The 57671-nt window shown below is 30.6% G+C and carries 61 protein-coding genes and 3 tRNA genes (1 of these 64 running past the window's edge); 31 read left to right on the forward strand and 33 right to left on the reverse strand.

Features of this window, described 5'->3' with window-relative positions:
* Positions 1-163 precede the first annotated feature (163 nt).
* Complete coding sequence (locus QEJ31_RS09040; RefSeq protein ID WP_280589485.1) at positions 164-808, reverse strand: Type 1 glutamine amidotransferase-like domain-containing protein; 645 nt, start codon at positions 806-808, stop codon at positions 164-166.
* A 340-nt stretch (positions 809-1148) separates the two neighbouring features.
* Between QEJ31_RS09040 and QEJ31_RS09045 the strand changes: the two genes are divergently transcribed.
* Complete coding sequence (locus QEJ31_RS09045; RefSeq protein WP_280589487.1) at positions 1149-2549, forward strand: DEAD/DEAH box helicase; 1401 nt, start codon at positions 1149-1151, stop codon at positions 2547-2549.
* A gap of 46 nt (positions 2550-2595) precedes the next feature.
* Here the strand turns inward: QEJ31_RS09045 and QEJ31_RS09050 are convergent, their stop codons facing one another.
* Both QEJ31_RS09050 and QEJ31_RS09055 read right to left on the reverse strand, forming a co-directional pair.
* Positions 2596-3876, reverse strand: a complete 1281-nt coding sequence (locus QEJ31_RS09050; protein ID WP_280589488.1) for a YhjD/YihY/BrkB family envelope integrity protein — start codon at positions 3874-3876, stop codon at positions 2596-2598.
* Positions 3877-3915: 39 nt separating this feature from the next.
* Entirely contained in the window at positions 3916-6078 is a 2163-nt protein-coding gene (locus QEJ31_RS09055; protein WP_280589490.1) for a DUF455 family protein, read from the reverse strand.
* A gap of 163 nt (positions 6079-6241) precedes the next feature.
* Here QEJ31_RS09055 and QEJ31_RS09060 point away from each other — a divergent pair, with 163 nt between their 5' ends.
* From QEJ31_RS09060 to QEJ31_RS09135, 16 genes are read left to right on the forward strand one after another with little or no spacing between them, the layout of a single operon-like run.
* Entirely contained in the window at positions 6242-6997 is a 756-nt protein-coding gene (locus QEJ31_RS09060) for a flagellar basal body-associated FliL family protein (RefSeq protein ID WP_280589492.1), read from the forward strand.
* Between the two features lie 3 nt (positions 6998-7000).
* Positions 7001-7975 (forward strand): flagellar motor switch protein FliM, encoded by a 975-nt coding sequence (fliM, locus tag QEJ31_RS09065; RefSeq protein WP_280589493.1) that lies wholly within the window; start codon positions 7001-7003, stop codon positions 7973-7975.
* The gene (gene fliN, locus QEJ31_RS09070; RefSeq protein ID WP_280589494.1) at positions 7975-8424 is read left to right on the forward strand and encodes a flagellar motor switch protein FliN; all 450 of its coding nucleotides are present in this window, start codon (positions 7975-7977) and stop codon (positions 8422-8424) included. The genes fliM and fliN overlap by 1 nt, the downstream gene beginning before the upstream one ends.
* Before the next feature lie 21 nt (positions 8425-8445).
* Positions 8446-9483, forward strand: coding sequence for a flagellar biosynthetic protein FliO (locus tag QEJ31_RS09075; protein WP_280589496.1), 1038 nt, complete (start codon positions 8446-8448; stop codon positions 9481-9483).
* 21 nt (positions 9484-9504) lie between these two features.
* Positions 9505-10350 carry a flagellar type III secretion system pore protein FliP gene (fliP, locus tag QEJ31_RS09080; protein ID WP_280589497.1) on the forward strand — a complete coding sequence of 282 codons (846 nt, stop codon included), beginning with the start codon at positions 9505-9507 and terminating at the stop codon, positions 10348-10350.
* A gap of 8 nt (positions 10351-10358) precedes the next feature.
* Entirely contained in the window at positions 10359-10634 is a 276-nt protein-coding gene (fliQ, locus tag QEJ31_RS09085) for a flagellar biosynthesis protein FliQ (protein WP_280589498.1), read from the forward strand.
* 9 nt (positions 10635-10643) lie between these two features.
* Positions 10644-11462 (forward strand): flagellar biosynthetic protein FliR, encoded by an 819-nt coding sequence (gene fliR, locus QEJ31_RS09090; protein WP_280589499.1) that lies wholly within the window; start codon positions 10644-10646, stop codon positions 11460-11462.
* An 11-nt stretch (positions 11463-11473) separates the two neighbouring features.
* Complete coding sequence (locus QEJ31_RS09095) at positions 11474-12559, forward strand: EscU/YscU/HrcU family type III secretion system export apparatus switch protein (protein ID WP_280589501.1); 1086 nt, start codon at positions 11474-11476, stop codon at positions 12557-12559.
* Between the two features lie 10 nt (positions 12560-12569).
* Complete coding sequence (gene flhA, locus QEJ31_RS09100; RefSeq protein WP_280589503.1) at positions 12570-14678, forward strand: flagellar biosynthesis protein FlhA; 2109 nt, start codon at positions 12570-12572, stop codon at positions 14676-14678.
* A gap of 25 nt (positions 14679-14703) precedes the next feature.
* Positions 14704-16119: a flagellar biosynthesis protein FlhF gene (gene flhF, locus QEJ31_RS09105; protein WP_280589504.1), complete on the forward strand. Its 1416-nt coding sequence runs from the start codon at positions 14704-14706 to the stop codon at positions 16117-16119.
* A gap of 28 nt (positions 16120-16147) precedes the next feature.
* A complete protein-coding gene (locus tag QEJ31_RS09110; protein ID WP_280589506.1) occupies positions 16148-17065 on the forward strand; it encodes a MinD/ParA family protein in 918 nt (305 codons plus the stop codon).
* A gap of 26 nt (positions 17066-17091) precedes the next feature.
* Positions 17092-17910, forward strand: coding sequence for a FliA/WhiG family RNA polymerase sigma factor (locus tag QEJ31_RS09115; RefSeq protein ID WP_280589507.1), 819 nt, complete (start codon positions 17092-17094; stop codon positions 17908-17910).
* Between the two features lie 29 nt (positions 17911-17939).
* On the forward strand, positions 17940-18347 hold the full coding sequence (locus tag QEJ31_RS09120; protein WP_280589508.1) for a response regulator: 408 nt from the start codon (positions 17940-17942) through the stop codon (positions 18345-18347).
* 33 nt (positions 18348-18380) lie between these two features.
* Complete coding sequence (locus tag QEJ31_RS09125; RefSeq protein WP_280589510.1) at positions 18381-18845, forward strand: hypothetical protein; 465 nt, start codon at positions 18381-18383, stop codon at positions 18843-18845.
* On the forward strand, positions 18842-19450 hold the full coding sequence (locus QEJ31_RS09130) for a hypothetical protein (protein WP_280589511.1): 609 nt from the start codon (positions 18842-18844) through the stop codon (positions 19448-19450). Before QEJ31_RS09125 ends, QEJ31_RS09130 begins: the two co-directional genes overlap by 4 nt.
* Positions 19451-19478: 28 nt before the next feature.
* Positions 19479-20261, forward strand: coding sequence for a transporter substrate-binding domain-containing protein (locus QEJ31_RS09135; protein WP_280589513.1), 783 nt, complete (start codon positions 19479-19481; stop codon positions 20259-20261).
* A gap of 20 nt (positions 20262-20281) precedes the next feature.
* Here the strand turns inward: QEJ31_RS09135 and QEJ31_RS09140 are convergent, their stop codons facing one another.
* From QEJ31_RS09140 to QEJ31_RS09160, 5 genes are all read right to left on the reverse strand, one after another.
* On the reverse strand, positions 20282-20938 hold the full coding sequence (locus tag QEJ31_RS09140) for a hypothetical protein (RefSeq protein WP_280589514.1): 657 nt from the start codon (positions 20936-20938) through the stop codon (positions 20282-20284).
* Positions 20939-21064: 126 nt separating this feature from the next.
* A complete protein-coding gene (locus QEJ31_RS09145) occupies positions 21065-22372 on the reverse strand; it encodes a hemolysin family protein (RefSeq protein ID WP_280589515.1) in 1308 nt (435 codons plus the stop codon).
* An 11-nt stretch (positions 22373-22383) separates the two neighbouring features.
* Positions 22384-22950: an rRNA maturation RNase YbeY gene (gene ybeY, locus QEJ31_RS09150; RefSeq protein WP_280589516.1), complete on the reverse strand. Its 567-nt coding sequence runs from the start codon at positions 22948-22950 to the stop codon at positions 22384-22386.
* Between the two features lie 15 nt (positions 22951-22965).
* Positions 22966-24429: a PQQ-binding-like beta-propeller repeat protein gene (locus QEJ31_RS09155; protein WP_280589517.1), complete on the reverse strand. Its 1464-nt coding sequence runs from the start codon at positions 24427-24429 to the stop codon at positions 22966-22968.
* A gap of 25 nt (positions 24430-24454) precedes the next feature.
* Positions 24455-25249, reverse strand: coding sequence for a tetratricopeptide repeat protein (locus QEJ31_RS09160; RefSeq protein WP_280589519.1), 795 nt, complete (start codon positions 25247-25249; stop codon positions 24455-24457).
* A 280-nt stretch (positions 25250-25529) separates the two neighbouring features.
* Here QEJ31_RS09160 and csrA point away from each other — a divergent pair, with 280 nt between their 5' ends.
* Positions 25530-25826 (forward strand): carbon storage regulator CsrA, encoded by a 297-nt coding sequence (csrA, locus tag QEJ31_RS09165; RefSeq protein ID WP_280589521.1) that lies wholly within the window; start codon positions 25530-25532, stop codon positions 25824-25826.
* A gap of 40 nt (positions 25827-25866) precedes the next feature.
* Here csrA and murA read toward each other — a convergent pair whose 3' ends face one another.
* The 6 genes from murA to QEJ31_RS09195 all read right to left on the reverse strand — a co-directional run bounded on the left by murA (position 25867) and on the right by QEJ31_RS09195 (position 30296).
* A complete protein-coding gene (gene murA / locus QEJ31_RS09170; RefSeq protein WP_280589522.1) occupies positions 25867-27213 on the reverse strand; it encodes a UDP-N-acetylglucosamine 1-carboxyvinyltransferase in 1347 nt (448 codons plus the stop codon).
* Positions 27214-27435: 222 nt separating this feature from the next.
* A tRNA-Val gene (locus tag QEJ31_RS09175) sits at positions 27436-27512 on the reverse strand.
* A 37-nt stretch (positions 27513-27549) separates the two neighbouring features.
* Positions 27550-27626: transfer RNA gene (locus QEJ31_RS09180), tRNA-Val, on the reverse strand.
* A gap of 10 nt (positions 27627-27636) precedes the next feature.
* Complete coding sequence (locus QEJ31_RS09185; RefSeq protein WP_280589523.1) at positions 27637-28635, reverse strand: amidohydrolase family protein; 999 nt, start codon at positions 28633-28635, stop codon at positions 27637-27639.
* Positions 28636-28644: 9 nt separating this feature from the next.
* On the reverse strand, positions 28645-29325 hold the full coding sequence (locus QEJ31_RS09190; protein WP_280589524.1) for a hypothetical protein: 681 nt from the start codon (positions 29323-29325) through the stop codon (positions 28645-28647).
* Complete coding sequence (locus tag QEJ31_RS09195) at positions 29301-30296, reverse strand: hypothetical protein (RefSeq protein WP_280589525.1); 996 nt, start codon at positions 30294-30296, stop codon at positions 29301-29303. The genes QEJ31_RS09190 and QEJ31_RS09195 overlap by 25 nt, the downstream gene beginning before the upstream one ends.
* A 152-nt stretch (positions 30297-30448) precedes the next feature.
* Here QEJ31_RS09195 and QEJ31_RS09200 point away from each other — a divergent pair, with 152 nt between their 5' ends.
* The 3 genes from QEJ31_RS09200 (at position 30449) to QEJ31_RS09210 (ending at position 33228) form a co-directional block, all read left to right on the forward strand.
* Positions 30449-31573, forward strand: coding sequence for a L,D-transpeptidase family protein (locus QEJ31_RS09200; RefSeq protein ID WP_280589527.1), 1125 nt, complete (start codon positions 30449-30451; stop codon positions 31571-31573).
* Positions 31560-32387, forward strand: coding sequence for a hypothetical protein (locus QEJ31_RS09205; protein WP_280589528.1), 828 nt, complete (start codon positions 31560-31562; stop codon positions 32385-32387). Before QEJ31_RS09200 ends, QEJ31_RS09205 begins: the two co-directional genes overlap by 14 nt.
* 82 nt (positions 32388-32469) lie before the next feature.
* Entirely contained in the window at positions 32470-33228 is a 759-nt protein-coding gene (locus QEJ31_RS09210) for a matrixin family metalloprotease (protein WP_280589529.1), read from the forward strand.
* On the opposite strand, the gene QEJ31_RS09215 is transcribed toward QEJ31_RS09210, so the two are convergent.
* Genes QEJ31_RS09215 through QEJ31_RS09225 form a run of 3 tightly spaced genes read right to left on the reverse strand, consistent with a single transcriptional unit; the run spans position 33217 to position 35546 of the window.
* Complete coding sequence (locus QEJ31_RS09215; RefSeq protein WP_280589532.1) at positions 33217-34167, reverse strand: class I SAM-dependent methyltransferase; 951 nt, start codon at positions 34165-34167, stop codon at positions 33217-33219. The genes QEJ31_RS09210 and QEJ31_RS09215 overlap by 12 nt on opposite strands.
* 21 nt (positions 34168-34188) lie before the next feature.
* Positions 34189-35115 (reverse strand): chemotaxis protein CheX, encoded by a 927-nt coding sequence (locus QEJ31_RS09220; RefSeq protein ID WP_280589534.1) that lies wholly within the window; start codon positions 35113-35115, stop codon positions 34189-34191.
* 59 nt (positions 35116-35174) lie between these two features.
* Positions 35175-35546, reverse strand: a complete 372-nt coding sequence (locus QEJ31_RS09225) for a hypothetical protein (RefSeq protein WP_280589535.1) — start codon at positions 35544-35546, stop codon at positions 35175-35177.
* A gap of 119 nt (positions 35547-35665) precedes the next feature.
* On the opposite strand from QEJ31_RS09225, the gene QEJ31_RS09230 reads away from it, so the two are divergent.
* Complete coding sequence (locus QEJ31_RS09230) at positions 35666-37396, forward strand: M3 family metallopeptidase (protein ID WP_280589536.1); 1731 nt, start codon at positions 35666-35668, stop codon at positions 37394-37396.
* Between the two features lie 220 nt (positions 37397-37616).
* Positions 37617-38930 carry a sodium-dependent transporter gene (locus QEJ31_RS09235; protein WP_280589537.1) on the forward strand — a complete coding sequence of 438 codons (1314 nt, stop codon included), beginning with the start codon at positions 37617-37619 and terminating at the stop codon, positions 38928-38930.
* Here the strand turns inward: QEJ31_RS09235 and QEJ31_RS09240 are convergent.
* The 4 genes from QEJ31_RS09240 to QEJ31_RS09255 form a co-directional block, all read right to left on the reverse strand.
* Positions 38927-39682 (reverse strand): ABC transporter substrate-binding protein, encoded by a 756-nt coding sequence (locus QEJ31_RS09240; RefSeq protein ID WP_280589538.1) that lies wholly within the window; start codon positions 39680-39682, stop codon positions 38927-38929. The two genes, QEJ31_RS09235 and QEJ31_RS09240, sit on opposite strands and share 4 nt — an antisense overlap.
* 257 nt (positions 39683-39939) lie before the next feature.
* Positions 39940-40284 carry a hypothetical protein gene (locus tag QEJ31_RS09245; protein WP_280589540.1) on the reverse strand — a complete coding sequence of 115 codons (345 nt, stop codon included), beginning with the start codon at positions 40282-40284 and terminating at the stop codon, positions 39940-39942.
* Positions 40285-40469: 185 nt separating this feature from the next.
* Positions 40470-42377 carry a DNA polymerase III subunit gamma/tau gene (dnaX, locus tag QEJ31_RS09250; protein WP_280589542.1) on the reverse strand — a complete coding sequence of 636 codons (1908 nt, stop codon included), beginning with the start codon at positions 42375-42377 and terminating at the stop codon, positions 40470-40472.
* A gap of 322 nt (positions 42378-42699) precedes the next feature.
* Positions 42700-42790: transfer RNA gene (locus QEJ31_RS09255), tRNA-Ser, on the reverse strand.
* A 174-nt stretch (positions 42791-42964) separates the two neighbouring features.
* Between QEJ31_RS09255 and rplU the strand changes: the two genes are divergently transcribed.
* The 7 genes from rplU to QEJ31_RS09290 all read left to right on the forward strand — a co-directional run bounded on the left by rplU (position 42965) and on the right by QEJ31_RS09290 (position 47461).
* Positions 42965-43330: a 50S ribosomal protein L21 gene (gene rplU / locus QEJ31_RS09260; RefSeq protein WP_280589544.1), complete on the forward strand. Its 366-nt coding sequence runs from the start codon at positions 42965-42967 to the stop codon at positions 43328-43330.
* A gap of 89 nt (positions 43331-43419) precedes the next feature.
* On the forward strand, positions 43420-43686 hold the full coding sequence (rpmA, locus tag QEJ31_RS09265; RefSeq protein ID WP_158999810.1) for a 50S ribosomal protein L27: 267 nt from the start codon (positions 43420-43422) through the stop codon (positions 43684-43686).
* Positions 43687-43902: 216 nt separating this feature from the next.
* Positions 43903-44952, forward strand: a complete 1050-nt coding sequence (gene obgE, locus QEJ31_RS09270; protein WP_280589548.1) for a GTPase ObgE — start codon at positions 43903-43905, stop codon at positions 44950-44952.
* The gene (gene rsfS / locus QEJ31_RS09275; protein WP_280589549.1) at positions 44949-45431 is read left to right on the forward strand and encodes a ribosome silencing factor; all 483 of its coding nucleotides are present in this window, start codon (positions 44949-44951) and stop codon (positions 45429-45431) included. The genes obgE and rsfS overlap by 4 nt, the downstream gene beginning before the upstream one ends.
* Positions 45432-45467: 36 nt before the next feature.
* Positions 45468-45938, forward strand: a complete 471-nt coding sequence (locus QEJ31_RS09280; protein ID WP_280589551.1) for a 23S rRNA (pseudouridine(1915)-N(3))-methyltransferase RlmH — start codon at positions 45468-45470, stop codon at positions 45936-45938.
* Positions 45939-45945: 7 nt separating this feature from the next.
* Complete coding sequence (locus QEJ31_RS09285) at positions 45946-46677, forward strand: hypothetical protein (RefSeq protein ID WP_280589553.1); 732 nt, start codon at positions 45946-45948, stop codon at positions 46675-46677.
* A gap of 373 nt (positions 46678-47050) precedes the next feature.
* Entirely contained in the window at positions 47051-47461 is a 411-nt protein-coding gene (locus QEJ31_RS09290) for a septal ring lytic transglycosylase RlpA family protein (protein WP_280589555.1), read from the forward strand.
* Positions 47462-47532: 71 nt separating this feature from the next.
* Here the strand turns inward: QEJ31_RS09290 and lptB are convergent, their stop codons facing one another.
* From lptB to QEJ31_RS09315, 5 genes are read right to left on the reverse strand one after another with little or no spacing between them, the layout of a single operon-like run.
* Complete coding sequence (lptB, locus tag QEJ31_RS09295) at positions 47533-48264, reverse strand: LPS export ABC transporter ATP-binding protein (RefSeq protein ID WP_280589557.1); 732 nt, start codon at positions 48262-48264, stop codon at positions 47533-47535.
* Positions 48261-48983 carry an LptA/OstA family protein gene (locus QEJ31_RS09300; RefSeq protein ID WP_280589558.1) on the reverse strand — a complete coding sequence of 241 codons (723 nt, stop codon included), beginning with the start codon at positions 48981-48983 and terminating at the stop codon, positions 48261-48263. The genes lptB and QEJ31_RS09300 overlap by 4 nt, the downstream gene beginning before the upstream one ends.
* Before the next feature lie 15 nt (positions 48984-48998).
* Positions 48999-49622, reverse strand: a complete 624-nt coding sequence (gene lptC, locus QEJ31_RS09305; protein WP_280589560.1) for an LPS export ABC transporter periplasmic protein LptC — start codon at positions 49620-49622, stop codon at positions 48999-49001.
* Complete coding sequence (locus tag QEJ31_RS09310; RefSeq protein ID WP_280589562.1) at positions 49616-50194, reverse strand: aminodeoxychorismate/anthranilate synthase component II; 579 nt, start codon at positions 50192-50194, stop codon at positions 49616-49618. The genes lptC and QEJ31_RS09310 overlap by 7 nt, the downstream gene beginning before the upstream one ends.
* Positions 50191-51543: a chorismate-binding protein gene (locus QEJ31_RS09315; protein WP_280589563.1), complete on the reverse strand. Its 1353-nt coding sequence runs from the start codon at positions 51541-51543 to the stop codon at positions 50191-50193. The genes QEJ31_RS09310 and QEJ31_RS09315 overlap by 4 nt, the downstream gene beginning before the upstream one ends.
* 274 nt (positions 51544-51817) lie before the next feature.
* On the opposite strand from QEJ31_RS09315, the gene QEJ31_RS09320 reads away from it, so the two are divergent.
* Positions 51818-52594, forward strand: a complete 777-nt coding sequence (locus QEJ31_RS09320) for an AMP nucleosidase (protein ID WP_280589564.1) — start codon at positions 51818-51820, stop codon at positions 52592-52594.
* Between the two features lie 28 nt (positions 52595-52622).
* On the opposite strand, the gene QEJ31_RS09325 is transcribed toward QEJ31_RS09320, so the two are convergent.
* From QEJ31_RS09325 to QEJ31_RS09355, 7 genes are all read right to left on the reverse strand, one after another.
* Positions 52623-53429: a hypothetical protein gene (locus QEJ31_RS09325; protein WP_280589566.1), complete on the reverse strand. Its 807-nt coding sequence runs from the start codon at positions 53427-53429 to the stop codon at positions 52623-52625.
* 54 nt (positions 53430-53483) lie between these two features.
* Entirely contained in the window at positions 53484-53645 is a 162-nt protein-coding gene (locus QEJ31_RS09330; protein ID WP_280589567.1) for a hypothetical protein, read from the reverse strand.
* Positions 53646-53710: 65 nt separating this feature from the next.
* Positions 53711-54667, reverse strand: a complete 957-nt coding sequence (locus tag QEJ31_RS09335) for a phosphatase domain-containing protein (RefSeq protein WP_280589568.1) — start codon at positions 54665-54667, stop codon at positions 53711-53713.
* Positions 54668-54804: 137 nt separating this feature from the next.
* Complete coding sequence (locus QEJ31_RS09340) at positions 54805-55536, reverse strand: 7-carboxy-7-deazaguanine synthase QueE (protein WP_280589569.1); 732 nt, start codon at positions 55534-55536, stop codon at positions 54805-54807.
* Positions 55537-55552: 16 nt separating this feature from the next.
* On the reverse strand, positions 55553-56482 hold the full coding sequence (locus QEJ31_RS09345; RefSeq protein WP_280589571.1) for a 6-carboxytetrahydropterin synthase: 930 nt from the start codon (positions 56480-56482) through the stop codon (positions 55553-55555).
* 76 nt (positions 56483-56558) lie between these two features.
* A complete protein-coding gene (locus QEJ31_RS09350; RefSeq protein WP_280589572.1) occupies positions 56559-57485 on the reverse strand; it encodes a flagellin in 927 nt (308 codons plus the stop codon).
* A gap of 29 nt (positions 57486-57514) precedes the next feature.
* Positions 57515-57671 carry the 3' end of a hypothetical protein gene (locus QEJ31_RS09355; RefSeq protein ID WP_280589573.1) on the reverse strand. 2765 nt of this gene lie beyond the right edge of the window, so only the last 157 of its 2922 coding nucleotides appear in the window; its start codon lies off the right edge, out of view — the gene reads right to left on this strand; the stop codon is at positions 57515-57517.

Below are 57671 nucleotides of genomic sequence, written 5' to 3' on the forward strand. Positions count from 1 at the left end.
GAGTTGATAAGAGCTTATGAATCTCCATTTCCAATATACATTCCACCTCACAGAAGAGGTAAAAACCATTAATTTTTAAGATTATTTCAATAATAAATTATTTGCATTAATAGATTTAATTATTGTAATTAATTTTTGGATAATATTTTGCATTATTATTTTATTAATTATCATAAAAAAATTCTAAATCATCTTCAATCAATATGACTGACTTATCTGTTAATTTGTGATGAAATATCTTTTTTTCTTTGTAAAAATTAATAATTTTATTTATTCCGAAAGCTTCAGAATGTTCAGATTTAAAATGCGGAACAATACAAAAAGAAGTAAGATTTAATCCATCCCAAATTATTTCATTTGAATACCCATTTGGAATTATATTAGGATCATCTGCAAATTCTAGACCTTTTAATGAAGGTGTAACTACGCAAGCGCCAGCACTAAAGCCACCATATATAATATTTTTATTCGTAAGAAGATCAGGTAGAATTTGATCTAATCCACTTTCATAAAAGGCTCTTCTTAGAATAAAGGTATTCCCTCCTGTTACCCAAATTAAGCCGAAATTTAATAGCTTTAATTTTAGAGATTCAGGATTTTTTTTAAAAAAGTTTCTTAAATCAAGTTCAGAGCAATTTAATCCTAAATTACTTAGAATTAATTTACATTCATTATAATATTTAGTTCTTTTATCACCAAGGTGATCATTAGCATTAAGGATAATAGCAACATTTTTATTTACAGTTAGCATTTTTGAAAGTTTATGAACGGAATTACCAAAATGCATTGAAGATAAAAAAAGATTCATATAAAAATCACCTATTTTTTAATTTTTTGAAGATACTAGTTTAGAATTTTTATTTAATGGAATAGAAATTTTACTAATTAACCCGCATTTTCTGTTTTATTAATAGGAAAAAACAAGTTATGTATTTTTCTATTCTCAGAAATATTGCTCTACTATACTTTTTAAGTCAATTTCTTAGCTTCCTTTGAAATGCGAATAATGCATAAATAAGTTGACTAGAAATATAAGTAATAATAAGCCTGTACCTAGTCTGGCTGAACTGTTAGTTTATCTCTCAATTAAAGTGTCTAACTTTTCTCGGTCCAATTGTTAAAATTCCCCTAAATAAAAGCATTTTACTATGATAAATATTGATAAGTATTTGAAATTAATGAACTTAACCAAGTTGACTGCAATTCAGGAAAAGTGCATAGAACCTATTTACAATGCAGAATCTGTTTTTGCCCTAGCTCCGACTGGTTCTGGTAAAACTATGGCGTTTCTCTTGCCGCTATTATTAAAATTAGATACTTCGATACGCTCACCACAAGTTATCATTCTAGTTCCTACTAGAGAATTAGGTATGCAAATTGCCAATGTAGCTCAAAATATAGCTAATTGTTTGTTTGAAGCCGAGCAAAAAAATATCTTGATCCGTTCTGTTTTTGGGGGAACCGCAATTTCAGCTCAAATATTAGAAATGCAAAAAAATCCACATGTTATTATTGCCACTCCAGGAAGAATGATAGATTTATTGCAACGTGAATCTATAGAAACTAACCAGCTTAAAACCTTAATCTTAGATGAAGCTGATATAATGGTTGGTATGGGTTTTGCAGATCAAATTGAAGAAATAGTAAATTACGTACCAAGTCATCTGCAAATTGGTTTTTTCTCAGCTACACAAAATGAGAAAATAACTGAGCTAGAAAAACTATTTTTAAGGAATGTGAAATTTGTTAAAATTGATTTAAGAGAAAAAATAGTTAGCAGTGATAAAAATTCAATTAAACACGAATATTTAGTTACAAAAAAAGATGAAAAAAAAGATAAACTAATTCAAATTTTGTCTGCAGAACATTTTAATAAAGGTATTATCTTTTGCCACACTCGAGAAACCGTGCAAAATTTAGTAACTGAAATGAAGCAACATGGTTTAAATATTGATGGTTTGACTGGTGAGTTGGGGCAAGTTCATAGAAACAGTATCATGCGCAATTTCAAAACTGGAAATTTAAAATTTCTGGTCGCAACAAATATTGCTGCCAGAGGCATTGATGTTTCTTTGCTGCCAATAGTAATTCATTTTGATATCCCATACCAAAATGACGAGTATGTCCATCGATCTGGTAGAACAGGAAGAGCTGGGCATTCGGGTTTATCTCTCGCTCTCTGCGAAGAAAAAAATGTAAATTACTATTTAAATATGATGAAAGAATTGCAATTAGATTGCTCAGAATTTAAAAAAGATAGCGTATTTAAAAAAATTCAAAAAGAAGAAATTAAGCAAGCAGAAAAAGTTAAAAATGATATTAAATTTATTAAAGTATTTATAAATAAAGGTAAAAGAGAAAAAATTAGACCTGTAGATATCGTTGGTTCATTTATTAAAGAACTTAATTTAGAAAAAGAAGATATAGGTAATATATTTATTTTTGATCATTTTACTCATGTTGAAATAAATTCTAAAAAATATTTAGAAAAAAGAGGGATAAAAGTTAAAATAAAAAATATGTTAGCAAGTGTTACTATTGCTCGATAAGTTATCTAAATATTTCTCTATTTTCTTATATTTCTTGCTCGATAAATTATTTAAATATTTTTTCTATTTCTTTATATTCTTTTGTAACAATAAAATTATCTTCTAAAATAACTTTACGCAAAAACTCAGGATTGTCTTTATCGTTCAAAATAGAATGATAACTTGGTAAGTAATGAGGGTCCTTTAATTCGTTATCTGCTGAACAGATAATATTTTTATTTAATAAATATTGAAGACAATGCTCTAGTTCAATGGCTTCAACTCCTGTAGAAGAAAGTAAAAATGATTCTGCAATAGGAGTGTTTTGGTGGCGGTAATAATTTCGAATAGTTCGATAAATTAATATACAATCAAGGATAGATTTTATTGGAGAGAATTTTATTCTAAGTAATTCCTTAAAAAATATAATTTTTTGTGTAGCAATAGTAAAAGATGCGCCAATTAATATAATAATCCATATTAATCTAATCCAAACAAAGAACAATACAGCAATTATGGCAACAGAACCATAAATATGACTTGAATCTGTAATTAAAGCCCTTTTTGCAAAATATAAATTAACAATTTGAAGTATTTCAAAAAGAATATTAGATATGAAACCACCAACAAAAGCAGATCTTAAATTAACTTTTTTGCTTGGAATTATGTAAAAAATAAAAGCAAAAAATATCCATTGAAATGATAAACCAATGCATACCCTTAGAAAATGTAATATGTAACTATTTAAAAAATTGTTTTCTTGAATATTTATAAGTTTTAGAAAAGTATCCGATTTAAGAGAAGCAAGAGTAAAAAAGAAAGGAGTTATTGTTAATATTAACCAACACTTAACTATTCTATTAAATAATTTAGATTTATTTTTAAATTCCATAATTTCATCTATATTATCTTCAATCTTTAAAACAAGTAATATTACAGTTATTAAAAAAGTAATAAATGAAATTACTCCTAGTTCTTTTAGCTTCAAATTATTTACTATTAAATTTAAATATTCAATTATTTCATTACCCGCACGATTACCAAAATGTTTTGTAATTGTTGGAGCGATAAATTCATTTATGATTGTATTAAAACCTTGAAAAGCATGGATGAAGGAAAAAAGAATTGCAATTAAAGGAACAATTGACAATATTGATACATAAGTAAGCTGAGCGGATTTTTCAGAAAATTTTGAATTTTTAAGAATAAAATAAGATTCACGTAAAATAATTTCGAATTTTTTCAGCCAAAGTTTTTTATTAATCGAAAATACTATTTCTCTCTGTTTTGGCCTTGTATTAAATTTTTTTATTTTTGAATTTAATTTGCTGAACCAATATTTAAACAATTTATTACCCGCATTTAGATTAATAAAACTTCTAGCGAATTATATTATCTCCAATGAAGAAAATGTTGTAAAGTCATTTAGAACATTTTTACCTACTATAAGAACAGTTAGAACAGAAGTAGCTATTGAAGGATCATTAGTAAAAACTATTCCTTCACGAATTAAAGGTTTTGCTTCTTCCGTTAATTTAATTGGATACCTTTTTTCAATTTCGGTAACAAATTCTGCAAGCGACTTGAATTGAGATTTTTTTAATATATCTGTAACCCGTAAGTGAACCCAAACAGCAAATGCTCCGGTTTGAATACGTTTGGAAATTTCAAGAGCAACTCTACCCATAGTATATCTTGGATTAATTTCTGATAAAAATTTTAATTTAAAACCGTATTCAGAATTGATATCTTCATAAAGAAAAGCATCAATACCAAAAGGACCATAGAAATTATGTTTTACAAGTTTTTCACCCACTTTTTCAGATACAAATTTTAGTACATCTTCAATATTAGAAAAATCGGCATATTTTTTATATAAAAATTTTGTAACATTTTTAGGAAGATCATCAGTTTTTTTACCTACAATTGTTCCTTTATACTGACCTCTTAAATCAGTAATGAATCTTGTAGAGCCTAATGCAATATAGTTGCCATCTTCATTAATTTTTGCCTGGTATGATAAATCTACAACTTTATGATACCAAGGTTCTATGACAATCGAATTTTGTGTTTCTAGTATATTTAGTAGCCAGTTCTCTTCAGCAATTGTTAATTTAGTTTTTTCTACCCGCAGCATATTTTGCCCAGCACATCCAAGGGGGGCTTTCATAACTACCTTAGAAAAGTTACAAGATTGCAGAAAATAATTGATAGCTTCTAGGCATTCGTTTTTTGAGTTGCAAATTCTTGGATTTAAATTAGACTCAGGTAAAATTTCTTGAATAGATATTAATTCTTTATAAATATAAGGATATAAATTAGCAGAAAAACTTTTGGAATATAATAACATAACATTCTTTTGAAATTCTGCATTTGAAAAAATATTTTCATGAAAAAAATTCTTTTTAATTAATTTACTTTGCCATTTCGAGAAAAAAGAAATACTTTCAGGACTCCAACCCCATGGATTAAAATTACTAATATATTGATGATTAATATTTTCTTTTGGGAGTGATGATAATTCTTGGAATTCAGGAATAGGAAATCCGCATTTTTGGATATTTTGTAAAAAATGAATTGATGGTTTATTTTTAAGCAGAACAATGTCATCATTAGCGGCTAAAAATTGGAGAAGTGAAGCGCAATCATTTTCTAAAGCTGTTACAGATTTATTTGCTGTGAAACCTATTTTTTTTCTTGCTATTTCTTGTTCGCTAGCTGGATTAAAGAAAAATACATTTGGTGGCCGACCTTTTGATGAATTAAAAATAGATAACTCTTTAATGAATAAACTTGACAAGCCAGCTTTTTCTCTTCCATAAATATCAAAAATAAGACCCTTTGCTCTTGCTGGGGTCAAAGGAAATTCAAGATTTTTTTGATATTCTAACCAATCTGATTCTTTATTTTCTCTCCAACGATTAAACCAAGTGACTCCATGTTTTACATGTCCAATTTCTTCTTCATAAACTGTATTTAATATTTCAGCTGTTTTTATGTCGCTCACTTTTTCCATTAGATTTTTATAAAACAAGGCATAATCTAAATTTGCTTGTTCAAATGTCATGCTCATTTTTACAACAAAATCCATTGGAGAAGTCATGTTAGATAAACAATTCCAAAAAAAATTGTTCACAGGAATTTCACCAAATGTAACATTAAGTTCATTCATGCGTTGGATGTAAAGTTTCATATGTTTTTGTTCTTCTAGAATTGTGTTTGCAATTCCAAGACGAAAATTTTTTGGAGCATTAGGGAATTTTAATAGAACCAATGCCATAATTTCCATTGCAAGCAATTCATGATTTGCAAAAAAATGAAGAACGTATCCTCTTTGTTTTGCATCATTTAATTGTTGCTGATTTGGAAAAGGTATTTTTTTATTTATAGGATAGTCTTTAAAATTTAAATCTAATGATCTTCCAGGAGATTTAGGGGTAAGAATTGCACTGTATTCAATTGTATCAGTGAGAAAATTTGGTTCCAAAAGTTTGTCGCACCAAATATCCTTCCCAAATAAAATAATCTCAGCAAATTCCTTTAATTCCATAAAATCAATCCTCTTTAACAGGCAGATATTGCTTATTCTGGAAAAGATTGCCGATTGTTTACACGACATTAAGAACAAACCTGCTTCGTATTTTTATGGCAAACTAGTCTCAAGAAGGCAATAAAAAGTTTAATTTATCAATTAAAAATTGCAGGGTAGGCTAATGGCTGAAAAAGATGAGAAAAAAGCTGAAGCAAAGAAAGAAGAAAAGCCAAAAGATCCTAATGAAAAGGAAGAGAAAAAAAGTCGATTGGCTCTATTTGCTGGAATTGGTGGTGTTTTGCTTGTGGCTCTTGGAGTAGGCGGCTTTTTTGTATTTAAGACAATTTCAGGAAAGAAAAACACTGAATTAGCTGCTCAAGGTACTAGTCATGATGATCATGACAAGAAAGACTCAAAAGACGCTAAAGATGACCATGGGAAAAAGGACGAAAAGAAGGACGAAAAGAAGGACGAAAAGAAGGACGAAAAGAAGGACGAAAAGAAGGATGATCATGGAAAAAAGGATGAAAAGAAAGATGATCATGGAAAGAAAGACGAAAAGAAAGATGATAAAAAAGATGATCCAAATAAAAAAGATGATGGAAAAAAAGAAGAACCAAAAGGAACAGCTAATTTCGGCGACACTTTTATGGTTCAGAGATTGGATTTAAACTTAGGAAACTCCATTGAAAATAGATTCATTAGAATTGCAATTGCAGTTGAATATCGAGGCGGTGAAAATCAAGGATTCGAATTAAAAAAACGCGAAGCTCAAATTAAAGATATTGTTATTACAGCAGTAACAAGTAAAACCAGGTTAGTTCTTATCTCCGAAAATGGTAAAGAAAATCTTAGAAGAGAAATTCTAAATAGAATAAATGAAGTAACAGATAGGCCAGTTCAAAACGTATATTTCACCGAATTCTTTGTGGAGTAATGCATGGATCAGGTATTAAGTCAGAATGAAGTCGACGCCTTATTAAATGCAGTTTCTGATGGAAGAAATGATAGCGATAGCGGACCAAAAGATGCTTCTGGTATAGTTCATTACGATTTAGCAAATCAAGATAGAATTATTCGTGGGCGAATGCCAACGTTGGATATTATTCATGATCGTTTTATAAGACTATTTCGTATTTCATTATCCGCAGCATTAAGAAAAGTAGCAAATATTGGTGTGAATAGTTCTGGACCAATTAAATTTGGCGAGTTTATGAATTCACTCCCTCTTCCTAGTTGTCTAAATATTTTAAGAATAGAACCTTTGCGTGGTTCTGCTGTAATGGTTATTGAAAGTAAGTTACTTTATGCATTAGTCGATAGTTTATTTGGTGGATCAGACGTTCCTTACACAAAAATAGAAGGTAAAGACTTTACTCAAATAGAAATTAAAGTTGCCCGTCGTGTTGTTATGTCTGCTGTAGATGATCTTGAAAAAGCATGGGCTCCTGTTTTCCCATTAAAAATAACTTATTCACGTACTGAAATTAATCCACAATTTGTAGCGATAGTTCCTCCAAGTGACGTAGTTATTTCTACCGCTTTTGACGTGGAGCTAGAAAAAATGAGTGGCTCAATAAAGCTTGTGTTTCCTTATTCAACTCTTGAACCAATTAAATCAAAACTAAGTGTTGGATTTCAAAATGAGCAATTAGAAGTAGATCATATTTGGATTAATAGAATTAAAACTCAACTTATGGGCACAAGTGTAAATATGATTTGTAATCTAGGAAATTGCTGGATCAATCTGCGAGATTTGATGGAATTAGGTAGAGGCGATGTTCTTATTTTAGATAGAGATGCTGATAAACCATTAGATATTATGATTGAAGGAATTCATAAATTTCGTGGTGTTCCAGGAATAATAAGAGGTAATAAGGCAATTAAAATAACAGAAATAATTGGAGATTATTAATGGCTGATTTAAATGAAGGATTTCGACCTGAAGATTTTGGTTTAGACGCTGGCGAAGAAGGAGATGCTGGAGCTGCTGCTGATGCGGCTGGAAGTGAAGCTTCGCCACCTGCTACAGCTGGTGGAGGATCTAATCCTCCAATGGCAAAAGATGACGATTCAATGAGAAATATTGATCTTTCTCGCATGAAAATGGTTTTAGATGTTCCACTTAAAGTAACAGTTGAGCTCGGTCGAACAAAACTTCTTGTAAATGACTTACTGCAATTAGGGCAAGGTTCGGTTATTGAATTAGATAAAATGGCAGGAGAGCCAATGGAAATTTATGTCAATGACAAGCTTGTTGCAATGGGAGAAGTTGTCGTTGTTAATGAGAAATTTGGGGTACGTTTAACCGATGTCATGAGTGGTGTTGGAATGGATGAGGCTCATTCCGGTGAAAGTGTTTAAATTTTGAAAGAGGTATAAATTATGTCAATTAAAAATTATGGATTAATAATAGCTCTGCTTCTTTCAATAAATAGTAAAGCCTCATCAGAGGAAAATTTAGAAAATTCTGTCCCACCAATACAATACCCAGAAAAAAAACGTGATGAAATGCAGGTACGAAAAGAAATTAAAAATTCATTTATTAAAAGTGAAGATTTAAATTCGAATTATCCACAACTAAATTCATTAAATCAAATTCCTAGCAATGAAGGTAAAAAAAACTCTTTGCTTGAAAATAATGAAAGCATAAAAAAAGGTAGTGAACCTATAACAGATTTAAAAGGGCAAAAAACATTTGATGAATTAATTGGTCAAAATATATCAAAAAAGAAAAATGAAGCTTCTAAAAAAAATATGAATGTTACTCTAAAAGAATCAGAGCAACCTAGTAGGCAATCAGAACTTTGGAAAGTTTTTTTAATTTCAACAATTTTTATTTCAGTTTTAGCATTAATAGGCTATTTATTGACAAAAATTAGAAAAAAAGGATTCTTATTCTCAAATAATAAGAATGAAAAAGTAATGGATATTGTTTCTACTCTTTCCATCTCACCAAAAAGACAAGTTATGATTTTAAAGATTAGAGATCAAGAAATTGTAGTTTCCAATACTGAAGCTGGAATTCAATTTTTAACAGATATTAGTGCAGCAAATTCAGGAAGAAATATTCAAGAAAGAAAACAATACCAAATTAGTGATAAGTTTTTATTACCTAAAAATAATGAAAAATCATTAACAGAGAAAACAGAAATTCAACAAGTTCAAGTTGAAAAAATTAATGATAAAAAATCTGATATTTTATTGAGAGCTCTAAAAAGTATTAACTCAAATTCAGTTGGAACAAAAAAGCAACCAGTAAGTGATGCTAATAAAACAGAATCTTTTCCCAAATATTTAGCAAATCAATTTGAAAATGAAGGGAAAAAAGAAGTTAAGAAAAAAGATGAAGAAGTTGATAGTGTAGAAAACGTAACAAATTTAATTCGAGAAAAATTACGTTCTATGAAACCTTTAAATTAAAATTTGCAATTAGGGAGTGATATGAGAATTTTCTTAATTTTATATTTAATACTCATATCAATTTTGTATTCAAATGTATTGATGGCGCAAAACGCTAAAAATGGTTCTTCGCAAGGAAATGCAAATCCTATTGAGAAAAATTGGCAAAATGAAAATAAAAATGTGCAAAATAAATTAGACCTGAATAAAAATCCTATGCCTGTATTTTCAATAAATATTGCAAATGGTGAAAACCAAGATGATTATGTGCCTGCATTAAAAGTTTTAGCTGTTTTAACCTTATTAACATTTGGACCTGCTATCCTTCTTTTAATGAGCGCATTTACTAGAATATTAATAGTATTATCTTTTTTAAGGCAGGCATTAGGAACTCCGACTATGCCTCCAAATCAAATATTAATAGCCTTGTCCCTTTTTTTAACGTATTTTGTAATGTCACCTGCAATTTCTAAAATTTATGATCACGCTATTGTTCCTTATTTGCAAAAAGATATTACAACTCAACAAGCCTTAGAAGTTGGGCAAAAGCCTTTGCATGAATTTATGATGGCACAAGTAAAAACAGATGATTTAAAATTATTTTATCAAATGAGTAAAATGGAAAAACCTGTTACAAAAGAAGATGTACCTATGCGAATTTTAGTACCATCTTTTGTGATAAGTGAACTAAAAACAGCTTTTCAAATAGGATTTTTAGTTTACTTACCATTTATTGTTATTGATATGATTGTTAGTAGTGTCTTAATGGCTATGGGTATGATGATGTTACCTCCGACAGTAGTTAGTCTTCCTTTAAAATTAATTTTATTTGTTGTTGTTGATGGTTGGGGTTTACTTGCAGGATCGTTAATAAAAAGTTTTAATTAGGAAAAGTTATGAATAATCAACAAGTAATAGATGTTATCTTATCAGTTTTATATATCACTGTTGAAATATCATTACCTTTATTAGGTGTAGCAATGATTATTGGTCTTTTAATAAGTATATTTCAAGCTGCAACACAAATAAATGAATCAACTTTAAGTTTTTTACCAAAAATTGCAGCAATGATTGTTGTTCTAGTTATTTTATCGCCTTGGATGTTGAGAAAATTAAATGATTATACTCATAGAATTTATGATAAAATTCCTGAGTATGCAAGACAAAAATAAAGAGATATTATGGATATTTTATCAGTCATTGAATTAAATCCACAAACATGGCCATTCCCAGTAATGGTATTTCTTCGTGTAGTAACAATTTTTTTCTTTTTACCAATTTTTGGCGATCAAGTTGTTCCTGTAAGACTTAGAATAGTTCTTGGTTTGGCTTTTACTTTTTTTGTCTATCCTGTTGTTTCTGAAAAAATATTTCAAAAAGAAAATCTTTTACAGTGGAGTAGTTTTACTTTAGCAATTGCTACTATTCGAGAAGTCTTATTTGGTTTTGCAGTGGGTTTTGCGGCTAAATTAGTTTTATCTGCAGTTTCTATTGCATCGCATACAATTGGAATAAATATGGGCTTTCAAGTTGCTTCAATGTTTAGTCCAGGAATCAATGATCATGAATCAGCATTTTCAGTTTTTAAAAATTGGTTTGCCATACTTCTTATTTTAACTTTAAATATTCATCATGTTTTCATTGAAGGATTATTTAAATCCTTCATTTATATTCCAATTGGACCAACAGCAGAGGTGACTAGTTTAGCAAAAGTTGGATTAAATATTGCGCAAGAAGCATTTGTATTAGGATTAAGGTTAGCAGCTCCAATAATGACTGTGCAAATTCTTATAAATATTTCGCTTGGATTACTTAATCGTACGTTACCTTCACTAAATGTTTTTATAATAAGTTTTCCTATTAGCTTTATCATTGCATTAGTAATCTTATATTTATCATTAACATCTTACCTAAGTATCTTAGGAAATTATGGAATGCAGAAAGAAGTAATGTGGTTTGAATCCATGCGGCGTGTTTTTCTTCCAACTACTCATCCTTAAGGAAAAAAATTATGGAAAGTAGAGAGGAAAAAGGTTTTCAAGATAAAACAGAAGAAGCGACGGAAGAAAAGAAAAATCAATTTCGGGAAGAAGGAAATGTTGCAAGTCCAAAAGAGGTAGTTTCCTTTGTAACATTAATTTTATTTACATCGTATTTCTATTTCTACGCAAATGATATCATGAAAAGTTTTCGGTTGGTTTTTAATCGTTCTTGGCTAGGATTTCCGGCATATTTTGTTGATTATTCAAGTTTAATTAAGGTTTTATATTATGCGACTTCTCCAATACTACCGCATTTTTTCTTAATTATTTTTTTGTGTACAATTTTTCCATTGCTATTTGGACTTTTATTGACAAGATTTAATTGGTCATGGAAGAAAATTAATTTTGATATAAATAGAATTAACCCACTTTCTGGATTTGCTAGAATGTTTAGCGCCGCATTTTTAATAGAATTTTTTAAAATTCTATTAAAATGTGCTGCTTTATCAATATTAATTTATTTGGTTTTGAAAAGTGAAATAGGCCAATCAAGTGAAGATTATTTTTTTAGTAACATTGATTATTTAAAAGAACTGGGAAAATCAATTTTTCATTTGCTTTTATTAATGTGCATAGCTGGGATTGTTATAGGTATTTCTGATTTTTCATACAATCTTTGGAAACTTAATAATGATATGAAAATGACTAAACAAGAAGTTAAAGAAGAAGTTAAAAAACATGAAGGAGATCCTCTCTTAAGATCACAAAGAAAGAGAATGGCAAGAGATCTCGTAATGCGAAAAAGTTTGAAAGATGTGCCAAAGTCAACTTTTGTAGTAACAAATCCAGAACACTTTTCAGTTGCTGTAAGATATGTAAAAGGAATGAATGCTCCTATTGTCGTTGCGAAAGGGCAAGATTTAATAGCATTTAAAATTAGAGAAATTGCTAAACAACACGATATTATGATTGTTGAAAATAAGCCACTAGCACGAACTTTATATAAAACCGTAAAAGTTGGGCAAGAAATACCACAATCCCTTTATCAATCAATTATTGAAGTTATTAAGTATATTTATCAAATGCGAGGCAAGAAATATTTTGATCGCTTTTAAAGGATGATTTATGGCTAAAGCAAATTCAAATATTTCTGATATGGGAAATATTAAATCAAGCAATTTTTTGGCAAGAAGTCCAGATTTAATAATGGCAACAATCATTGTTGGAACAATTTTAATGATGATTTTTCCATTGCCTGCTTTTTTTATTGATTTTCTTTTGGCAATAAGTATTTCGTCAGCTTTAATTATTTTGATGGTAAGCATTTATATTACTAAACCTTTAGAGTTTGGTGTTTTCCCAACTTTGCTATTAATTACAACTTTATTCAGGCTATCTCTGAATGTTGCTACTACAAGAAATATTTTACTACACGGTGCAGAAGGTGATGTCGCAAATTTAGTTGTTGCATTTGGAAGAGTTGTTGTTGGCGGTAATTTTGCAGTTGGCTTTGTTATATTTATTATATTGATGGTAATTAATTTTATTGTAATTACGAAAGGTGCAGGAAGAGTTGCTGAAGTAGCTGCTCGATTTACTTTGGACGCAATGCCTGGTAAACAAATGGCAATTGATGCTGAATTAAATGCAGGGCATATTAATGCTGAGGAAGCTAAAAAAAGAAGAAAAGCTGTTGAGAATGAAGCAGATTTTTATGGCGCTATGGATGGTGCAAGTAAATTTGTGCGCGGTGATGCAATAGCGGGAATTATAATAACACTTGTGAATATTGTCGTAGGTTTTGGAATTGGTGTTTTAATGCATTCATTAACTCCAACTGACGCAGCAGCTAAATTTACTTTATTTGCAGTAGGTGATGGGCTAATTAGTGCAATTCCGGCTTTAATGATTTCAACCGCGGCGGGTATTATAGTAACAAGAGCTACAAGTGAAGGAAATTTAGGATCTGAAGTATTAAAACAAGTCCGAATTCACCCCAAAGCATTTTACATTGCAGCTGGATTAATCTTTTTCTTAGCAATAATTCCAGGTTTTCCAAAAATACCGTTTTTTGTTCTTTCTGGATTGCTAATTTTTCTTGGAAGAATGTCTGCACAATGGATAAAAGAAAAAAAACTTTCTGAAGAAAATATAAAAGAAACAGATGAAAGAAAAAAAGATGAAAAAGAAAGTAGTAGTTTAGATAATTTAATGCGTGTTGATATGTTAGCAGTAGAAGTTGGGCATGGTCTTGTTCCTTTAATAGATCCCGCGCAAGATGGAGAAATTGTAGATAGAATTCAGGGAATAAGAAAACAATTTGCACAAGAAATGGGAATAATTATTCCACAAGTGCAATTGCGTGACAATTTGCAATTAGAACCTGGTGGCTATCAAATACTCTTAAAAAGTAATAAAGTAGCAGCTGGTAACTTAATGGTTGACTACTTTTTAGCTATGGATCCTGGCGGTGTTGAATTGCCGATAGGAGGTGAAGTAACAAAGGATCCTGTTTATGGTCTTCCTGCAATTTGGGTACATAAACGTGATAAAGAAGAAGCTGTTTTTAGGGGTTATACTGTAGTAAATTGTTCAACAGTTGTAGCAACAAATATAACAAAAGTATTAAAAGAACATGCCGCTGAATTAATTACTAGGCAAGATATACAGTATCTTATAGATAAATTAAAAGAAACAAATCCAAAAGTTGTTGAAGAAGTTATGCAATCAGATCGACTTACGTTAGGTGAAGTTGTTAAAGTCATGCAAAACTTGCTACGTGAAGATGTGTCGGTACGAGACATTCTTACCCTATTTGAGTGCTTAGCAGATCATTGTAGAATAATAAAAAATCCAGATGTTCTTTCTGAATTATGTCGCAAGAGTTTTGGTAGGAATATCGTGCAAAAATATATTAATGATAAGGATGAATTGGTGGTTGTTACTTTTGATAGATTAATTGAAGATATATTATCAGGCGGTTTAGTAACAACTGAAAATGGTTCAACATATCTTAATCTTGATGCAAAAAATGCGCAGGAAATTTTACAAAAGCTTCTTAAAGGTATTCAGATATTTGATAAAGAAGGCTCACAACCTGTTTTACTAATTAGTGCTCGAATGCGTCAGGCTTTTCAAAAGTTAGTATCTCGTTATATTCCTCAGTTGGTTGTACTTTCTTATGATGAAATTCCACATGATGTGAATATAAGAAATTTAGAATTAATTACTTAATTGGTTTATAATTAAAGGAAGTAAAATGGAAATTAGAAAATTTGAATCATTTTCTCTCCAGGATGCAATAAAACTTGTTAAGTTAGAGTTAGGAAGAGATGCTGTAATTTTATCAACAAAAGAAAAAGAAATTTACTCAGAAGAGTTGCAGAAAAACTGTCGAATCTATGAAGTAACAGCTTCACCAAGTGCAACTGTCCACGGAAAGGTAATCAATCCCAAATCGGCTGAACATCTCCCAAAAGTTGATTTTCCAAGAATTAAACCTAGAAATGAAGCAACTGTAGTTAAAGGAGATCCTACTCCAAATAGGCAGAAAAATTCATTAATTTCTCCAACATTATCAACTTTAAATCAAGAAACTAGAAATATGGCTCGATCACTAGCGAGCGCTTTAACTAAAGAGCCAGCAAAAGAGCGGTTATTTGCTAAAGAAACTATAAATGTAACAAGTAGTTCAGAGATGAACGAACAAACTTTAGAAGAAATGAACGTTTTAAAATCCGAAATATCAAAAGTAAGAAAAGAGCTAGAAAGTTTGCCTCAAGTCGATATAACGGAACAAATGCAAGAAATTAAAGTTCTTTTACATGATATAATGCGAGAAAAATATAAAAAATCTACTGATAATGGAAATTCATATGTAACTGACATCGGAATTAGGTTAAGAAGTGCAGGAGTTTCTGAAAATTTTATTAGTCACTTAACAACTTGGTTAAATACTTTGGAAGATCCTAAAAACAAAGAAGATCTAATAAATTCTCCAGAAAAGACAAAAGAATTTTATTTGAGTTCAGCTATAAAATTTATTTTTAAGTATTTAAAGGTAACAGGCCCCTTTCGTGTCGATAAAAATAAGAAAAAAGTTGTTTGTTTTGTTGGTCCAACAGGTGTAGGTAAAACGACTACTTTAGCTAAAATTGCTGCTAAATTGAAATTAACAGATTCTGCTGATGTAGAAATGATTTCTATGGATTCTTATAGAATTGCTGCAAGCGATCAGCTACGAGTTTATTCTAAAATATTAGACTGTCACTTTGCCGAAATTTCTGATAAAAATGAGCTCGTTAATTATATTTCAAAACATAATAATTATGACTATATTTTGATAGATACAGCAGGAAGAAGTTCAAGATTTTCAGATCAAATGGAAACTTTAAAAAGGCTGGCAGAAGCCCCTCTACCGATTGAATTTCATTTAGTTTTATCTTGCACAATGAAGCAAAGAGATATTGATGAAACTATTCGTGGTTTCCGTTTTTTGACTCCTTCTAGTCTTATTTTTACTAAATTAGATGAATCTTGGGCATTTGGAGAAATATTGAATACTAGTGTCCAAAATAAACTCCCACTTAGTTACTTTACTACGGGTCAAAGAGTTCCTGAAGATATTGAAATTGCATCAAAAGAAAGAGTAGTAGAACGCTTACTTAAACTCTAATAAATGATCTTAGATTTTGGAGGATATTGTGTTTGACCAAGCTTCTAGTTTAAGAGAAATGATGAGAAATATTCAAAAAGAAAACTTAAATCTTTCTAAACCTGTTACTTATCAAGCAAAAGTTCCAACTGTTCTCGCTATTTCAGGTGGTAAAGGTGGCGTTGGAAAAACTTTAACTACGGCAAATTTAGGCCTTTGTATGGCTAGGATGGGAATGCGAACATTATTAATAGATGGCGATTTTGGTTTAGCAAATTTAGATGTTGTTTTAAATTTACGGCCTCAATTTACATTAGATGATGTTCTTTGTGGAGAAAGACATTTAAAAGATATTATAATGACAGGAGTAGAAGGAGTTAGAATAATTCCTTCATCTAGTGGTGTTATGCGCGTTCCTGAATTAGATAAATTGCAAAAGTTAATGCTCTTAGATCAAATTGAATCTCTCGATGAAGAATTTGATGTTGTATTAATTGATACTCCTGCTGGAGTTTCAAAAAATGTTCAATATTGGACGTCTTCTTCTGCAGAAGTCATAATGGTTGTTACTCCAGAGCCAACTAGTTTAGCTGATTGCTATGCTAGTATAAAAATTCTTTCGCAGACAACAGCTGAAACCAATTTTAAACTTATCGTGAATATGGTTCGGAATGATGTTGAAGCGAAAAAAATATATGAAAAAATTTCGACTTTATCAGATGAATATTTGCAAGTCAGAGTTGAATATTTAGGACATATTCCCTTTGATGAAGTTGTTCGGAATTCAGTGAGAGACAGAGTTCCTTATGTGCAAAAATATCCTTTTTCCCAGGCTTCCCAATGTTTACGTGATATTTCTAGACAAATAATTACACAAGGTACAGTTGGGCAGCTTAAAGGAACAATGCAATTTTTTTGGAGAAAAATGGTAGCAGCAAATTCACCAGATATCATTGGATACAAATAGTTTTTGCAATTTGATGTGGAGGTAGCATGGCTTTTTCAGGAACGGCACAAAAGAAAAATATACATGATGAAACGACTGAAAAACAAAGAGCAAAAAAAATTCCACAAAATCAAACTAGAGCTGTTCCATTAACTAGTGATCCTATGCGCAATCAAATTATTATGGATTATGCTCCTTTAATAAAATATATTGCGCAAAAAATTGCAGCTAGATTACCATCAAATATTGATTTGGATGATTTGTTTTCTGCTGGAGTCATTGGACTCATGGATGCTATCGATAAATATGATCCTAGCCGTGATAATAAATTTAAAACATATGCTGAATTTAGGGTACGTGGAGCAATGTTGGATGAATTACGGAACCAAGATTGGGTACCGCGGAGTGTTAGAGAAAGTAACAAGAAAGAAGATAAGGCAAAACTTGAGCTTGAACATAAATTTGGAAGGCCAGCAACAGAAAGAGAAGTTGCAGAGTTTTTAGAGGTGCCTTTAGAAGAATATCAAGAGAGGATGGGAAGAACTCGTGTTTCTATGATGAGTTTAGAAGAATTAGGGGGCACAAGTTCAAGTGACAAAAAATCTCTACTTGAGTGTTTAGAAAATCCTAATTCGAAGAATCCTTTCATGCAGTTGAAAAACAAGGGAGTCCGCGATATCATTATAAAAACTGTTGAAGAATTGCCAGAAAAACAAAAGTTAGTGTTAAGTCTTTATTACTATGAAGACTTAAATTTAAAAGAAATTGGCCGAATATTAGATGTTACGGAGTCTCGAGTCTCTCAACTTCATACCCAAGCTGTACAAAAAATGAAGTTAAAACTGAGACATCTTCTGCAGGAATAGTGTTTAGAGGTATAAAGGAGTATAGTTAAATGCCAAATTATAAACCTATAAATAAGGATTCACTTATACTTGTTGTAGATGACTTTCCTACAATGCGTAAAATAGTTAAAAGTGTATTAAAACAGCTTGGTTATCAGAATATTGTTGAGGCAGAAGATGGTCAATTGGCTTTGAACACTTTAGCAATCAATCCTGCTATAGAATTTATAGTTAGCGATTGGAATATGCCCAATATGACTGGAATTGAGTTGTTAAAATCAGTTAGAGCACATAAAGATGAGAGAATCAAAAATCTTCCATTTTTAATGGTTACAGCCGAAGCTGACAAAGACAATATTGTTGAAGCAGTTAAAAGTGGTGTCAGTAATTATATAGTTAAGCCATTTAATGCCGCTACTATGAAAGAAAAAATTGATAAAATTTTTGCTAAGAAGTAATTTTTTACCTTTCACTAAAAGGTTAATATTCTTATGCATAAAAATCTTACCATCGAGGATATTGAAGAGCTCAGTCAAGCTGGAGCGACTTCAGTTCCAATACCAACTCCTTTTGATCTCAAACTAGTTACAAAAAAAATTCCGATAAAGTTTTGTGAATATAAAATATCTAATACTGCAAATAAAATGCTTTCGTCTGAAAGTATAGGAATATCGAGTAAGGGAATTATTTTTCAATCACTATCAGAGTTTAAACAAGGCTGTTTACTTAGAATTTGGGTTGAAATACCTGACTACTGGTCAAGAAAATCTAAAATTGTTGAATATCGTCACACAGAAGCACCAACTTTTTTTCAAGTTTTGGCAAGAGTATTAAGTGCAGAAGAGATTCTTAAACGTGGAACAAAATACCAAATATTGTGTGAAAATTTAACAATTGATGGAGTTGATGAAACAATATTAAATGAGTATTTAAATTTAAGTGGTGCTGGAAGATGAACTATGTAGCTCTTTTATTGTGTGTTGGTTTTGTCTTATTTTTGAGCCAGGTTTTCTTTTTTTTCTTGTGCATTAAATGGTTAAAAAGCGGAAAAATTAAAAGAGATAAAGAATTTGCAATTCTTGATGCTGAAAGAGCAAAATTAATAGAAATTCAAGCAGTCTTAACCGAAGAAGTCAATCAAGCAAAGAAATTAGCTGGAGAAACTTTAAATAAGTTGATGTTAATAGGTTCTGAAGCTCATGCTGAATGGGAAGAAGTTACTAAAAAAATAAATAGTGTACTTATTGAAGTAGATAGACATTCGGAACAGCTTTTAGAAGAAAATATTTCTAATTTAAACATGAAAACTATGGCTTTAGAAAAAACTATTCGAGATGCAGATATTTTAAATCAAACGTTACTAGTTTCAATAAAAAAAGCGCAGAAAATATTAAAACTGTTTGATTCTTCAGTACCAACTGAAGATATTTTAAAAGAACTGCAAAATGAAAAATATTTAGAAGCAAAAAAACTTCTTCAGCAAGGTACTGAAGCAAGTGAAATAGTTAAGAAGTTAGGTATGAGTTTATCAGAAGTGTTATTAATTTCTTCATATACATAGTTTTTTTATTATTATTTTTAGGGTTGAAATGAAAAGAATTTTTATTTTTATAATATCTCTTATTTTCTGTATGAATATTGAAGGTGCAGAGAAAAAAATAAAACTTGCTACTTTAGCTTGGGAACCCTATATCGGTCCTGAATTAGAAAAAAATGGCCCCGTAGCTGAAATAATCCGCCAAGCATTAAAATTCGAAGGATATCAATTAGAATTAGTATTTATGCCTTGGGCTAGAGCTATGGCAGAATCAGAAAAGGCAAGTGATGGCATAGATGGCTGTATGCCAAAATATTATGATGAAAGTATTGGAAATATTTTTGAATTTTCAGAACCATTTTTTGAAAGTCACGTAGGATTTATTGGGAATAAAAAAAATAACAAAGAAATAAATTATATATATGATAAAGATGATTTAAATAAAACTTATGATAAATTAAATAATCTTTCTTTTGGAATCGTGCGAGGATATTTTAACGAAGAAAAATTTGATAAAAGGAATGATTTAAAAAAGATTGATGTTACAACTGATGAAATGAATATGAGCAATTTAATTAATAAAAAAGTTGATCTGATTTTTATCGATAATTTTGTTTTTAAGTACTTATTAAGGAAAAATTATAAATTAAATATATCTCCTGCTGATTTTACGATGCTAAATCCTCCAATAAAAGTCCATAAATTATATATTATTTTTTCTAAAAAAGCTGTTGATTATAAAGAAAAATTAAAATCTTTTAATTTGGGGATGAAAAAATTAAGTAAGGAAAAAAAACTTGGAAAAATAATTCGTGAATTTGAAGACTTTAGATAAAGTAAAGACGATGTAGTAAATTATTCATCTAAAGTCAAAACTGCTTTTCTAATTTCAAGATTGGATTGATCTAATAATTTAAAAGAACTAAAAGCTGGTGGCATTAAACATACTTTATAGTAACCACTATTAAGAGGAGATGTATTTCTTTTATCATCCTTATGATATGTTCTGTTTAAAGAAAGTTTTTGCAGGACAAAATTAGAATTTTTCAATTCAACAACTACATGCCCGTTAGAACGTTTTACATTAAAATTGGTTTCAAGTTCCTTTATGTTTAGCTCAAAAGAATCAAAAAATGTTTCTTGATTATCTTCGGTTATATACACTTCAAAAAATTTAGGATTTGTTTCAAGAATGTCATCAGAAATTAAATAGTCTCCACTTAATTTCATTGACAAATATATATTTGGTTTCATAGGTTTTGTAACTGAAAACTTCCCTAATTCTAAATAACAAGTATACTTTAGCTTTTTATTCCAAGAATCATTGCCAATTTTTCCAAATGAAGTTTTGAAATTTTCGCTCAGAAAAGTAAATTTATTTTTATTTTCTTGATAATTTTGCAGCTCAATTGTTTGTGTATTATTCTTTGTATTTTCATTTTCTTTTTTTCCACAAGAAAATGCCAGCATTGAAAATATTGAAAATAAAGAAACAGTAATAAATTTTTTCATAAATCTCCCATTATTAAGTAACAAAGAAGAAAACTAGTTATTTTATTATTTTTTGTCAATAAAGTAAAAATTTTTAATTTTAAATATCAATATCTATAAATTGTGTTTACATATAATTTTATGGATTTAATTGGAATCTTCATTTCTTGCTAAACGGACTACAACTCTTCTAACCCTTCTTTTGCTGACTTCTACAATTTCCATTACCACATTATTCAACGTTAATTTATCTCCGGATTTTGGAATTTGCCCAAAGTAGTGGAGAATAAGGCCAGCAAGTGTGTCGAATTCATTTGTTTCAATACCTTTAGTAAAATCTTCTACTTTTATATCAAAAAAATCACAAAAATCATCAATATGAATTTTACATTCAACTAAAAATTGATTTGCAACTTGGGTAGGGCGGATAGCATCTTCTTCGTTATCAAATTCATCACGTACTTCACCCACTATTTCTTCAAAAATATCTTCCATTGTTACTATTCCGCTTGTTCCACCGTATTCATCCAAAACTATGGCCATATGTTGCTTATGTTTTTTCATTTCTTGAAATAAATGATCAACGGGTTTTGTTTCTGGAATAAACATAACCTCTCTTCTAATTTCCGCGACACTAGCGTCTGTGCTGAAACCTTCACCTTGATGTTTTTTTAAAAAAAATAGAGCATCTTTTGCGTGAATAGTTCCAGTAATATTATCTATTTTTTCATCATAGACAGGAATGCGTGATAATCCTGTTTCTTTAAATTTTTCAACGGCATCAGCTATTTTCATAGATTGGGGAACAGCTGTTAAATCTATTCTATGAACCATTATTTCTCTAACAACAGTATCTCCAAGTTCAAAAATTCCAGACAACATATCATGTTTTTGTTCTGGAATAACACCCTCTTTCTCACCAACATTAATAAGAAATTCGAGTTCCTCTTCGGTAATTTGTGGGTCGTTACTTTTATTATTTTTTTTGGAATTAAAAGATGTTATATATTCACTTAAAGTAGTCATCATAATTGTAAACGGCAAAAGAATGTAATAAAAAAACTTATATACATTAAGGACGGGAACAATTATTCTTACGGCATGGGTTTTAGCAAATGTTTTTGGAATAATTTCAGCAAAAAGTACAATAATAACAGTCATCATACCCGTAACTAAAAGTATTTGAGTATTCCCAAAATGCGTCCGAATTAAATCGTCCACTAAAATTGAGGCGAAAATATTAGCTAAATTGTTTCCAATGAGCAACGAAGCAAGAACTCTTGAGGGTTTATTTAGCCAAAGATTTAAAACTTGTGCGGATTTTTTTCCAGATTCATACAAGTGTTTTGCTTTAAGGTTTGAAATACTAGTCGCAGCAGTTTCTGTGAGAGAGAAGAAAGCGGAAACACATAAAATCAAAATAACAAGAAAGATTCCAGCAAACAGGCTTTCCATTCATTGATCCTTTATTTGCTTTGAATTGTTGCCTTACACCAAGCAGGCTTACCCATTTCTTTTGTAAGTACAGCTTGAATATTTTTTTCTAGCTGAGTCATAACAATCCAAGCATTTTTGTTTCTTTCGTGATCAAAACCTTTTAAATGTAATATTCCATGAATAATCATTTTCTCAAGTTCTGCAGCAAACGTTTGTTTTGCTTTTAATGCTTGATTATAACAAATTGGTAAACAAATTAAAATATCACCTAAATATTGAAAGTTTGAATGTATAGGCAAATTTTCTGTTGCTGGGAAACTAAGTACATCAGTAGGGTATTTTTTTCCTCGATAATAAGAATTCGATGAGAGCATTTCCTCACTATCGCAGAAACGAATACTAACTTCAGTTGAAAAATCACATATCAATGAAAGAACATAATTGATTCTTTTTTTTAAATCAGTTTTATCATAATTAACTAGGAAGGAAGAATTTGTTACTTCAAAAATTAAATCTTTTTTCTTTTTTAAAATAGAATATCTTTTCTTATCTAGCATTACATTAACAGAAAACTTTGGCTTTAAATTTTTTTTCATAAATTATTATTCTTATTATTTAGCTTTAGCATTAAAACATCTGAAACCATTTTGGGAAAAACTGATGCAGGCTTCAGAAGAATCATATCCTGGAAAAAATTCACCATTTACTTCCCCTATAGATTGAGTTTGGGCCATTATTTTACCATTTTGAGGATTTATCATAAATATTTCGCCGTTACTTAAAGCAGCTAAGATTAAATTTGATTTTGTAATAAATAAACTCATAATAGGGGACATATTAATTGCAATTTTAGTTTTCCAATTTAAGCTACCATCTGTTTTATTTAAACTTATAACATAACCATTTGAAGAACCAATAATAATGTTACTTTGCCAAAGCTTTGCTTCTGCAACGCTACCTGCAGGATAACTCCAGACAGATGATTTTATGCCTGTAGAAATAAATTGAGTCATGCTTTCGGCATTTGAAACTACAATTCCATTATCGAGTAATAATGGAGCGGCAATAATACCTGAAAATTTATCCGACCCAGCAGGTAATTGATTTGCTTCTCTTTGGCTGTCAGAGGCCTCTGGTAATTGCCATGACCATAGTATGTGTCCATTAGTCGGATTTAAAAATAATATCATCCCTAAATCATTACCTACTATGAGTTGATTATTATACATTTTTAAAGAATTTGAAGTCAATTTTAAATTTAAATCAGGAGCTAATCTTACAGCCCAAGATAGTTTACCAGTATTCCAATCAAATGATTGAATATATCCGCTATCAGAAAGAACAAAAACACTATTATTTGTTACTATAGGAGTGCCAATAAATTTTGCTGAGTTTGTATAGACCCATTTTAAACCAGGAGTACCATCGAGTGCAAGCTGTATAATATTTTGTGAGTCTGTTTTAATTTGAGTGTTATCTGAGTCTTTGTATATTGTTTTGAGTCGAAAGAGATTCATATATTTTCTGGAAAAGTTACCCCATAAACTAGAGTTTTCTTTGCCTAGTTGAGGTAAATATTTATTATCAGGATTTGCTTGGGTTTTTAATAAATAACCTTTCGTTGTTCCTATTAACCAATAATTATCAAAAAAGACTGGAGTAGAAGAAACAGCTCCTGGGATTGGGTAACTTTGCAGGAACAGTCCATTTTTGTTTAAATCAAAACAATTTAGAGTATTTTGATGAGAAGATGCACCACAAATGGGTCTAGGAGTAAATAAATTAACTGAATTTTTAATAAGAACAGATTTATTTTTTTCTTCTTTTAATTTTTTTTGTTCATCAATAGTAAAGCTATTGTCTGCAGTTAATCCCCCAAACTGAGAAAAAGTTTTTTGTGGTGGTAAAACTACGGTAGGTCTAGTTGATTCAAAACCAGGAATTCCTGGTGAATAGGCGCCTGTAACTTCTAATATTTCAGGCTTTGAAGTAATTAATTTTACTTCTGGTAATGAATATGCCTTTAATACACAAGAAAAAGTAGCAGTAAAAAAAAATGATTTAAAACAATTCATTTAAAGTATATCCTGGTTTTTTAAATTAATTTGATTCAAGAAAATTCAACCAAACTTTTGCTTGCTGTTGTATTTCAGAATTTTGGCTTTGTTTATTTTGTTCAGAATTAGAAGATATAATTTGATTTAAAATTCTAATAGCTTGTTCTTTATCACCCATGGAATAACTTATTTGGGCTTTCAGTAAACGAGCTTGATTTGGTTCTGGATTTTGGACAATTGCTTCTACTATTGAAATTTCGGAAAGAGCCTTTTGTTCTTGCTTTTCAGTTAAATAAATACCAGCAAGAGTCGTGCGAACTTTTACTTGTATCAGAGGATATTTTGCTGAATAAATTACGATAGGTTCTAAAATTTCTTTAGCTTTGTTATTTAGATTTTTTGAAATGTAGTAAGTTGCAGATCTAATTCCTGCTTGCCAACCAATGGGTTCTTTAGCATATTTTTTGGCAAATTCAGCGTAGAGTGGCATACTTTTTTCAAAATTAGGAGAAAAGTCTTTGGGAAGATTTCCTTTAAATTGTTCTATAATTTTTTGATTTTCTGAATTTTCTTTATTAAAAATTTCTTCAATATTTGCATATTCATTAGCTAATTTTAGGTTTTTGGAAGTTGTCATTTGATTATATATTAACAAACTAACTCCAATAAGAAGTAAAGCTATGATAAGGCCTATAAGCGTCCACTTTCTTCTTTGCGCAGTTTTTATAGCTTTGTAGGAAGTTTCTTCAAACAAATTGTTTTCAGTACTTCTTTTTGGACTTATTATTGATTTAGAAGCATCATTATCAAAAGCAATATTTCGTAATAATCGAATCACCGTTAAACCCCTAGTAATTTGAGCATAGATAGTGCCTAAAAACATTATTCAGGCTTTTTATCTAAATATTACTATCACAGATATTTTGATTTGTAAGTCTTTCCTGTTTTTCAGGTTTATGAAGTTAACGCTCAATGTAGGTTAAAATTACAGAGTGACAAAAGTCTAGCATCTTTCTTTTCATCTGATATACCATAAGGTAGGAATTAGCTATAATGAGTTCATAAATTCAATCAATTCTGGCGGTTAGAGTTTGGTCTGGCCATGGAGGGTCTGTATCGTGTTGGTTTTAACGCGTAAAGTCGGCGACGTTATTGCTATAGGCGATAATATAAAAATTATAGTTATGGCCATTAAAGGAAAACAGGTTCGTCTTGGAATAGAGGCAGATAGATCAACGGTTGTTCATAGAGAAGAAATTTATCAAAAAATAAAACAAGAAACTAATGCTGCTTCTCAGGCTTCTGTTAATTCTTCTTCAGCAGCAAAAGAGTTGCTCCAAAATAATGGAGAAGAATCAAACAATAAAGAAAAAAAAGGAATAAAAATAATAAAACGAAATTCAGAGAAAAAATAGAATGACCCAATTTTATGGATTTAACTTTTAGCTATTTAATTTACTTTGTGAGTTGTCCATTTACAATAGACACATCAGCACCCATTTGATTTAATTTTTGAACTATATTATCATATTTTCTTTGTAATTCTTGAATGTTGGATAATAAGGTTGTTCCTGAGGCAACCAATCCTGCAATTACTAGACACATTCCTGCTCTAATGTCTGTTGGCATGCGAAAATTTCCACCGGTTAAAGGTGTAGGTCCGTGAATTATGGCAGAGTGAACATGGTTTTTATTTTTAAAACGACAGGGAGCTTCTCCAAGACAGGTAGAAAATAAATTGATGTTTGCTCCCATGCTATTAAGGTAACGAGTATAGCTTAATCTGTCTTCAAAAATGGTTTCATGTAAAATGCTAATGCCATCAGCTTGAGTAAATAAAACCATAAAAGGCTGCTGCCAATCTGTCATAAAACCAGGATGTACTTCAACCTCAATATGGCTTTGTTTTAATCTTTTTCCTTTAGGACTTGCGACGAATATACCTTCTGAATTTACTCTAAACTCTGCACCCATACGTTGAATATAATTTAAAAAACTATACAAAGGATCGTGCGGAATTTTTTCGAGTAAAACATTTCCACCAGTAGCTAAAGCGGCGCAGGCAAAGCTTACTGCTTGATTTCTATCCGGCATGATTCTCAATTCACAGCCTTTTAAACGAGAAACTCCTTGAATAACGTAAGTTCTGTTTGCATTAATTGTAATATCAGCACCCATTTTTTGCAGCATTTTGACGAGTTCAATAATTTCAGGTTCAATTGCAGCATTTTCAATTATTGTTCTGCCTTTTGCTAGGGTAGCTGCAATGATTAAATTTTCTGTTGTCATCACGCTTGGAAAGGGCAATGCTATATGTGCTCCTTGTAGTCCATTTTCATCAACTGTTAAATGATAAAGATCACCATCAAGTTCAACTTGAGCACCCATTTCTTGCAAGCCTTTGATATGAAAATCAACAGGTCTTTTTCCAATTTTATCACCACCAAGTGTTCCATAAATATAAGCACTACCAAAGCGATGTAATAGAGGGCCAACTGCAAGAATAGAAATTCGGTTTTTCTGGCAAATTTCTCTAGAAATTGAATTTTTTGTAACTCCATATGCACAAAGTCGTACGGCGTGCTCATCGACGTATTCAACTTCACCACCTAAATGCGCAAATAATTCTTCAGCAATTTTTCTTTCATTTACTGCAGGTGCATTTTTAATAAGGATATGTTCATTAGTTAATAGTGCGGCAATTATGCACTTTGTTACTTGATTGCTGCTACCAGCAATAGAAACTTTACCGCCAACAAGTTTTTGTCCGCCATTTATTTTTAGGAGTTGTTCGGTTGTCATAAAAATCCTTTAATTTCTTGTATTTTTATATCGGATACTTTTCTCTAAGGATAAGTTTCGACTGTTCTTGGCTAAGAATATCCAAACCTGCTCTGATATGTACGAAGTTATCTATAATAACGCAATTAAAGTGGAATAACTTGTAGAAAGAAATATTTTTATACAGAGTGGAAAATGTGTCATTTTTAATTTTAAGGGAATTGATTTTATAGTGGGATAATATGGTGGGTGCTTAGGGACTCGAACCCCAGACCCTCGCCTTGTAAGGGCGACGCTCTAACCAACTGAGCTAAGCACCCAGCAACTTTTGTCGCTGAAACTTGTTTTTCTTTGTTATGGTGGGTGCTTAGGGACTCGAACCCCAGACCCTCGCCTTGTAAGGGCGACGCTCTAACCAACTGAGCTAAGCACCCAAAGAAAATATCAAGTTAGGTTTATTTCACTATGCGACCTATCCAGTAATGTCAACAAAGAATCTTGGTTTTTTTTAAAGTCGTTGGCATTGAACCCTAAGTATTCCTTAATTTTAAGATCTTTTTCAAAAGGGTTCGTAATCTGTTGTAATTTTCTAAAAGCTTGTATTCCAAGTTTATCAATGATCAAATGCGGTATGGTTGGGACTGGCCAGTCTGTTGCGAACAGTAGACGTTCTCGCAAAAGGGAATTTTGAGCTCTGGCAAAAAGTTTTAATGCACTCCTTGCTCTGGTGGGATTAAATAAGCCTGAAGTATCCAAGTAGAAATTTTCGTATTTATTAACTAATTCTTCTGCGGCAGAGAGTTGAGTTGGTGTCCCAGCGTGGGCGGCGATCACTGTTACCCCCATTTCTAGGGCTTTTTTTAGTTTTGAGATATGATTATAGTGATTCCATTCTTTGACAGGTAGACCAAACGTATGCTCAGTATCTGTGTGTGATAGTAAAGGAATTTTAAAGGTTCGGAGAGCTTCATAAAAAGGTAAACATAAAGGATTTTCAGGATCTATTCCCATCATTGAAGGCAGCCATTTTATTAAAAAAGCTTTTTCCTTGTAGCAATATTCGAGTTCTTGTAAAGAATCTTTTCTGTATGGATGAACCGATGCTCCGAATTCTAAAGTATGTGGAAATTTTGTTTTAACTTCTTTTCCCCAAGAATTAGGAATATACATTTGAATATATTCTTTCAGTTCTTCTCCATTTTCTGTGTAAATTGAATCTAAACATAAAGTAACAGCTTTGGAAACATGGCTGGAGCTTTCAATAAATTTAGCTATTCTATTGATCCAAAGTAAATCTATATCTGTTAATAGTTGTTCCTTTGTGATTTTTTGCATTTTTTTTAACAGAAAAAATGTTGGACGTCTTTCAAATTTTTTTCCGAGAATTATTCCTGATTGGCAACAACCATTGCCTGCTAAATGAACATGAAAATCGATTAACATGAGAAAAACCTAATCTTGAAAATGAGCGTTGGGATTACGAACAAATAATTTAAATAAAAAATAAAAAGTTATCATTATAATAACTCCTTCCCACCCCTCTAACTTAATAATTGGGTGGAAAGACACAAGTGCAATCGCAAAACCTAAACTGCTTAAAAGCCAGCATGCAATAAGAACCCACTTGCAGATAAAAAAAGCACGCCAAGATAGAAGAAAATTTGCAGGAAGAATTGATAAATGTTTTTTTAATCTATTTTCAATAATTTGCGAACGCCAAAAATGATAGTATAAAGAAATTATACAAAGCTTGCTAAAACCTAGCGCCAATATGTCTTTTACTCCAGAAGTAGTATATGATAAAAGTAAATATGCACATATAAATAAGGTCATAATAATGTTTGATGGTGTTTTTGGCTTTTCAAAGTGATAACATATATGTAAATATATTCTTGATAAAAAAATATTATATGCAATTAAAAAAATACTTATTAATATCAGAATAGAAGAAATTTCAAAGAAAGTAAAATTTTTTGAAAGTAAAATTTTTAAAGCTATACCTTCAGAAACACTTAGAAAAATTAAAAAAGTAACAGAAAAAATTAATACCAGAAATATTGAAAGTCTTTTTTTTAATAAATGTTGTTTTCTTTTGTAGTAGTCAGAACTTAGTTCTCTGATTTTGTCTTCCACTCTGAGAAAATCCTTTCGATATTATCTAACTTATTTTGTCCTAATGTTAATAATTCTATAAGTCGGTCAAAAGCGCCAATTTTATTGGCTTCAATAAAACGTTCATCTTTAGCAATATTGAAACTTGGTTCCATAGCCTCTTGTAAAGATATCTTGTTTTCATCTAGACTTTTCTTAAATGTTATTGAATAATTAGAAATATTGTAGAAGTCGCTTTTTTTAATTGAAATAAGATGTTGTTTTGAAAATACTACAAGTGCATTATTTGCTAATATTAAATCATTGATAAATTGCTCGAAAGCATGTAATTCCATATTACTACCTGATCGTAAACGAAAAAAAGTATCTTCAAGACTCAATACAATTAATTTGTTCTTGGGTAAAACATTATGAAAAAAATCAAATTGTTTTTTCTTGTTTTCATGATAAACTTGTTCAATATTTTTCATATAATATTTTCTAACATCACTCCAAAATAATAGTGTTGCAAAACTGTTTTCAAATAGAAAAGCAAAAGGATATTTAATTATTGTAGAGTTTTTTTCTAAGTAAAATAAAGAAGAAAGACATTTTATCATAAAAGCTATTACTTTTTGATTGATTTCTAAAGTGGATGAGCAATTTTGCCAAGCAATCAATTTACTGCCCACCATTCCTTTCTTTAAGGGCCAAATAGGTTCAAGCTTTTCAGCTAAAAGATGAAAAGCATTTTGTTTTAAAAGAATTTGTTCAAACCTGACACAATTGCATACTTCTTGATAAGGTGCTGAATTGGGGGTTGGAAAATTTAAGATATATCCTTCACATTCAGATAGATTTGGTTTTTTGTCCTTATTTTTACAAAAATTTTCGCTAATAAAGTCTTTCAAAGAAGAGTTTTTCTTACTAGCTTGATTTTTTTTGCTTTTTTTTACTACTTCATTAATTTCAAAAACAATAGTCTTTAATATTTGTTCCTGTATGAAACTCATGAATATTTGTCCCTTATGAATAATTTCAGATATTCAGGAAAACTCATTTTTGTGACGAGTCTTTGACGATCTAGATTAATAACCACATCCACATTAAACTTTAAACAATAATTTAGAAGTTTTGCATGAGTTTTTCTAGATGGAGTTCAAATATGAAAACGCATTGCTTATCCTTTCAAAGTATAAGTAAGCTATTCCTCCATTTTTGTTGGATTTGTCTATCAATTTACAATCCTTTTGTTTTTTCACAAGTGAAAACAGACAAAAATTGGGAAAATAATACTGTCGATGATCAGAAGGACATTCAAATAGTAGCAGAAAATGATATACCAGATAAACTCTCTGGAAATCAATTATCTGAACCTTTGTCTAGTAATCAAACAAAAATACCAGCTGCATTGATCAGTTTAGGCTGGAAAGCATCAGATTATGCCCTTATTGTTGAAAAATTACTACATAAATTAACAGTTTATCGTTCAAATTTTAATGGTGGTTATGATATTATAAAAAGCTATCAGGCTATTACAGGAAAAAAACAAGGTGATAAAAAATATGTAGGCGATAAAAAAACTCCAGAAGGAGTATATTTTATTACTGGAAAAATTACAGGTGGAAAATTACCTCCTAAGTATGGTCCAGGAGCTTTAACATTGGATTATCCAAATATTTTTGATCAAAGATCTAGTAAAACGGGATATGGGATTTGGATACATGGCGTTGAAGACGACACTAGAGTTTTAAAACCTTTTGATACTGACGGTTGTGTTGCACTCAGAAATCAAGATTGGAAAGATTTGGAAAAATATATTACTATCTTTGAAACTCCGGTAATAATTACCAATGAAATGTTTTACTTAAATTCAAACCAAAGTTTGTTAGAGGCAAAAAATCAAATTCATTCTTTACTCGATGCTTGGAAAAAGGCATGGGAAAATTCAGATTTAAATTCATACTTATCTTTTTATTCTGATACATTTCATACTTTAGGAAAAAATAAGAAACAATGGCTAGAATATAAAAAGATTATTTCTGCAAGTCGAAAAGGAAAAATAAGCATTGAAATAAGTGATCCCAAAATTGTTGCTTATGGAGATCAGCTTTTTGTCTCGTTTTTGCAACGTTACAAGTCTTCTGAAAAAGTTGATTTTGGTAGAAAATTTCTTTATTTAAAGAAAGAAAATAATGTGTTTAAAATAATTTCTGAGAAATGGTATGAAGAAGAGCAGAATCCAGAACTGTTGAGTGCATTAATAAGGCAAAATAATGAATACAAGTAGTGCGAATAAAAAAGGGAATTCGAGGAAATTTAATTTAATTTTTTTTATTGATTCAGAAAAAACATATCACTTTAAATTCAATTATATTTTACTTAAAATTTTTCTTTCTTTATTTTTAGTCATAATTATTCTTGCAATATTTTCTATTTTCATTTCAATTAATATTTACAAAAAAAATATTAGTTTTGAAAAATATATAACATCTGTAAAAAAAGAAGTTATAGAATTTTATATTGAGAAAGAAAAAAATAATGAAAATAAAGAAAATATGGTATTTAATAACAACATTAAAGATGATTCTGAAAAATTAAAAATAACTGATATTGATCAATCTGATCCAAACAAAACAATGGTTACCGAAAATGTAGAAACAAGCAAAGCTTCTTCTAATAAAAAGGGAAATCTTGAAGTAGAAAAAAATAATATCAGTAATGAAATAAATGTATTAAAAGACACAATGGTAAAATTAGAAAACTCTAAAATACTTCAAGAGCAAAATCAAACTAAGATTTATTTTAATTTATCAAATATAAATCAGAATAAATCACCTCTTTCAGGGAGCGTATGCGCTGTAATAATAGGGACAAATTTAAAAAAAGAAACTATTATTTTCAAAATTCCAGAAAAGCTTATTTTAAACAGTAATAATATTCCAATAAATTGTAACGACGGGGAAAAAGTTAAATTTAGTAGATTAAGACCAACTGAATTTCATGTTAATGCAGGAAAATTAGATTTTTTAATTAAACAAGTAAACATCTATTTCTATCATAAAAATCTTAATGGGATAATTCTTAACACTATTAACAATTAATTAAAGCATGTCAATTATTTGATGTGGAAAAAAAAACCTACATGACGATAGCTTTTCTGTTCATTAGCAAGAGGCTATTTGCATGTTTTATAAACGTTTTATTCTCATTACCGAATTACTATTGCTGTTTGGTTTCGTAACTTCTTGCGGAATGCCTGAAAAGGTTATCCAATTTAATGACTTTACTGGTGACGTAAATCAACCAATTGTTTTTGCTAATGGTTGGGGACAAAATTACAGTTACCCTGTAACTGTAGATATTAGTACCGCTATTACTAGTGAAAATTCAAATTTGGCTACTTATATTCAAAATGCCGTAAATACTTGGAATAGCGCTATTGGACGGACAATTTTAACTATTAGAACTGGAGTTGTTTCAAAAACGGGAAATGATTTTAAAGGGCTATTTTCAGTTTTGCAAGATTCCTATCATGCGTTATATTATGATCAATTATCTGGAAGTAATGGTGGATGGTTATCAAATACTGGGAAACCTTCGACAACAATTGCTACCACTGCTTATACTGCAACTCAAGGTACAATTTTAAATGCAAGTATACGATTTAATCGAGATACTTATTACTTTGATGATATAACAACAAACTATAATTCTGCTCAAATTATTGCAGATATGGAAAGCATTATATTGCATGAACTAGGGCATTTTTTAGGGCTTGGGCATGTCACAGAAACAAACAGCATTATGTATCCAAATTATTCACCTGGGCATACTGTTGGAAGCTCCTATAGCTCTATACGCTGTGTTTCTGCAAATGATTTGACAAGAATACGCTCCATATATTCAGGTGGTTCTGCATCTACTGCTTGTTTAAATCCCTAATTTTTTTAAAATCCACGCCTGATGAATTTTTTCATTTCTAAAATCTAGAGGAATTGTTTTTTTTGTCACATTTTCAATGTGAAAAAAATTTTTAAGATTTTCTTCATCCAATTTAAATGACTTTAAATTATTACTAAAAAATATCTGACCATTTAGTTTTAACATTTTTGAGCATTGTTTAAGAAGGAATAAATGATCTTGTTGCACATCAAAGCTTTCAAACATTTTTTTAGAATTTGAAAATGAAGGTGGATCTAAAAAAATAAAATCATAAATTTTTTCTTCAGATATTTCAGTAAGCCATTGCAGAACGTTGGCTCTAATGAACTGATGTTTACTTATATCAATATTATTTAGTTTAAAATTTTCTATTGCCCATTGAATGTAGGTATTGCTCATGTCAATTGTTGTAACCTTTTTTGCTCCACCTAAAGCGGCAGCTACACTAACTGAACCAGTATAAGCAAACAGATTTAAAATAGATAGATCTTTGCTCATTGAACGAATCATTTGGCGAGATTTGCGATGATCTAAAAATAGCCCGCAGTCTAAATAATCTGAGAGATTTATTAGGAAATTCATATTTTTTTCAGTCACAATTTCAGTTACTTTTTTGCTATCTTGTTTTTCGTACTGTGATAATCCTTTTTGTTTCTTTCGAGATTTTAAGAAAATTTTATTTTCATCTATTCCAAAAAACGCAATTAATTCTAGTAAACTTAATTTTAATTTTTCAGCATCTTTTTCAGCAAATTCAATTTGATAATTAGGGGTTTCATATTTATATAATACTATATTACCAGCATAAAAATCAATGGTATATGGATATTGAGGGATATCTTTATCATAAATTCTATAGGCAGTTATATTCTCTCTTTTTGCCCATTTACTTAAATTTGCATAATTTTTTTTAACTCTGTTAATAAACATTGATTCCATTTTATTCCAACTTTGAAATTTTTAAAAAAGGATAAGCTCGCCTTCTTCTACAATCACTTGTAGTTTTTCAGGCTCGACTGTAACAGGAGTGTCATTAATTTCAAGACAAAATTCAACAAAAATTCCAGCAACTTTTTCATATAAAAATGGGATGACTAGAACTGGAGCAGAACTTTTATAATCTAGGATATGATATTGCTCGGAAAGAATTGTTGGTACTGTTATTTCAAAAGACATACTTTTTTTCTTTAAAAACTGTTGTTTAGCTCGACCCATAATTTGGTTACAAAGTTCACCACACATATCTGAAATAGCTGCTTCATCTGCAACAGCATTTGGACCTAACATTTTAAATAGACAAGATGCGAGTATTTTACGAGTTACATTGATTGACATAGAACCTTTTATTTGAGGACTGGAAAGGCCAATAACTGCACTAATTTCGCTTAAACTTTCATTTCCTGTTTTTAAGAATGGTCGACCAGCTGCGATAGAGATATTTCCAATTGAATCAAAAATATGAATTGTAGATTCAAGAAATATTTTTAAAATATCAGGTTCAAATGCTCCGTAATCACCTTTATTTGGATTTATAGCATATTTTATTTTATCTGAAAGAAGCTTATATCGGTATGGCTTAACAAAAATGTAATTTATTCCTAAAGAACTAAATTTATTTAAATCTTCTTTATTTGGTGTTGAAGTTGTAATTATAATGTGTGTATTAGAGTGAAGTGGATTTTTTAAAAATGCATTTGCGATTTCAATGTAAGACATATCTTTAAAATTTTGATCAATCACAGCAACATCAAATTTTCCTTGTGATAAAATTTCATTCAAAGGCTTTGATTTTTCATAAAAGGTAGCCTCATGTCCCTCAATGCTTAAGAAATGACTTAAGTTTTCAATCGATTTTTTTGATGATTCAGCTATAAATAACTTAGCCATGTTACTTTCCAAGAGAATCTTCCATTAATATAAGAAAATAGTATACCTGTAATTCCATGTTAGTTATCCACTCTAGGTAAAGCATATTCTTCAAATAGTGACCAACAGCGCATATCTTTACTATAAAATGCCAACATTATTCCAACTTCTGACCAATATTTGTATCTTGCGTTCCAGTAAGTGTAGTAACGTAAATATAAATTAGATGTTTTACCGCTAACCATTGAATCTGGTGTAGGAAGAAAATCATCTATAAAGTAACATTCACCAGCTTGTTCTAAACGTAAAAATGGTAAATTAACTGGAGCAGGAGGAGGTCCTCTTACAACAGGAGGAGTGCTACAGCTATTTATTAAAAGAACAAAAAGAGTAAAAAAGACAAGTCTTTCTAGTCTTCTCTTTTTTGTGTATGTTGTTAAAAGCTGTTGCATTTATAACCCTTTCCCTCTGCACGCTTCATCGGAAAGGTTTGTAATTTGCTTAATTAATTAGAAAATTACTTATTTAACAGCATGACAAATTGCTGACTTTGGTCTTTAGAAAGGTGGAAATGTCGGTTTCATATAGACTCCCTGAAAGAAAAAAAAGAAATTTTATAGCTGATGATTTTAATCCTCTTGATAAAAACGATGTAAAATTATTGCTTAATAGGCTTGCAACAGATATTCCCACGGATTTTAAAAGTGCAGCGAATTGGTATGGACTTTTTCATGAAGCATCTTGTTCTATTTCAGAAGCACACACTATTCTTGAATTAAATTTAAGCTTTAATGTTAATGACAATTTAGCTGAACAAAAATTAATTGAATTTGAGGAACATATTTTATCGCAACTTCTTAATATAAGAAGTGAATTAATGGATATTTATATGAACTCTCCTTGGCGTTCAGCTATGCATATGTATGATAATGATAGAATTTTAACAGATTTAAAATTAAGGAGAAAATACACATCACATTCTATTTCTTCTCTCCAAATTGAAGAAAATCAAATAATTCGTGAATATAAAAAATTTACGCATGCTGCAAAAACATCATTTGAGGGAAAATTAACTCCTGTTTCTGCTATTATTGGAAAGCTTAATGATAATAATACAGAAATTAGAAAATCAGCTTTCTTAGCTTATTGGTCTTTTGTAAAAGAGAATGAAGAGCATTATCAAAAATATTTTGATGAATTACATCAAAACAGAATTAAGCAAGTTGAATCCGTCAATGCAATTAATTATGTAGATGTAGCTTTTGCTGAGTTAGGTAGAATTGATTATGGTATTAGTCAATGTCAAGAGTTTCGGAATTCAATTTATCACGAAGTTATTCCTATTGTAAAAGAACTTTCAGAACTTCAAAAAGAATCTCTTAAAACTAAAGATATTTCTCCTTGGGATGTTTCAATATGGCCGACTTTAATGCCAGAAAAAGCTCCTGCTAATGGAAATTTAGATCAATTAATTCTTTCTGTGCAAAATATTTCCTCAAAAATTCATCCATCATTTGGCAAATTATTTAATGAAATGAGGAAAAATAATTTGTTAGATATTGGACCTAGACCAGGAAAAGCTCCGGGTGCATTTTGTGTGACTTTTCAAGAGAGTGGTTACCCATTTGTTTTTGCAAATTTTGGAGGAAATTTTCGTGATTCGATGACTTTTTTGCATGAATTTGGCCATGCAATTCATGGATATGCTGTATCCAACATAAATAATGTTTTATTGAGGCACCCTGGATTTGAATTTTGTGAGGTGGCAAGTATCGGATTTGAATTATTAGCTAGCCCGTTCTATTCAGATTTCTGGGTGAATAAAAAAGATGTAAAGAAAGCTTTAGCTTTTCAGCTCTTTCATATGCTTAATTTTTGGCCCTTTATGGCAATGATTGATGAATGGCAACATAAAATTTATTCTAACGGAACAATGCCTACAGCTCTTCAGCGCAATAAAATATGGCGTGATATTTCCAGAAAATATAGACCACAAGTAAATTGGGATGGTTATGAAGATTTTGAAGAGTTAGGTTGGTTGAGTAGACCGCATATTTTTACCTCGCCATTTTATTATATTGATTATGGAATAGCACAAGTTGGTGCTCTTCAGTTGTGGAAATATAGTAAAGAAAATTATTCAAATTCAATAGAAAATTATATAAAAGGATTAAGTTTAGGGGCGCAATTATCTTTGCCTCGTTTGTTTTCAGAAATGGGAATAAAATTTGATTTTGGCAGAAAAATACTAAAAGAATTATGTTCTGATATGAAAATTGAAATTTTAAAGGTTACTTCTTAATTAGACTATTTAAAAAATTACTTCTTTATTAAAGAAAATAAAAAAAATTAGCTTAAATTATTGTTTTTTTCATGCTAGAATTATTTTTCTTAATTTAAATTTTTATAAATTAGGAATTTTTTTTAAAAAAATAAATAATTTATTTTTATTTGACTATATTTTGTTTATTTTGTAAAAATTACAAGTTCAAAAAAACTTCATCTTAAATCTAGAGGAAAGAATGGCTCGAGCGCAATGGAATTCTAAATTAGGTTTTGTTTTGGCATCCTGTGGAGCAACTGTTGGTTTAGGTTCAATTTGGAAATTTCCATACGTAGCAGCAAACAATGGTGGTGGTGCTTTTATTTTAATTTTTACAATTATAACCCTCACTTTAGGGTTGTCGCTTCTTCTTGCAGAAATTGCTATTGGACGGGCAGCGACTTGTGGCGCTGTGGGTGCATTTCGTAAATTGGGATCTAAATATTGGTCTGTAGTTGGATTTATTGGCGTTTTGTGCGGATTTTTAGTTCTTTCTTTTTATAGCGTAGTAGGCGGTTGGACAATTGGATATTTAGTTCGTTCAATTGATGGACGTGTTATGCAAGGTGAGTTATCTGCATTGGAAAAAATATTCTCTAACTATGTTTCAAGTCCTATTGAGCCAATTATTACACATGCAATTTTTTTATTTTTAACTTTAATTATTGTTATGTCGGGTATTCAAAAAGGTATTGAAAGAGCTTCAAAATTTTTAATGCCAACTTTATTTTTCTTAATAGTTTTTTTAATTATTCGTTCTTTGACTTTACCAAATGCAAGCACTGGACTAATTAATTTTATTTATCCAGATTTTTCAAAAGTAACAACAAAAATGTTAGTAGATGCTCTTGGTCTTGCATGCTTTTCTCTTTCTGTTGGTGCTGGTTGTATGGTTGCATATGGTTCATATTTAGACAATAAAGTTAAATTAAAAAATTCTGCTCTATGGATCTCTTTTCTTACAATTATTTCTTCTATTCTAGCAGGATTGATGATCTTCCCTGCTTTAACTACTTTTGGATTGAAACCTGCAGCAGGGCCTGGACTGTCATATATTACTATGCCAGTTATTTTTTATAATTTACCCTTTGGGCAATTATTTGCAATCGCTTTTTTTTCTTTGTTAGTAGTAGCTTCACTAACATCTGCTGTTTCTTTATTAGAATTAACGGCTATTTATTTTATAGATGAATTTAAAATGTCAAGAAAAAAAGCAACTTCATTTATTAGTTTATTTGCTTTATTAATTGGAATACCTGTATCTCTTTCCTTTGGGATAATATCTAATTTCAAAGTTTTTAATTTAAATTTTTTCGAATTACTAGATTATATCACTTCAAATCTTTTGTTACCTATCGGTGGAATCGGCATTTCTTTGTTTACTGGATGGAAGGCTTGGGATATTATTAAAAAAGAATTGGAATTTTCTCCCCCAACTGCTTTTGCTATGGAATGGATGTGTAAATTAATTGCACCAATTTTAATTGGATTTATTCTGATTTATAATATCTAGTTACTTTCTTTCCATAAATATTGATACTTTTCTAATATATCTTTATATTTTTTTGTTTTTTTAAAGTTTTGAATTATTTTTTTTAAATCATCAACAAATTTTTCAGAAGATTTAATTGAGGCTGCTATATACAATTCATGTTTCGTACTTGTTTTTCCACAAAGAAGATTTTCTTCTTTTAAATTATTCTTTTTCCAAACGTATTTCAAATAACTTCCTCCAACTACAGCATCTATTTCTTTCTTGAATAATTTAAGCATTAAATCATTCACATTTGCAGAATCTATTTTTTGAATTTTAGCTGGAATTTTTGATAGAAATTCAGTTTCAGGACCATTTCTTAAAAAACCTAAAGACTTTATATCTTCTATTCCTTCTAAATTATTAATTTTTTTATTTGGTTTTGCTGTATAAATACAAACAGGATCATCATATATTTTATCTATCCATTTATAATTTTTTTCTCTTTCGGCTGTGCGTGCAAATGGAAAAATGATAGAATCTGCAGTTTTTTTTAATTCATTTTGCGTTCTGGGCCAAGGATAATTATTTATTTTAAATTTATTCACATATTCTCTTGCTGCTTCAATAAAAATCTCTCCAAATAATCCGCCTATTTTCTCATTTTCAAGTATAACTAATGGTTGTAAACTATCTGTAGTATAAATTGATATTTCTTTGTACTTATTGATTTTATTTTGTGCAAAAGAGATATTACATATCAGTACAAACAAAATAAGTAATTTTTTCATTTGAGATTCTCACTTCATAATTATTTAGAAATATTATAACTTGTGAGATATTTTTTTTCAAAATTTTGATATTACTTGTTGCCGATTTGCTCATTTTTACTTTTACAAATGTATTTTTTCTGATAGTTTTTTGGGGATATTTTTCTTTTAATACTTTTCATAATTTCAATAAAAAGTTTGAAGTTGTCAAATATATGACTTTAAAACCTTCTAATCTTGGTTTTAAAGAGGCATTTAAGAAGATAAATATTAAAAATTTATTCTTCATCATCCTCTTCGTCTTCAAAATCATCGTCGTCTTCATCATATTCATCAAAATCATCATCATCATAGTCGTCTAAATCATCATCGTCGTATTCATCATCATCATAGTCGTCTTCATCTTCTTCGTAATCTTCGTCTTCATCATCGTCGTAGTCGTCTTCATCATCGTCGTAGTCGTCTTCATCATCGTCGTAGTCATCTTCATCATCGTCGTACTCATCATCATCGTCGTACTCATCATCATCGTCTTCATCATCATCAGAAGGTCTTGCAAATTTTGTACTTGTTAATGACTTTATAACGTTTTGTTCGACACTGTTATTAGTGTAAAAAACCATCAGAACCTCCAAAAAATAAAAATATAATTGTAAAGCGTTATATATACTTTATTTACAAAAGCAACAGAGTCGCAACCCGTTGGTCACATGCTGCAAAAAAATGTAATCAAATCTTCATTCTTAGTGCAAGATCTGAATTCATTTTTATGCTGAAAAAATGAAATCTCCTTTCACATCAGGAATTTCTAGTCTACCGAAACAATTTGAATTTCAGTAGCGAGTTTTTTTAATTTTTGAACATGTTCTTTTTCAAGTAGTTCTTTTTCTTGCTGAAGAAATCCTTGATTCTTTTCATGAGTTTGGATTTCTGATAATGATATTGACCTAGTTTGTGCTTTTGTCAATGCTTCATTTCCAAGTTGTTTTTGGGACTGGTTACCACCATACTTTTGGAAGCTTTGCATTAAATTTTCTGTTTTATTTATCAATTTTTTTGATGAATTTACAGTTTTATTTGGTATTGGTTTTTGCTCAGTTGCAATTTGGTGTGTTGAATTTTCTCTTATTCCAACTTTTTTTATGGGTTTAGGAGTATATCGACCCTTAAAATCCGCAGAGTTTAATTGAATTTCATTTATAGAATCCCAAAAATGTTGCAAATCATGTTCATTAAAAGACAAAAAGGTTTCATTTTCAAGAGCGTCTGCGAATTGAACTAGTTTTGAATTGAAATGTTCAATTTTTACAACAGCTAATCTTGCTGCAAGTGTTTTACTCTTTTGCTCTGCAATATTAACGAATTTTCTAAATAATTGAACGTCCAATTCTGTTACGGACGAATCAAGTTTTACTGCAATTTCTTGTTGCATATTTTGGTTAGAAACTATTGGAGGAATTGGGGTAATATCTATTTTTTTGGGAGCAGCGTTAGACGTCAGATTTTGAGTGTTCTGTAGCTTGTTAGGATTATCATTCAGTAAGGAGATAATTTCAGAGGCTGAAAGCCAATCAGCTCTTGAAATGCAATCAATAATAATAATTTCTGCCCATGCTAAGGGAACATTAGTTTTGATAAGATCTTTTGCGCAGCCTGCTAGTAATTTAAAAATTTCACTTAGTGCTGCAAGGGATAAGTGTGTTATTGCTTTTTCGAGCAAATGATATTCATTTGGTAATAATTGAGTGACTTTTAGAGCATTTTCTTTGTTGTTTAAACTTTTAATGAGCAAGCTATTGCGGAAAAATTGAGCTATATTGTCAAATAGAACTGAAAAGTCAACGCTTGCAACATCTGCTTGCTTTAATAAACTAAGTGCGCAAGCCATATCTTTTTGACAAATGCTCTGAAAAATCTGTTCTGCAATTTCTTCGCCTTGGACACACAAGCTTTTCTTAGTTAATTCTGTAGTAATATTAGTATGATTACAAATAGCTGTGATCTGTTCTAGCAGACTTAAAGCATCACGCATAGAACCTTTTGCTTCACGTGCAATAAGAGTTACTGCGTCGTTTTCAAACGTAATATTTTCTTTTAATAAGATTTGTTTTAGATGCTCTTCAATAATTGAGGTCTCTATTTTTTTAAAGGCAAATATCATACAGCGCGAACGAACTGTAATTGGTACTTTATGTAGTTCTGTTGTAGCTAAAATAAAAATTACGTTTGGAGGTGGTTCTTCAAGAGTTTTTAATAAAGCATTAAATGCTCCTGTGCTTAGCATATGAACTTCATCAATAATAAATATTTTGTAGCGAGCAGAATTTGGAAAAAAACGAGTTGCTTCCCGTAATTCACGAATATTATCTACACCGGTATGAGAGGCGCCATCGATTTCTAAAATATCATCGTGTGCACAAGCTGTAATTTGTGTGCAATGAATACAGGTCTGACAAGGGTGAATTGTCGTTCCAGATATACAACATAAAGACTTTGCTAAAATTCTTGCGCTAGAAGTTTTTCCTGTACCACGGGTACCTGTGAATAAAAAAGCATGCGGAATTTTTTGATGTGATAACATTTTTTCAATTGCTTTCGACACCACTTCTTGGCCTACAAGATTGGAGAAGCTTTGTGGCCTCGTGCGTCTAGCAAAAACAACATAATGAGAATTATCTTGTTGGGGATTTAATTGAGTTAGGTTATCTGTGGACATACATTTAGGTACCAAAAATAAGTGATATTCAATACTAAGCATTTTTTGAAAGGCAGCATTCTTGTTTCTTTAATTATAGCTGAAACAAAAACTGCAAATTCTAGCTCAGTATGTGAGGTTAGGATGTAAAAATCAAGGATGAGAGAAGACGTATAAAAAAGAAACAAACAAAAAGGCCATGAGGGGTGATTGCAAGCTGATCTTACCTACCTTTAGAAACACCGTTGCTGCCTTCCGACTCTGGCGGATTCATTAAAAAGATACTAAGGGCTAGCAACCACCTCTCATGGCCGCTTTTTCAATTTATGAATAAATTGAATAGTGGCGGAGAGAGAGGGATTCGAACCCTCGTTACGGTTTTAGCGTAAACACGATTTCCAATCGTGCTCCTTCAGCCACTCGGACATCTCTCCACTTGGAATTCATTGCCTACATGACATAAAGCAAAAAAGCAAGTATCAGAACCTCAAAAAATAAAGTTCTTGACCTTAGCCTAAAATTGCACTATGTGCTAGCTTCCGACTCGTGTGAGCCGTGTTTATGGCGTGGTAGCGCTTACCTAAAAACAATGTGACTTCTTTTTCTACATGAATCAAAAGAAGACCGAAAAGCGTATAAGGAATCTGATTGTGAGCAATAAAAACTATGCAGTTGTCAAAATCATGGGCCGTCAACTCAAAGTTGCTGAAGGCGAAAAAGTCAAAGCAAACTTTATTGATGTAGCTGTTGGCACGCAAATACCTTTTTCTGAAGTATTAATGGTTAATAAGGGTGGGCAACTAAAAATTGGTGAGCCACTTGTAAATGGAGCTAAAGTGACAGCTACTGTTGTTGCGCATGGCCGTGAAAATAAAATTCTTGTTTTCAAATATCTTCGTAAAAATAAGTCAAAGAAAATGCACGGACACCGTCAAGACTTCACTACTTTGTCTATCACAAGTATCGAAGGTTAATTTTATTCTAACTGAATGAAATATTTGAGCATTTTTTCTAACAATCACCTCTAGAGCTCCTAGAGGAATAGAATTAAGGAATATAAACAATGGCAAGTAAGAAAGCCGGTGGTTCGACTAAAAACGGTCGTGATAGTAATCCAAAATATCGTGGTGTAAAAGCTTACGGCGGGGAATCTGTAAGAGCTGGTAATATTATTGTACGCCAAGTTGGCGCTAAAATTCATCCAGGCGTTAATGTTGGAATGGGAAAAGACTTTACTCTATTTGCAAGAATTGATGGTGAAGTTAAATTTGAACATGTTACTCGTGAACGTCAATGCGTAAGCGTTTATCCGGTAGACGCAAAAGCTTAAAAAGATCTTCATAGTAAAAAATATTCTATTCTTTTTTGCCAAAAGCCAAGGTGCGTTTATAGTCTCTATGCGCATCTTGGCTTTTGTTTTTTCTACCTTTCTTTATATAAGCAAGTTACAGATATCATTAGCTTATTTATATAAAGAAAGGTGTAAAATGTCTCATTTTACACCCATATTCATTTTCATTATTCTTAAATTCATGGTGGCAAAGTTATGAAGTTTATTGATACCGCTGAGATAAAAGTGAAAGCTGGTGATGGCGGACTTGGTATGTCGCATTTTCGTAGAGAAAAGTATGTTCCAGCTGGAGGGCCAGATGGTGGAAATGGTGGGAACGGAGGCGATGTTTACCTTGAGGCAACTGAAGGACTGTCTACTCTCCTAGATTTCCGTTATCAGCGTTACTATGAAGCAGAAACTGGTGGAAAAGGTGGAACGAACAATAGACAAGGTAAGACTGGCGAGACATTAACTCTTAAAGTTCCTTGTGGAACAGTCGCATATGATATTGAATCTGGTGAATTAATTGGTGAAGTTCTATATGAAGGGCATAGATTGCTCGTTGCGAAAGGCGGCAAGGGAGGAATAGGAAATACCTTGTTTGTTAACTCTCGAAACCAAGCACCAACAAAAACGATACCTCCTGTAATTGGAGAAAATCGAAATATTAGACTTGAACTTAAAATGATAGCTGATGTTGGTATTATTGGCAGTCCAAATGCTGGGAAAAGTACTTTAATTACAGTTATTTCTGCTGCAAGGCCAAAGGTTGCAGATTACCCTTTTACGACTTTAGTTCCTACTCTTGGTGTTGTCAGTCATAAAGAAGCAAACCCTTTTGTTGTTGCGGATGTTCCAGGACTTATTCCGGGAGCAAGTCAGGGAAAAGGATTAGGTCATGATTTTTTGCGCCATATTGAAAGAACTTGTGTACTTATCCACTTAATTGATGGTAGTCAGGAAACAGCGGAAGCAATGATTTCTGATTACGATGGTATTCTAGAAGAATTGGCTTTATACGATGGGGCTTTATTACAAAGACCTAGAATAACAGTTATTTCTAAAGTAGATTCCTTAGCTGGTGAAGAAATGGAAGAAAACACCAACTCAGATGCTTTAAACGGATTTAAAAATTATTTAAAATTAAAAAAGACACCTTTTTTTGAAATCAGTTCGGCTTTTAGAATTGGCATTAATGAACTGCTAGACAAACTGATAGAAGTATTGAGTGATCTTAAAAATATGGGAGAGAATAGCAAGTGACAGAGCATAAAACATCAATAAAAATCGGGGACAGAGAACTCTCCCATGAAGAATTAGCAAAGCTAGCTGTAGCAGTTGCAACCGAAAAAAAGGCTGTGCGTCCGACTATCCTTGACTTAAGAAATTTAGGTGCATTTACTGAATTATTTACAATAGTAAGTGCTGCAAACTCTAGACAAGTCTATGCCATAGCTGATGCTATTAAGCAGTTTTTTAAACATAATCTAGGCTTACCACCAATTTCTGTAGATGGTCTTGAGTCTTCTACCTGGGTATTAATCGATTATGGATTTTTGTTTATCCATGTCTTTCAAGAACCGACTAGAGAAATGTATCAACTTGAGCAATTATGGAATAAAGCGCATTCCATTAATGTTAATGAAGAGGAAATTCAAACTCTTTATCAAGATATTGTAAAAATATCTCAAGAAATAAAATCAGCTACTGAATTAGAGCAAAGTTCAAGCAATTCATTGTAAATTAATATGCGCTATATTTTTATACTTCCTTGGAAAATGCCACGTGATTCTCTTTTATATAAATTTGTAGAAGAGTATCAAAAGAGAGTGGCAAAATTTACGCCTATCACCATTATTCAACCACAAACAATCCTTTCTGTGGAAGAAATCTCTTTGTTTTATCAAAAAGAAATTAAAAAATTATCCGTGGAAAATCCTTTGTGCTTTGCATTAGATGAAAATGGGAAAAATTATTCAAGTATTTCTTTTGCAAAAAAACTTGAACTTTTTGAAACAAGGGGGGAAAAAATGGTCATTTTTTGTTTAGGAGGAGCATATGGACTTCCTAAAGAATTAAAAAATATAGGCAGGTTAGAATTATTTTCTTTGTCAGCGTTAACTTTTCCGCATGAACTTGCTTTGGCTGTTTTATTTGAACAAATCTATAGAGCAAAATGTATTTTATCAAATCATCCCTATCATCATGGCGAACCTTCTGCTTTAATTAAAGAAATTAAAAGTAAATAACTCAAAAATGAAAATATTTAAAAGATGTTTCCTTTGTTTTCAGACTGAATATAAATTAAGTGGTATTGTTTGTGAAAATTGCATCTATAAGCTGGATAAATTAAAATTTTATTCTTGTATACGGTGTGGTTTAAAAAATTGTTTGGGATGTCAGCGGTTAATAGAATTTAAAAAAATATTTACTTTATATACTTATTCTAACGGTATACCAGAAGTTCTGCTTTTAGCAAAAGAAAAAAATGATACCTTTTATATTAAACTTTTTAAGGATCTTTTTTATGCAGAATGCAAAAATTTTTTAGAAAATTTACTCTTTATTCATAAATATAACTATATTCTATTACCAGTATTAAAACAGGAAAGAATTCTAAATTCTTCTTGGCATCCTGCGAATTTATTTTTTGAAATATTTACTGAAATCTTTGAAAAATCGGATTTTATGGATAATAATATTGTTTTGTTACCTTCTCAATTTACTTCTAGGTTATTTAAACAATCTTTAATCCCCCAAAAAAATCGTGAAAATAGTTATAAAAAATTTGAATTAAAAAATGTTTATTTTGATCAAAATTTAATAAAAAATTATGACATTAAAAATAGCAATAAAATTTTAATTTTAGATGATGTTTTAACATCAGGACAAACGGCATTAATGATGCAAAAAAGTTTTTTAAATTATTTTCCTCGAGCAGAATGGCATTTTTTCAGCCTATTTCGCTCTCCGCAAAAAATTGATTAAAAAGTGCTAATTTTTTAATCTAAAAAAAATAGAAAAGGGGCTAAAAATAAGTTTAAATGTTTTTAAACATTTAATGAGGATTATTTGAGATTAAAAAATAGGCAAAAATTACACCAAGGGTAAAATAATATAGCTTAAAAAAATAGCAAAAAAACTTTCAATTATGTATTTATTATTAATATTTTCTATATTTATCAATATAAAATATTGAATTATTTTTGTTTTGTTACTGTAAAGTATTTTTGGCGATAGGTCATTTTTGCTTTCATGCTCAATTTTGATTTGATAGGTTAGACAGGATAGGGACTATGTCTCATAATTAATATTTTTTTGTACTTTTTTCTTTTGTATACAATAGATATAGGTAAAATTGATGGGAATTTTTAAAAATTTAGGAAAATTTGTTTTAATATTCTTTGTATTTGTTGGTTGTACAACATCTAAAAAGAATAATAAGGGACAAAATGAGAAAATTTTAAGTAATTATTCATTTTATCAAAGTGGAATAGCTTCTTTTTATCACTATAATTTTTCTGGAAGAAAGACAGCAAATGGTGAAATTTTTGATCCTAAAAAACTAACAGCGGCAAGTAAAACTCTTCCTTTTAAATCCACTGTTTTGGTAAGAGATGTTAAAACTGGTAAAAGCGTTCTTGTTGTAATAAATGATCGAGGACCAAATAAAAACAGCAGGGTGATTGATTTAAGTGAAGCCGCTGCACAAAAGTTAGGGATTACTAAAAGAGGAATTGCTAAGGTAGATATATTTTTAGTTAGCAATTAATTGAGTTAATATTTCAACTAAATAATTGAATTAATATTTTAACTGAAATATAAAGAAGTAACTAATTATTTTTAAAAGGTAAAATTCTCACCTAAATATACTTGTTTCACTTTTTCATTAGATGCAACATCATCAGGTAAACCTTCAGCAAGTATTTTACCTCCAGCCAAAATGTATGCTCTACTACACAAGGATAAAGTCTCTCTAACATTGTGATCAGTTATAAGAACTCCCAAATTTTCTTCTAGAACTAGTTTTTTTATTAATTCCTGGATTTCAGCTACAGTTACAGGGTCAATACCAGCAAAAGGTTCATCAAGAAGTAAAAAACGTGGAGATATTACTAAAGTTCTTGCTATTTCTAAACGTCTCCGTTCACCACCTGATAAACTAATTCCTAAACTTTTTCTAATATGACCAATTCCAAATTGATCAATTAGTTTTTCTAAAAGACTTTTTCTTTTATTCCTAGGAATACCCCAGACTTCCATGATAGCTTTTAAATTATCTTCCACACTTAATTTTCTAAAGACACTTGAATTCTGTGGTAGATAGCCTATCCCCATTTTAGCTCTTTTATGAATAGGCAATTCAGTAATAATATTTCCGTCAATAGTAACAACACCTGCGCTAGGCTTTAATAAACCAACTGTCATATAAAAACTAGTCGTTTTGCCAGCTCCATTCGGTCCCAATAAACCTACGACTTCGCCACTATTTACATAAAAAGAAACATCATCTACAACAGTGCGAGTACCAAATTTACGAATTAAATTAGATGATACTAATTGATTGAGGCTCATTTTGTAACCTTACTACTAGATTTTTTTTCATTATTTTTATTTAAATTTGCACTTGATTTAGGATCAACAGTGCCATGTGGTTCTTTCAATTTAATATCGCCCGTTTCTAAATTCATTTCAATATACTCAGCATTTACATATTCTTGAGCTTTCCATACTTTCGCTTTCCCTTTTAAAATCATTATTTTTTGTGGAACCAAAAATTCGATAGTATTTGCCGTAGCTTTCATTTCGGGAGAGTTTAATGAACTTTTTTTGTTAATATGAACGTTTCCAATTGCAATAGCTTTTTGAATGGAACGACTGCCTGAACCAAAGGTGGTACCTGTTGAGCCAAATAATTGTGCCTTATCAGAAGTTAATGTTGTGTCATCCTGAATGATTTCAACATTCCCTAATAAATTTAAAATACCAGTTTTTCTTGAGCCTTCAGCGGAGTTTCCTTTAAAATAAACAGGTGCATTAACATTATGTTTCGCTAAATCAGAATTTTCAGAAGGAAGTTTAGTTCCTTTTTCAGTATTTATTTTTTCTTTTTTATCATTTTCATATTTTTTTCTAACTGTATTACTTGGATTATGTGTGTTAGAATGAGTTTCTTTATTTTCTTGTAAATTAAGATTTGTAGGAAGTTCATTATTGAAGTCTGCATATGAGTTGAATTGGAATAAACAGGTAGCAAGTTTTAGATATATTTTATACTTACGAAAAAAGTTCATGAAGTTACCTTTTGCTCAATTCTTAGATTCTTTTAATTTCACATCACCATTAACATTTGAATTAATTCTAAACTCTTCTTCTGGAATGGAATATTTAAAGCCATTTCCTTTTAAATTTCCTTGCGGACCATTAGATGTAAAGGGCTTTTTTGATGAAATGAATTCATTTTCCATATCAATAAAAACTTGATTTGCTTTACCAACATTACCATCAAAATCAAAAAAAACATCACCTGGTAAAGTAGCATTTTTAATTCTACTATTTGTCGCTATTGGTAAGGTATCATTTTGCGAATCGTTTTGTTTATTGGCATCTATTTGACCAAAAGCTTTATCAGTTTTTATGGTGATTGTTTTTTTTTCTTCAGTATCAAATGCCTCATAGACTAAATTGCCTTCAGCCTCAAAGTGATTGTCAGTAAAATAGGTAATTTTATTTCCAGAAAAAGAATACTTCAAGCGTCCGTTTTCGTAAGAAAAGTTTTGAAAATTCATTGCTGTACTAGTTGAAAGAACGGAATTTTCAAAAGTGAGTTGAGTATTTAGTTCTTTTGCAGAGCTTTCTAGAAATTTCCTTTGATACCATAAGGCCACAATGACAGCACATATAAATATAACAGCATATAAGCGACCTAACATTTGATGAGCCTTAAAAATGAAAGTAAAACATTATTCCCACCAGGGCTAGCAAAACTCTCTGGATGAAATTGTAATCCAATTCTTGGATAAACGATATGTTCTGTAGCTAATACAAAACTATCCTCGACGGCAAGTGCTATCATACTTTGCATAAAAATGGGATCTTTAAATTTACAACCTAAGGAATTATATAACACAAAAATACCTGCTAAATCACTCGGACTAAAATATCTTGAGGAATGAATGGGCTTGCTTTTGATTTGCCTTCCATGGACTGGTGTTTGATGTACTTGTTCAATTTTACCACCTTGTTCATGCAGTAATAGTTGATGTCCTAGACAAACACCTAAAAATGGGACTTGTTTGGGTAGATGTTTTAATAAAGTTAAGGACAAGGGATAGTCTTGAGGATGTCCAGGGCCTGGTGAAAAAATAAGCGCTTTTATGTTATTTAATTCAATATTTTCAGATAGTTCGCTATAAGATAAAACTTTCATAGCTAAATCTTTAGCTTGAAACCAACTGATTAAGTTATTGCTAAAAGAATCGTGATGATCAATGAAAAGAATCATAATAACTTCCCTGAAACTAGCGCCGCAAAAGAATTCATTTTAATATTTAATTCATTGTATTCATCTTCAGTATTTGAAAGAGTAGTGATACCAGCTCCTACGCCAACATATAATCCCAATTTACCTTTAAATAGGGTTCTTATTAGAATAATTGAATCAAAATCACCATTAGCTTGTTGAACTCCACAGATACCAGTGTAATAGCCTCTACAATTTTCCTCTAGTTTATGAATTAGTTCACAAACATTTTTTTTAGGAGTTCCACTTATAGATCCTGCAGGAAGCATTTTTTCTAAACAATCTCCCAAAGTCATACTTTCTTTTAATTCACCAATCACAAAACTTTGCATTTGGAGTAATGATCCGGCTATTCTTGCATAAAATGGTTTAAATACTTTAACTGACTCAGGTTTACTTACTGAATAAAGGTCATTTCTCAATAAATCTACAATCATGGTGTGTTCATAAATTTCTTTTTTATTTTGCCACAATGTGAGTGCATCGTTATGATTTGGGTACTCATGTTCTGATTTTAGTGTGCCTTTTATTGGTTCAGCTAGTACATATTTACCAATTTTTTGGAGAAATCTTTCAGGACTTAAAGATGCAATCCCAATTTCTTTAGTATTAATATAAATAGCAAATCTTGATAAAACTTGAGACCAACTAACAAAAAACTCATAAGGATCAGGAAATTTACAAGTTTCTAATTTTTTTGTATAAGCTATATTAGCTAGATAGCACTCGCCTATGTTCATCTGTGTTTTAGCGAGATCTATGGCTCCTATAATTTGATTTTTTTCTTTTTTGAGAGAAATGATTTCGTCTGGAACTTTCAAAAAAAAGTTTTTCCTTTTGAATGGGGTCTGAAAAATATTTGCTAATTTGATTTCTAATTCATTAAATTTTGTATTATTTTTTTTAATTTTATGAAAATTTATACTGAGCATATCAAAAGCTAAAGTTACAGTTATTTCCAAATTATAACTAACTATTAAATACTTCTCTAGGGAAAGTTTATCAAAAGGAGTTAAATAAAAAATATTTTTATTTGAGTTTTTTTTAAGAAGATTTATAAAATATTCTTCATCTAATCCTTGATAAATATTTTCTAATTCACAAAAAAATTTAAAAGTTATTGAAGAGCATTGATTTGGAAAAATAAAATTAAAAGATTCAGGAATATCATTTGTTGCCAAGTAATTTTCGATGTTAGGATACTCATATCCATTTAAATTATTTATTTTAAAATACATGATAAAATTAAACTCAAAGGTATTTTGTAGCTCATTTATCAATTGATGAAAGTTCCCTGAATATTCATCAAGTATTTTTTTTAGATTTAGCATTGAAAAGTCCATTTATTGCAATTAGAATAAATCAATAGGCTGAAGAACCAAGAAGAATTCTTAAATGAAAATCTTTGTAATTAAAAGTAATTTTTCTAGAAAATATATTTTAGAAAAAGAATTTCAAACTTATAAAAAACTTTAGGTTCGGCACAAGTTAAAAAGATTAGCATGGTATGTTTTTAATTCTTGTGTAAGATGCTGATATTATATTAAAAGTAAATGTGGAACAAATTTCCTTAAAATACTTATGACCAATGACTAGGAGCTTTTTATGAAAACAAAAGCAGAAATTTGCAAAAACTGGCTGCCAAGATACACTGGCACAAAAATAGATGACTTTGCAGATCATATTTTACTTACAAACTTTCAAACTTATGTGAATCGCTTTGCTGAAATGACGGATTCAAAAGTAGTTGGCTTAGATAGAGCTATGCCAAATGCAACATGTAAGAAGTCTAATGTTTCTATCATAAATTTTGGAATGGGTTCTGCTAACGCTGCGACTATTATGGATTTACTAAGTGCACGAGCGCCTAAATCTGTTTTGTTTTTAGGCAAATGTGGGGGGCTAAAACATTCCACTGAAATAGGGCACTTTATTTTACCTATAGCAGCGATACGTGGAGAAGGTACTTCAAATGATTACTTTCCTCCAGAAGTTCCGGCTTTACCCTCATTCAAATTGCATAAATTTGTATCACAAAAGATAGTTGAAGGTGGTCATGACTACCGAACCGGAGTTGTTTATACAACAAATAGAAGAGTCTGGGAGCATGACCAAAGTTTTTTAAAATATATGCACACTATGAAATGCATTGCAGTTGATATGGAAACGGCAACAATATTAATGGTTGGTTTTTATAATGAAATAGCTAGGGGAGCTTTATTAATTGTTTCTGATGTTCCTATTACTCCTGAAGGAGTGAAAACAGAAGCTGGAGACAAGGCTATCTCTGCTAAATGGACAGATATTCATATTAAATTGGGAATTGATAGTTTAAAAGATCTTGAAACAAAAGGTGAACAAATTAAACATTTTAAATATTGATTTTCTTCACTATGGGAGAGAAAAGTCTCTATTTGTATTTTAATTTAGAATACTTTCTCCTGAGTTGATCGACTACTTTCTCGTCTAGCATGACTTTTGCTAATTCCTTCCATATCGTTAATTTTTGTTCATGCGTTATATTTGTTTTTTTTGAAAATGGGAAATAATTTGAACGGGCTTCATACGGGATACGGTGTATTTTTAATTTAGGAAGCAATTCTCGAAATTGGTTTTCAGCCAAGCCAGGGATATAGCCAAAGTTTGCAACAACGCAACCAGAGTTGTCGCGGAGTAATTTTTTGATACTGACCAAATCATTTTTACTAAGTTCTGCGTTTTCTTTATAAATATCTTCAATTTTTTTTGCTAATGAATATCCTCTTGCCACTCTTACCGGGAGAAGAAGTTTTTCTTTGTTACCTTTATATTCAAATTGCGAATTTTTATTAGTTATAACCATATATTTTGAACAAGTCATTCTAAAAAGTGAAGTGCAAGGTCCCTCTTTTTCTTCGGGGCCAGATCCAGGTGGATAATCTACTGCACGTGATCTTTCTTCAGTATATGACACATCAAGAATTGCATCGATTTGACCTTTTTCAGCATCGTTTACGCATCTATCCATAGGTTTAAAATCAAAAGTATAATTGATATCTAGTTTACTTTTTAATTTTTTAAAAGCTATTTTAATAATATCTACGCTAGGCGTTTCATAAACAGCATCTGGATTGATAGATTTTCTAACATCATTTGCACAAATGGTTAATGTTAGCTTATTTGCTAAAACATTAAATTGAAATAAGGATAGCAAAATTGTTAGTAAAATTTTAAGCAAAATGAACTCTATATTAAAAGTTAAATTTTCTTACAATCATCTATAGTCATAAAATTACTTACATAAATCATCTAATGCAAGTCTTAAGCCATATGCGCCGACAGATTGGTTTTCAAAACTCCAGTTACCTCCCATTTTAGTGCCAAGCTTCACACTTCTATAGGTTCCATTATTTTGTAAAATATTGCCTTCATAAATTATGCTTCCAACATCCATAGGAGAAGTGTAGCATGTACAGAATTATATCCAGGGGCTACATACCAAGTGTATTCTTTTTTTCATTATGGAGTTGCTACTTCGCAACCCCTAAATTGTGTAATAATAGAACGAATTCTTTCTATTTTAGAACTAAGTTCTAAATCTTCTTGAACAAAAGGAGTGACTAAATTGTTCCATTCTGATGTCATAAAGCCTTTACAACCAGTCATCCATTCTTGATAAAAAAGTTTTTGATTGTGTCTTAATGAATGATTATTTGAATATTCAGGCGTATAATTACTTTCATTTTTAATATTATTATAGAAAATTGGATCTATATTTTGTAAAGATTCATTTACAACTCTTAATACATTTTCTTTTGAAATTAATCCCAATCGATAAAATTGAATTGCTAAATCCACTCCAGTAAAATAAGGTGTTTGTCCTTGGAAAATTTCAAACGATTGTCTTGTATTACTTGATGAATAATTAACTATATTTAAATTTGCAGCAGCGTATACATAGTGAATAAATACAATCAGCCTAGAACCATATTTATCTTGCAAAGTTTTGTAGACATCAGGATCAAATTCCCCATTATCACCAATTAGGATAAATGTTGAATTAGGATGCGCTTCAATTATAGGTGTGATTGCATTCAATTTTGCATCTAATGTTTTTTCACCAATTTTTTTGTTAAGAAAATAAGCTTTTGATGGAAAAGGAAATTCATTTTTCTTTAAAAAATGGACAGATAATTTTCCTAATTGACCTGGTGCACCTGAAACAAAGAAAATTTCTCTTCCCACAGTACCATTGCTACCTTTTCCGTTTTCATAAAATAATTGATAAACGAGATCTATTGCAAAAAATGCTTGAGATCTAGAACCATGCTCAACCATTTTCATCGTTCCAGCTTTTAGTCCCGTTATTTTAATAGTGTCATCAATATCAGAAATTATAAAAATCTTTTGCGGATATGCAGTCATTGAAATTAGTAAGAAGATAAGAGCTGCTAAAATAAAAATAAATTTTTTCATATCATCTCCCTTATGAATAATATTTTATCGGTTGTTTTTTTCCAAAATTGAGAAATATTTTTGATTATTAGTGTTTGTTTTTATTGAGTATTTTTTAGATTATAAGAAGAATTTAAAATAGTGAATCGAGAAAAGAATTAAACCCCACGTTTATTGCCAAACAATAAAATATGTAATCTTGGTGTGTAGTTAAAGCCATATTTAAGACATTCATCATGTAGCCAAATATTAGCTAATTGTGACTCAACTGTAATACCTTCTGCCATTAAATAAATTTTATTTGCCTTTAATGAAAAATTTTCTACTATTTTCAATACTTCTTCCATGTCAGCATCTTTAAAAGTTTTTCTGATTACAAATTTAAAATAGATATTATCTTGCTTTTTAGATAAATCAGACCAATGTTGGAAAGACTCAGTTACTATTTCTTCTCCACTATTATTGAATTTTGGTGAAATATTCCATTGCAATAAAGAATAATCGCTTGCAAGAAAATTTTTAATTTGCAAATGCGGAATGCGTGTTCCGTTACTTTCTACTTCACCAGTGTATTCTTTGCCTAGACTGCGTATTAAGACACCTAAATTATGAAGAGTTGGCTCACCGCCAGAAAGAATGAGATGTTTTTGTGGGTATTCTTTTATTTTTAGAAGAAGTTCATTTAAAGAATAACGTTTAAACAATTGGCCTTTTGTTAAGTTATTTTTGTCAATAGGATCGCTTTTGATTGTATGTGTATAAGGAGTATCGCACCAAGTACAGCGTAAATTACAGATTTGAAAACGGATTAATAATGAAGGTTTTCCACTGTTTGGACCTTCACCTTGTAAGCAAGGATAAATTTCATTAACTAAATAAGTTGCAGTCATTTGTAGTCTCTAACCATTAAGAATAAATAGAACCTTTTGCTAAACCTTCGTAAGCTCGAATTTCTAAATCCTGATCGGTTGCTTGAAATAAACTTTTTATAAATTCTGCTATGTTTTCTACAGTACTTTCATGTTCTAACAAAAATACACATTCTTTTGGAAGAATAACAGCAACCTCTCCTTGAGTTCCTTTATATTGCGCAACTATTAATTTTTCTTTAAATTCTGATATTTCAGGACAATGTTCTATTAATTCATGAATTAATTTAGAATTCCAATTGGCATCTATATAATTTCTTGAAATAATATAAGAGTGGTTTAGTTTTTTAGCGATAAAATTACTTTTATCAGCATCAAATTTTCCATTTTTGAAAACTTCAATTATATTGCTATGGCCATGAAATCTTTGGCAATTGCCATAATGATGACACAAGCTATGTGTATAGCTAAAGTAATTACTTTTAACATGATCTTCATGGGGTCTTAATTTAACAATTACATTTGTTACATTTTCGGGGGAATTTCGAAGAATTGAGTGAGAAATTTCTTTTTCTAATAAAGAAACATCTCCTTTGTCTAAAGATATTAAGGTTTCTCTTGATATTTTTCTTACAGAATTACTGTAAGTATTTATTGCAAAAATAGAATGTTGTTCTGCTTCTTTAAAGCCTGCCACAATTATTAACTGTGAATTGGATTGAAAACGAATACTGCTTGGTTTAACAAGCAATTTATGATCGAATTCGTGATCTATGGTACTTTTTGCTGATTTTTTTGCTAAACTAAAATCAAAAAGAACTCCATTTTTGTCTTTTTTACCTTCCCAAGTAACATCAACGTACCAGCTTTTTCCTTGTGGACCTGTACTAGGATATAAAATAGCACAGTCAAGCAAAGTAACATCTTGAATGAATATTTTGGTCGTACTCTGGGGTGTATTTAACATAATTAGACAAAACCTTTTCTAAGTCAGAAGCTAAAATTCTTCTGTGGATTTGTCTTAGCGAAATAATGAATAGTGATCAACCTAAAAGCTTTAAAGCCATTTCAGGGATTTGATTTGCTTGGGAAAGAACAGAAATTCCGGCTTTTTGCAATATGGTTTGTTGCACAACTTGAGAACTTTCCTCTGCATAATCAGAGTCTTTGATTCTTGATTTTGCTGCTTCTAAGTTTTCAATAGTCATACCTGTGTTTGCAGCTGCGTATTGCATTCTGTTTTGGATGGCGCCTAAAATAGCTCGATATTCATTAACTTTATCAATGGCCTTATCCAAACGAATCATACTGCGTTGAGCAAAAATCTTTTTATCAACTCTTGTTCCTTCTTCATCTGTTACAGTTCCTATTTCGAGAGAGCCCTCTCCACCTGTTAAAGCATTAATTTTTTCTAAATTAATTCTGATAATATGGGTAGGATTCCTAACCGTATAAAGATCATCTACTTCAGGGTAGTATGAAGCCCCAACTTGTATTTCTAACGGAGGAGGGTTGCTGTTTTCTTTCAGGACAGCCGGAATCTCTGCTGCTCCAGTGAGAAGTCGGGTTCCATTAAATTCAGTAGAATAGGCAATTCTATCAATTTCATCTTTAAGGGCAACAAATTCTTTTTGGATGTGCCCTCGCTCTAAATCTCCTATTGTATCACTCGCAGCTTGGACTGAGAGTTCTTTTAATCTTATCAGCATATTTGATATTTCGTTCAAACCACCTTCTGCCGTTTGTATTAAACTAATCCCGTCATGCGTATTGCGTTTTGCTTGGATGAGACCTCTAACTTGTGAACGTAGTTTTTCAGAAATAGCAAGTCCCGCAGCGTCATCAGCTGCTCTATTAATTCTATACCCACTCGCAACTCTTTCAGTATGTTTAGCTAAAGCAAGGGTTGACACAGCTAAATTCCTCTGTGCATTGATTGAGCTAATATTCGTTTGTACCCTCAATCCCATTTTTACTTCTCCGTGAAGGATTTACCCTCTTACTGAGTTTGGGCTTCTAGGTTTCTTCCTATTGTAAGGCAAGTTGAAATGATTTTATAGGCTTGGTGACGCATTGTTTCAATTTCATCACGCGCTTCCCATGTCAAGCCTTCATGTACGGCACGATTTCTACTATCTTGGAGAGAATGGACTAGT

It is taken from the genome of Pigmentibacter sp. JX0631 (genome assembly GCF_029873255.1).
Taxonomy (GTDB): domain Bacteria; phylum Bdellovibrionota_B; class Oligoflexia; order Silvanigrellales; family Silvanigrellaceae; genus Silvanigrella.

Coding starts and splice junctions, on each gene's coding strand:
- QEJ31_RS09040 (WP_280589485.1), bottom strand. CDS start 808: ATGAATCTTTTTTTATCTTCAATGCATTTTGGTAATTCCGTTCATAAA.
- QEJ31_RS09045 (WP_280589487.1), top strand. CDS start 1,149: ATGATAAATATTGATAAGTATTTGAAATTAATGAACTTAACCAAGTTG.
- QEJ31_RS09055 (WP_280589490.1), bottom strand. CDS start 6,078: ATGGAATTAAAGGAATTTGCTGAGATTATTTTATTTGGGAAGGATATT.
- QEJ31_RS09060 (WP_280589492.1), top strand. CDS start 6,242: ATGGCTGAAAAAGATGAGAAAAAAGCTGAAGCAAAGAAAGAAGAAAAG.
- fliM (WP_280589493.1), top strand. CDS start 7,001: ATGGATCAGGTATTAAGTCAGAATGAAGTCGACGCCTTATTAAATGCA.
- fliN (WP_280589494.1), top strand. CDS start 7,975: ATGGCTGATTTAAATGAAGGATTTCGACCTGAAGATTTTGGTTTAGAC.
- QEJ31_RS09075 (WP_280589496.1), top strand. CDS start 8,446: ATGTCAATTAAAAATTATGGATTAATAATAGCTCTGCTTCTTTCAATA.
- fliP (WP_280589497.1), top strand. CDS start 9,505: ATGAGAATTTTCTTAATTTTATATTTAATACTCATATCAATTTTGTAT.
- fliQ (WP_280589498.1), top strand. CDS start 10,359: ATGAATAATCAACAAGTAATAGATGTTATCTTATCAGTTTTATATATC.
- fliR (WP_280589499.1), top strand. CDS start 10,644: ATGGATATTTTATCAGTCATTGAATTAAATCCACAAACATGGCCATTC.
- QEJ31_RS09095 (WP_280589501.1), top strand. CDS start 11,474: ATGGAAAGTAGAGAGGAAAAAGGTTTTCAAGATAAAACAGAAGAAGCG.
- flhA (WP_280589503.1), top strand. CDS start 12,570: ATGGCTAAAGCAAATTCAAATATTTCTGATATGGGAAATATTAAATCA.
- flhF (WP_280589504.1), top strand. CDS start 14,704: ATGGAAATTAGAAAATTTGAATCATTTTCTCTCCAGGATGCAATAAAA.
- QEJ31_RS09115 (WP_280589507.1), top strand. CDS start 17,092: ATGGCTTTTTCAGGAACGGCACAAAAGAAAAATATACATGATGAAACG.
- QEJ31_RS09120 (WP_280589508.1), top strand. CDS start 17,940: ATGCCAAATTATAAACCTATAAATAAGGATTCACTTATACTTGTTGTA.
- QEJ31_RS09125 (WP_280589510.1), top strand. CDS start 18,381: ATGCATAAAAATCTTACCATCGAGGATATTGAAGAGCTCAGTCAAGCT.
- QEJ31_RS09130 (WP_280589511.1), top strand. CDS start 18,842: ATGAACTATGTAGCTCTTTTATTGTGTGTTGGTTTTGTCTTATTTTTG.
- QEJ31_RS09135 (WP_280589513.1), top strand. CDS start 19,479: ATGAAAAGAATTTTTATTTTTATAATATCTCTTATTTTCTGTATGAAT.
- QEJ31_RS09140 (WP_280589514.1), bottom strand. CDS start 20,938: ATGAAAAAATTTATTACTGTTTCTTTATTTTCAATATTTTCAATGCTG.
- QEJ31_RS09145 (WP_280589515.1), bottom strand. CDS start 22,372: ATGGAAAGCCTGTTTGCTGGAATCTTTCTTGTTATTTTGATTTTATGT.
- ybeY (WP_280589516.1), bottom strand. CDS start 22,950: ATGAAAAAAAATTTAAAGCCAAAGTTTTCTGTTAATGTAATGCTAGAT.
- QEJ31_RS09155 (WP_280589517.1), bottom strand. CDS start 24,429: ATGAATTGTTTTAAATCATTTTTTTTTACTGCTACTTTTTCTTGTGTA.
- murA (WP_280589522.1), bottom strand. CDS start 27,213: ATGACAACCGAACAACTCCTAAAAATAAATGGCGGACAAAAACTTGTT.
- QEJ31_RS09185 (WP_280589523.1), bottom strand. CDS start 28,635: ATGTTAATCGATTTTCATGTTCATTTAGCAGGCAATGGTTGTTGCCAA.
- QEJ31_RS09195 (WP_280589525.1), bottom strand. CDS start 30,296: ATGAGTTTCATACAGGAACAAATATTAAAGACTATTGTTTTTGAAATT.
- QEJ31_RS09200 (WP_280589527.1), top strand. CDS start 30,449: ATGAAAACGCATTGCTTATCCTTTCAAAGTATAAGTAAGCTATTCCTC.
- QEJ31_RS09205 (WP_280589528.1), top strand. CDS start 31,560: ATGAATACAAGTAGTGCGAATAAAAAAGGGAATTCGAGGAAATTTAAT.
- QEJ31_RS09210 (WP_280589529.1), top strand. CDS start 32,470: ATGTTTTATAAACGTTTTATTCTCATTACCGAATTACTATTGCTGTTT.
- QEJ31_RS09215 (WP_280589532.1), bottom strand. CDS start 34,167: ATGGAATCAATGTTTATTAACAGAGTTAAAAAAAATTATGCAAATTTA.
- QEJ31_RS09220 (WP_280589534.1), bottom strand. CDS start 35,115: ATGGCTAAGTTATTTATAGCTGAATCATCAAAAAAATCGATTGAAAAC.
- QEJ31_RS09225 (WP_280589535.1), bottom strand. CDS start 35,546: ATGCAACAGCTTTTAACAACATACACAAAAAAGAGAAGACTAGAAAGA.
- QEJ31_RS09230 (WP_280589536.1), top strand. CDS start 35,666: ATGTCGGTTTCATATAGACTCCCTGAAAGAAAAAAAAGAAATTTTATA.
- QEJ31_RS09235 (WP_280589537.1), top strand. CDS start 37,617: ATGGCTCGAGCGCAATGGAATTCTAAATTAGGTTTTGTTTTGGCATCC.
- QEJ31_RS09240 (WP_280589538.1), bottom strand. CDS start 39,682: ATGAAAAAATTACTTATTTTGTTTGTACTGATATGTAATATCTCTTTT.
- QEJ31_RS09245 (WP_280589540.1), bottom strand. CDS start 40,284: ATGGTTTTTTACACTAATAACAGTGTCGAACAAAACGTTATAAAGTCA.
- dnaX (WP_280589542.1), bottom strand. CDS start 42,377: ATGTCCACAGATAACCTAACTCAATTAAATCCCCAACAAGATAATTCT.
- rplU (WP_280589544.1), top strand. CDS start 42,965: ATGAATCAAAAGAAGACCGAAAAGCGTATAAGGAATCTGATTGTGAGC.
- rpmA (WP_158999810.1), top strand. CDS start 43,420: ATGGCAAGTAAGAAAGCCGGTGGTTCGACTAAAAACGGTCGTGATAGT.
- obgE (WP_280589548.1), top strand. CDS start 43,903: ATGAAGTTTATTGATACCGCTGAGATAAAAGTGAAAGCTGGTGATGGC.
- QEJ31_RS09280 (WP_280589551.1), top strand. CDS start 45,468: ATGCCACGTGATTCTCTTTTATATAAATTTGTAGAAGAGTATCAAAAG.
- QEJ31_RS09285 (WP_280589553.1), top strand. CDS start 45,946: ATGAAAATATTTAAAAGATGTTTCCTTTGTTTTCAGACTGAATATAAA.
- QEJ31_RS09290 (WP_280589555.1), top strand. CDS start 47,051: ATGGGAATTTTTAAAAATTTAGGAAAATTTGTTTTAATATTCTTTGTA.
- lptB (WP_280589557.1), bottom strand. CDS start 48,264: ATGAGCCTCAATCAATTAGTATCATCTAATTTAATTCGTAAATTTGGT.
- QEJ31_RS09300 (WP_280589558.1), bottom strand. CDS start 48,983: ATGAACTTTTTTCGTAAGTATAAAATATATCTAAAACTTGCTACCTGT.
- lptC (WP_280589560.1), bottom strand. CDS start 49,622: ATGTTAGGTCGCTTATATGCTGTTATATTTATATGTGCTGTCATTGTG.
- QEJ31_RS09310 (WP_280589562.1), bottom strand. CDS start 50,194: ATGATTCTTTTCATTGATCATCACGATTCTTTTAGCAATAACTTAATC.
- QEJ31_RS09315 (WP_280589563.1), bottom strand. CDS start 51,543: ATGCTAAATCTAAAAAAAATACTTGATGAATATTCAGGGAACTTTCAT.
- QEJ31_RS09320 (WP_280589564.1), top strand. CDS start 51,818: ATGAAAACAAAAGCAGAAATTTGCAAAAACTGGCTGCCAAGATACACT.
- QEJ31_RS09330 (WP_280589567.1), bottom strand. CDS start 53,645: ATGGATGTTGGAAGCATAATTTATGAAGGCAATATTTTACAAAATAAT.
- QEJ31_RS09335 (WP_280589568.1), bottom strand. CDS start 54,667: ATGAAAAAATTTATTTTTATTTTAGCAGCTCTTATCTTCTTACTAATT.
- QEJ31_RS09340 (WP_280589569.1), bottom strand. CDS start 55,536: ATGACTGCAACTTATTTAGTTAATGAAATTTATCCTTGCTTACAAGGT.
- QEJ31_RS09345 (WP_280589571.1), bottom strand. CDS start 56,482: ATGTTAAATACACCCCAGAGTACGACCAAAATATTCATTCAAGATGTT.
- QEJ31_RS09350 (WP_280589572.1), bottom strand. CDS start 57,485: ATGGGATTGAGGGTACAAACGAATATTAGCTCAATCAATGCACAGAGG.